This window comes from Variovorax atrisoli 110B, from assembly GCF_000382045.1.
GTDB classification, from domain to species: Bacteria; Pseudomonadota; Gammaproteobacteria; order Burkholderiales; family Burkholderiaceae_C; genus Variovorax; species Variovorax atrisoli.
Map to the genome: position 1 here is coordinate 384828 of NZ_KB907453.1, position 56797 is coordinate 441624.

Sequence of the window (56797 nt, forward strand, 5' to 3'; positions counted from 1 at the left end):
TGTACCTGGGCATCTTCGTCTTCGTGGTGCTCGGCGTGTCGGCGCTTTCGTCGACCTCGCGCATGGCGATCACGCTGCTGTTGGCGCTGTGGATCGCGCAGGCAGTGATGGCGCCGCGCGTGTTGTCTGAGCTTTCGCGCGCGTGGTTTCCCAGCCCGACGCGTCTCGAGTTCAACCAGGCGCTGGGGGCCGAGCTCAAGACCGTGTCCGACGGCGTCTGGCAGAAGAACTTCGGCTCCACCGAGCGCTGGGGCCGCGACGTGCCGCTGAGCAAGTGGGGCATCGCGCTGCGCCTGGACGACCAGGCCTCCTACCCGGTGTACGACCGCCACTACGGCCGCCTGTGGGACACCTGGGAGCGCCAGCAGGCAGTGCAGGAATGGAGCGGCCTGCTGCTGCCCATCCTCGCGGTGCGCAGCTTCTCGATGGGCATGGCGGGCACCGACTTCGCGCACCACCGCAGTTTCACGACCGCGGCCGAACTGCATCGCCGCCACATCCAGGACCTGATGAGCGCAGACCTGGTGGCGCATGCCGATCCCCTGGGCGGCCAGCATTTCGCCTACCAGGCCGAGCCCGATCTGTGGGCGACCGTGCCGCCCTTCGACTACCAGCCGCCAAGCGCGGCCTGGGCGCTGACGCACCAGGTGCGCAGCTTCGCCGTGCTGTGCGCCGGCCTGCTGCTGGCCGCCGCCTTCGCGGCCTTCACCGCCTCGCGCCAGCGCGCGCTCTGAGGTAAGCAGCAGATGACGACGTCACCTTCCTCCTCCGTTTCCGCTTCCTTCGTCGATCCTCCACAGGGCCGCCGCCTGCTGGCGGTGATGCGCCAGGAGTGCCGCCTGATGCTCGCCGAGCGCACCCTCTGGGCCGCCGGTGCGCTGTTCCTGCTGCTCGTGGCCTATGCCCTCGGCAACGGGCTGCTGCAGACCGCGAGCCGCGACCGCGCGCAGGCCGCAGTGGCGCAGGCCGACCGCGAAGCCCGCGCGGCGCAGCGCGTCTTGCTGGAGAACATCCTCGCCGGCACCGCGCAGCCCACGCCCTTCGAGAACCCGGCCGACCCTTCGCGCATGGCCAGCGGCTATGGCGGCCACCACGCGATCCTGCCGACCGCGCCGCTGGGCCCGGTTGCGCTGGGGCAGAGCGACCTGTTCCCGAGCCAGTTCAAGGTCACCGGCCAGAGCCGCGTGGTGTTCATGAACCCGAGCGACATCGAGAGCCCCTGGCACCTGCTGAGCGGGCATTTCGACCTGGCCTTCGTCATCGTCTACCTGCTGCCGCTCCTGATCTTCGCGCTGGGCTACAACCTGCTGTCGGCCGAGCGCGAGAACGGCACGCTGAGGCTGCTGCTGTCGCAGCCGCTGCGGCTGCGCACGCTGCTCGCGGGCAAGCTCACGGTGCGCGCCGCGGTGCTGCTGGGGCCCGCCGTGCTTCTGCCGGTGGCGGTGCTCGTGGTGGCGCGCCAGGCCGGGCTGACGGGCTCGCCGGGCGCCGTGCTGTGGTGGTGGGCGCTGCTGGTGGGGGCGTACGCGCTCTTCTGGTTCGCGCTGGTGGTGGCGGTGAACGCCTTCGGCGCCTCGTCGGCGACGAACGCGATGGTGCTCGTCATCGCCTGGGTGCTGCTGGTGCTGGTGGCGCCGGTGCTGCTGAACCTCGTCGTGACGCAGGCCAGCCCCGCGCCTTCGCGCACCGAGCTGGCCACGCGCCAGCGCATCGTGACGGCAGAGGCGATGAAGCGCCATGCCGACCTGATGAGCACCGACTACCAGCACGTCGGCCGCGGCGCCATCCTCGTGCCGCGCGAGGGCAAGATCGAGATCGCCGGCCGGCTGCTGGGCAACTACCTGATCGAGAAGGAAGTCGACGAGGCCATCAGGCCTGAGCTCGACCGCTTCGATGCGCAGCAGGCCGGGCAGCAAGCGCTGCTGGCGCGCTTCAGCGCGGTGTCCCCGGCGGCCGTGGCCTACGAGGGCATGACGGCGCTGGCCGGCACCGGCACGCGGCGGCAGGCGCGCTTCGAGGCGCAGACCGTCGCCTATCACGAGGCGTGGAAAGGCTTCTTCTTCCCGCGCATCGACGCGCGCGATGCGCTTTCGCCCTCCGACTTCGACCGCATTCCCGCGTTCGCCTGGCAGGAGGAGTCCGCCAGCCTCGTACGCGGACAGGCCGCGCTTGCCGTGCTGCAGCTGCTGGTGCCTGGCCTGCTGCTGTTCGGGCTGGCCGCATGGCGGCTGCGCCGCTTCTCGGTCGCGTAGGCGCCGCCCCGGTTTTCTTTCCTTATTGCATTCAAGCAAGCAATCCAATGACCATGTTCATCCGCACGGCCATGGCGGCGGCCGCCGTCACCGCATTCCAGGCCTCGTACGCGCAGGAAGGCGCGGAACTCGGCACCATCACCGTCGAGGGCAGCCGCGAGGCCGACGGCCTGCATCTCAGGGAGTCGAGCGGCACCGCATCGCGCCTGGGGCTCTCGGTGCGCGAGACGCCGGCCTCGGTCGAGATCCTCACGCAGGACGCCATCCAGCAGCGCGGCGCGCGCACCTTCAGCGAGGCGCTGCGCGGCATGACGGGCCTCACCGGCGGCGGCCCGCCGTCGTCGCCGACCACGCTGTCCACGCGCGGCTTCAGCAGCCTCATGTACCTGTACGACGGCGTGCGCAGCTCAGGTGCGGGCGTGACCAACCGCGTGCAGGACACCTGGAACTACGAGCGCATCGAGGTGCTGAAGGGCCCGGCCTCGGTGATCGACGGCGAGGGCGCCATCGGCGGCGTCGTCAACTTCGTGACCAAGCGTCCCGACCGCAGCAACCCGAACAAGGAGGCGCTGCTCTCGTACGGCAGCTACGGCTCGACCCGCGCCGCGTTCGGCTTCGGCGGTGCGCTCGGCGACGCCAGCGCCTACCGGCTGGACTACAGCCGCAACGACACCAAAGTGGGCACGATCGCCCGCAACGGCGAGCGCATCGACCACTTCACCAGCGGGCTGATGGTCGACTTCGGCGGCTCGGTGAAGCTCGACCTTTCCTTCGACTACCTGCGCGACGGCAACCAGGCCTACTGGGGCACGCCGCTGGTGCCGGCGAGCTTCGCCACGCAGCCCACGAACGTGGTCAGCACGCCGGACGGCCGCGTGATCGACCGCCGCCTGACGCGCAGCAACTACAACGTGCCCGACGACAGGAACTCGTCCGAAACCTACTGGCTGCGCGCGCGCCTTACGGGCCGGCTCGACGGCGGCTGGTCTTGGCGCAACGAGCTATCGGCCAACAAGGCGGACCGGGTGTTCCGCAACTCCGAGAGCGCGGTGTTCGTGGCGCCCGCAAGCATCGCGCGCGACCAGACGCTGATCACGCACGACCAGGACTTCTGGCTCGACCGATTCGACCTGACGCACAAGGGCAAGCTCGGCGGTATGGACAACCGCTTCGTAGTCGGCGGCGAGTACAGCGAGACGCGCTTCGGCAGCCGGCGCCGCTTCTCCGACAGCAGCGCCGCCACCGCCAGCCTGCTGCGCGTGCCGGTGTTCGATCCGTACCTTGCGCCCTTCGACGAGAACCCCGCGCTCAGCACCGGCGCGGGCAACCGCACCAACACCAGCGCGAAGGTGAAGGTGAGCTCGGTCTTCGTGGAAGACGCGCTGAAGCCCTTGAGCAACCTCACGCTGGTGGGCGGCCTGCGCCACGACCGCACCGAGGTCGACCGCGGCATCGCCGACCTGAACCTGGGCAGCTACACGCGCTTCGGCGCCAGCTACCGCGCCACCTCGGGCCGCATCGGCGCGGTGTACGACATCACGCCGCAGTCGAGCGTGTACGCGCAGTACACCAATGCCACGCTGCCGGTGAATTCGCTCTTCCTGCTGTCGGCGTCGAACGCGGCCTTTCCGATGTCGCGCGGCAAGCAGGCCGAGGTGGGCTTCAAGCAGAGCATTCCCGAGGCGAAGCTGGAGTGGACGGCCGCGCTCTACAAGATCGCGCTCGACAACGTGCTCTCGCGCGACCCCAACGACGCCCGCAACACGGTGAACAACGGGCGTCAGTCGTCGCGCGGCATCGAGCTGTCGACCGTGTGGCGCCCGACGCGCGAATGGACGCTGGCCGGCAACCTCGCCGCGCTCGACGCGCGCTACGACACGCTGATCGAGGCCGGCGGCGTCTCGCGCGTGGGCAAGACGCCGCCCAACGTGCCCGAGCGCGTGGCCAACCTGTTCGCCACCTACCGGCCCGACGGATCGAAGTTCGAGTATTTCGCCTCGCTCAACCACACGGGCCGCATGTACACCGACAACGCCAACCAGATCCGCATCAACGGCTTCACCACGCTCGATGCGGCGGTGAGCTACCGCATGCAGAACGTGCTGCTGAGCTTCCGCGTGCGCAACCTGACCGACAAGCTCTACGCCACCTGGGCCGGCCGCGCGACGAGCCAGGTGCTGCTGGCGCCGCGGCGCACCTTCGAGCTGTCGGCCAAGTTCGACTTCTGACAGGGCGCGTTCAGCGCATCTGCAGCCGCGCGTCCTTCGGGTAGCCGATGGTGTAGTCGGCCGTCACGCGCGCGGTCTGGCCGGCCGCAAGGTCGAGCTGCCACATCGCCAGGCCGGGCTGCCTGTTCCAGGCCAGCTCGGCGGGCTGCGGCGAGAACTCCGAGGCCACGCGTACCTTCTCGTCGACCGACACCGGTGCGGCCTCGAGCACCTGCACCGCGATCGGCGTGCGGTGGCGGTTCTCGACGACGTAGGCGCGCTGCACCTTGCGCTCGGCGCGCGAGCCGGCGAAGCCGCCGGTGCCCTGGTTGTCGCGCTCGGGCTCGGCCTGCACGCGCACCAGTTCGTCGCGGCCGAAGGAGAGCGACAGGCGCGCGTCGCTCGGCGCATTCCAGCGTCCGCTGCCCACGAAGGCGCCGTCGCGGTACAGCTGCATCGGGCCGGCCGGCCACACGCCCGCGGGCTGGTCGAGTTCGGCGACGAGGAAAGCGCTGGCGTCGACGCGCGGGCTGGTGCGGGCTGCAAGCCTGGCCGTGTCTTCGTGCTGTCCCAGCGCCATGGTCACGCGCTGGCCGTTGGAGGGCACGTCGATGGGCTGCGCTACGGAGAATTCGGTGGCGAAGCTGTTGTCGAACACGCTCACGTCGAACAGCGGCTCCTGGCGTTCGCGGCCGTCCGTCGCCTTGCGCGCCATCAGCGGCGCGGGGGCGATGGCTGCCGCTGGCGCGGCGGGGTAGGCCATCTCGGCCTGCGGGCGCGGCGGCGGCTCGATGCCGATGCGCCACGCCGAGGGCAGGCGGCCGGTGGTCTCGCGGCGCGGCTGGCCGGTGGACAGCACCAGCTTCACGCCGCGCCAGTCCTCACCCGTGGCCTGTGCCACCAGGGCCTGGCGCTCGATGCGGACCTTGCGCGTGGCGGTGTCGAGCAGCGCGCGGTAGGTGGGCGTCCAGCCCGGGCCGTTGACCTGGTAGCTCAGCTTCACGTCGGCATCGGCGCCAGCGGCCAGCGTCACCGTGACGGCCGTCACCTGGCCGCCGTTGCCCTGGGTGCGGGTGCGCTCGGCCAGCAGCGGGTTGAGCTGGCGGTCGATCTCGGCCTGTCTGCGCTGGATCTGGTGCTGCTTGAGCAGCGAGTCCTGCCCGGTGCGGCGCATGGCCTCGGTCATCGCGGCGAGGTTGCGCGCGTCCATCGGTGCGCGGGCGCCTGAAGTGTTGTCGCTCCCGCCGGCCAGCCCCTTGAGGTAGCCGGTGACCATGCCGAGTGCATCGGTCTCCGCCTGCAGGGCGGCCTTCTGGTCCTCGAGCTCGCGGATGCGGCCGTCGAGCGGGCTGGTCGAACAGCGTGCCGAGAGCTCGCGCTGCTCGCTGAGCACCGAGGTCTCTCCGATGCGCACCGAGGCATCGGCCGATACCTGCAGGCTCTGTACGTCAAGCCCGGCCGGCAGGCAGGCGAAGGTGACCGAGCGCGCGCCGGCCGCGACGCGCGCCACGCGCTCCACGGTGGCGCTGCCCGGGTAGACCTTGACCTGCGTGATGCGCGAGTCGGCCGCCATGGCCGGCGGCGTTGCAGCCTGCCCCTGGGCGCTGATGCTCAGGACCAGAAGCAAGGCGGCGCCTGCGGTGGCGCGGAGGAGGGCGGAAGTCGATGCTTTCATGGGATGCCTTTGGAGCGGAAGTGATGAATGACCCCGGCTCATACGGACGGCCCCGGCGAACGGGGTTAAGGCATCGTCGAAAAATTTCTGCGCAGCCCGGCGGTGCTGTCGCCAATGCAACCGCCGCGTCGTTTCCGGTCGCACGCGCGACGGCCGATGTCCGGGCTGCTTCCTAGAGTGGGTGCACCGTCTTTCCACCCAACCCCCGGACAAGGACCCACCACCATGCTCGACACCATCCAGGCCATCAACAGGACCGCCGCCTTCAACCGCTGGGCCGGCTTCGAAGTGACCAGCGCCGGCAATGGGGAAGCCGAACTGCGCATGGACTGGCGCGAGGAGGACATGGGCCAGTACGCCGGCTTCCTGCACGCCGGAATGATCGGCGCGATGCTCGATACCGTGAGCGGCTACGCGGCCGCCACCGTGGCGGGCCGCGTGCTGGCCTCGCATTTCTCGGTCAACTGCATCTCGCCCGCCGTCGGCCGCGCCTTCATCGCACGCGGTCGGGTGGTGAAAGCCGGCCGCAAGCAGGTGTTCGCGGCGGCCGAACTCTATGCGCAGGGCGACAGTGCCGATTCGCTCAAGCTCGTGGCGACGGGGAACGCCATCCTGGTTCCTGTCGAAGAGCCTCCTCCTGCACCGCAGGAGACGCGGAAGAAGTCGCAGCCCGCCGCCTGAGCTTCAGTCCGAAGAGCGGCCGCAGCAGGTTGGTGCGGCGGATCAGCCCGTCCGTCAGGAGCCAGCAGCCGAGCAGCGTCAGCGCGATGAGCAGCGCGGGCTCGACGACCGGGCCGAGCGCTAGCGGTGCCAGCAGGGTCACGCCGACGATGATCAGCGTCTGGTGAAGCACGTACCACGGGTATACCGACTCGTTCGCCCAGCGCAGCCAGGGCCAGGGGCGGTTCAGGTAGCGGTGGCCGTGGCCGAGGATGGTCGCGACGGCCAGCCAGAGGTAGAGCATGCGCAGGGTGTCCACCAGCAGCCCCGGAAGCGGGCTCTTCATGCCGGCGCGCAGCAAGATGAAGGTGCCGATCACCGCGACGGCCAGCGCGAGCGACACGCGGCGCAGCCGCTCCAGTTCCTTCCAGACGCCGGTGTCCACGCCCATCCAGTAGCCGTAGAGGAACATCGTGAAGTAGATGCTGTGCAGGTGGAAGTCGCGCACCAGGTTGTGCGTGGCCGGGAAGCGCGAGGCCAGCAGCATCGTGAATATCAGCAGCGGCACCACCGGCAACAGCAGCAGCCTCCAGCCGCGCAGGCCGTTGAAGGCGCCGCGCATCCACTGGCCGGCGGCCGACCGCCACAGCGGCAGCGTCAGGGCGATCAGCGCCGTGTAGGTGAACAGGTAGGGCAGGTACCAGAGGTGGTTCCAGGTGATGCCGAACTCCGCGCCGTCGAAAGCCTGCTTCGGCCACGGCTGCGCCATCGACAGGTAGCGCAGCAGGAAGGTGCCGAAGCCCGGTGCCACCAGGCCGTTGGCCACGCCCTGGGCGTAGGCCTGGTAGGGCACGACCACTGCCATGCCGAAGGCCAGCGGCAGCATCAGCCGCAGGCCCCGGCTGCGCAGCAGGGCCCAGGTGCCCTGGCCCCTGCTCAGGAAGCCGAGCGACACGCCCGAGATCAGAAAGACAAGGTCCATGCGCCACAGGTTCAGGATGCGCATCGGCCACTGCAGCCATTCGGCCGCGTCCGGGCTCTTGAGGTGCCAGGGCCAGTCGGCCACGTAGTACATGCCCACGTGGTAGAGGATGACGAAGAGGAAGGCCAGCGCGCGCAGGGCGTCGATGTCGTGGCGGCGGTGGTCGGGCGGTGTTGCGGCAATGGGGTCGGCGGTCATGGAAGGTTCCTCGGAGCGGAAAGGCCACCATGCTCGGCCGGGCCGCTTCCGCGAGGTGCGGCCGGGGGACGGATCACCCCCGCTTTGTGACGAGCGGTGGCCGGCAGGGACGAAATCCGGCCCAGACCGGCCGTCCCTGCGGCCTTTTCGAGAGAATTCCCCGCATGGGAGACCCCCGCAGGAACCTCTACGAACGCTACGCGCCGATCCGCCGTCCGCTGGAGGTGGCCTTCTGGATCGTGCTGCTGACGCTGCAGGCCGTGTTCAGCACCATGGTGGCGATCGTCGACATGCGCACGCGCGCCGTGCCCCGGCCCCACTGGGAGGTCGCGACCTGGGAGGTGTCCAGCCACCTGATGCTGCTGTTCCTGGTGCCGGCGCTGGTGATGGTGGAGCGCCGGCTGTCGCCGCTGGTGCGCAGCCATCTGCTGCGCTTCCTGGCCTGGCATGCGGTTGCGAGCGCGGCGTTCAGCGTGGTCCACGTGGTGGGCATGTTCGGGCTGCGGGCGCTGGTCTATGCCATGGCGGGCGAGCACTACGACTTTGGCGGCTGGGTGGGCCAGTGGGGCTACGAGTACCTCAAGGACGTGCGGGTGTACGTCAGCATCGTCTTCGGCATCTGGGCGTACCGGCTGTTCCTGCTGCGGCTGCAGGGGGAGGCGCGGGTGCTGGATGTGCCGGAGGAGGGGGCGGTGGCCGCGCCGGTTGTTGCCCCGAGCCCGGATTCGGAAGGTGCGGGAGGATTTGAACCCCCGGCTGCAGACGCGCTCCCGCCGCCTCCCGCCCGCCCCGAGCGCTTTCTGGTCCGCAAGCTGCGCCGCGAATTCCTCATCGCCGCCACCGACATCGACTGGCTCCAGGCCGAGGGCAACTACGTCGGCCTGCACGTCAATGGCCACGACTACCTGCTGCGCTCCACCCTGACCGACTTCCTGACCCAGCTCGATCCGGCGCTCTTCGTGCGCGTGCACCGCAGCCACGCGGTGAACCTCGCGCGCATCAAGGAAATCGAGCCGCTGGACGGCGGCGACGCCCGGCTGCACATGCATGACGGCACCACCGTGCCCTGCAGCCGGCGCTACCGGGACGCGCTGCGGGCGGGCGCGGGCTCGAGCTGAAGCGGTGCGTGGCGGGCTTGATCAGCCCGTTATTGGTTCATTTCGCACCATCGAAGAGCTTATGGGCACCATTTTTGCTTCATTGGGCCGGCGCGCTGGTTGATTCCGGTGCGACGCACCAATTCAAACCAAAAATCCGCAAGAAGCTCCAATGGACGCACTCAAACAGGGCGCAGACGCGCTGTTCATCCTTCTCGGCGCCATCATGGTCCTGGCCATGCACGCCGGCTTTGCCTTTCTCGAGCTGGGCACCGTGCGCAAGAAGAACCAGGTCAATGCGCTGGTGAAAATCCTGGTCGACTTCTCGGTCTCGACCATCGTGTATTTCCTGGTGGGCTACGGCGTGGCCTACGGCACGCATTTCTTCGTGAGCGCCACCGAACTGTCGGCAAAGAGCGGCTACGAGCTGGTGAAGTTCTTCTTTCTGCTGACCTTCGCGGCGGCCATTCCGGCCATCATCTCGGGCGGCATCGCCGAGCGGGCCAAGTTCTGGCCGCAGCTCATCGCCACGGCGGTGATCGTCGGCTTCGTCTATCCGCTCTTCGAGGGCATCGCCTGGAACAAGCACTTCGGCATCCAGGAATGGATCGCCTCGCTCACCGGCCACGAGTTCCATGACTTCGCCGGCTCGGTGGTGGTGCATGCGGTGGGCGGCTGGCTCGCGCTGCCGGCAGTGCTGCTGCTGGGCGCGCGCCGCAACCGCTACCGCGGCGACGGGTCGCTGAGCGCGCATCCGCCGTCGAACATCCCCTTCCTGGCCCTTGGTGCCTGGGTGCTGTGCGTGGGCTGGTTCGGCTTCAACGTGATGAGCGCGCAGAGCATCGACAAGATCTCGGGCCTGGTGGCCGTGAACTCGCTGATGGCGATGGTGGGCGGCACGCTGGTGGCGCTGGCCATGGGCAAGAACGACCCCGGCTTCGTCTACAACGGCCCGCTCGCGGGCCTGGTGGCGGTGTGCGCCGGCTCCGACCTGATGCATCCGCTGGGCGCGCTGGTGGTGGGCGGCGTGGCGGGCGGCATCTTCGTCAAGCTGTTCACGCTCACGCAGAACAAGTGGAAGATCGACGACGTGCTGGGCGTGTGGCCGCTGCACGGCCTGTGCGGCACCTGGGGCGGCATCGCGGCCGGCATCTTCGGCACGCAGGCGCTCGGCGGCATCGGCGGCGTGAACGTGTGGGCGCAGCTCATCGGCACGGTGATGGGCGTGGCCTGGGCCGCGCTGGCGGGTGCGGCGGTGTACGGCGCGCTCAAGGCAGTGGCGGGACTGCGGCTCTCGCAGGAAGAGGAGTACGACGGTGCCGACCTGTCGATCCACCACATCTCGGCGACGCCCGAGCGCGAGGTCAACTGGTAGGCCGGCTGCAGGGCCGGCCTGCCTCGGCTATTCTCGGCGCCCCTTCAAACCACCGAGGAGCCGAACCATGACAACAACACCCGCTCGCTGGCTGCGCCAGGGCATGGCCGCGCTGGCCGGCAGCCTGCTGATGCTTTCGTTTTCTCCGATGGCGCAAGCCGCCGCGCCGCAGGTCAAGACCCAGGCGCCGGGCTTCTACCGGATGATGCTCGGCGACTTCGAGGTGACGGCGCTCTTCGACGGCACCCTCGACCTCGAACCCAAGAAGCTGCTCACCAACACCACCCAGGAGCAGGTCGGCAAGCTGCTCGACCGGGGCTTCGAGAAAGACGCCGTGCCCACCTCTGTGAACGGCTACCTCATCAACACCGGCAGCAAGCTGGTGCTGGTCGACACCGGCGCCGGCGGCCTCTTCGGCCCCACGCTCGGCAACCTGCAGGCCAACCTCAAGGCCGCGGGCTACCAGCCCGAGCAGGTCGACGACGTGCTCATCACACACATGCACGGCGACCACGTCGGCGGCCTCGTGCAGGACGGCAAGCTGGTCTTTCCCAACGCCACCATCCACGCCGGGCAGGAGGATGCCGACTTCTGGCTGAACAAGGCCAACCTCGAGAAGGCCTCGGCCGAGATGAAGGGCTTCTTCCAGGGGGCGATGGCCTCGCTGAACCCGTACGTGGAAGCCGGCAAGTTCAAGGGCATGAAGGGCGGCACCGAGCTGGCGCCCGGCATCAAGGCCGTGCCCGCCCACGGCCACACGCCCGGCCACAACACCTACGTCGTCGAGTCCAAGGGCCAGAAGCTGGTGCTGTGGGGCGACCTGATGCACGTGGCCGCGGTGCAGTTCGCGCAGCCGCAGGTCACCATCTCCTTCGACGTCGACTCGAAGCCGGCGGCGGTGGAGCGCAAGAAGGCGTACGCCGACGCGGCCAAGGGCCGCTACCTCGTGGGCAGCGCGCACCTGCCGTTCCCGGGGCTGGGCCACGTGCGGGCCGAGGGCAAGGGCTACGTCTGGGTGCCGGTCGACTACCAGCAGGTGCGATGAGCGACCGATGAAGGTTGAGCGGCGCGGGCCGGTGTCGCGGCGCCCGCGGGCACGAATGCGCGCTCTGTAGCAAACTGGCCGGCCGCTTCGCTTTCATCATCCATCCGCCCCATGACCCAAGCTCCACCCGCCCTCGAAGTCCTCCCCCGCGACCTCTCCGCCTACCGCAAGGGCAACGTCGGCGTCGACTACGTGCACCGCTTCGAGTCCGGCAAGCCCGGCCCGCACGTGCTGATCAATGCGCTCACGCACGGCAACGAGATCTGCGGGATGACGGCCGCCACGCACCTGCTCGACAACAACGTGCGCCCGAAGATCGGCACGCTCACCGTGAGCTTCGCCAACGTGGCCGCGTACGAATCCTTCAACGAGGCGCAGCCCTTCGACAGCCGGCAGCTCGTGCACAACCTCAACCGCATCTGGTCGCCCGAATGGCTCGACGGCACCGAAGACAGCCCCGAGCTGAGCCGCGCGCGCATCCTGCGACCGGTGGTGGATGCGGCCGACCACATCCTCGACATCCACTCGACCAGCCAGCCCGTCGTGCCGTTCTGGGTGTACCCGGGCTTCGAGCGCAACGCCAAGGTCGCGCAGGCCATCGGCCGCCCCTCGGTGCACCTCGTGATGCCCGACGGCCTGGGCTCGGGCACGCCGCTCATCCAGTACGGCAGCCACGGCGGCCCCGACGGCAAGGGCGTGGCGATGGTGGTCGAGTGCGGCCAGCACTTCCTGCGCTCGGCCTCCGACCTCGCCACCGCCGTCACCTACGACTTCCTCGCCTACTTCGGCCTCGTCGACAAGGACCCGGCGAGCCCGCCGCCCGAGCCGCAGCGCCGCTTCCAGCTGCTGCAGACCTACGTCATCAAGTCGCCCGACTTTGCCTTCGTGCGCCCGCTCATCGGCTTCGAGACCTTCGCCAAGGGCGAGCTGATCGCCACCAACGGCGACGAGGAAATCCGCGCGCTGTGCGACGACTGCACGATCTTCATGCCCGCCCAGCGCGCGATCGTGGGTCGCGAGGCGGTGTACCTGACCAAGCCGATCTGAAGCTGGACGGCAGAAACGACCGCCGCGCCCGCAATGAACCGCTGGTGCGGGCGTTGATTGCGTGGCGCAGCGACGTCCTCAGACGTCTCGGCTCATGGAGCGGGAAGGCTCAGGATTTCAACAGCTTCGCAATCTGCTCGCGAAGCGATGGCAAATCGTGCTGGATGGTTTGCCAGACGATGGTGTGGTCGATGGTGAAGTAGCCGTGGGAAAGCGCGTTGCGCATCTCGTAGGCAAAACGCCAGGGAACGGCGGGGTGGGCAGCGGCGAATTCCGCATGGTGCTTCACGATGTTGTTGCTGGCTTCCCCGATCACTTCCAGGTTGCGTACCACTGCATCCTGTGTTTTCCGGTCGACGAGATAACTGTCGGCGGTAGCGCCGTTCGTGTAGTCGTGAATACTGTCGATCGCTTGCAGGATATGACCCAAGTAATCCGCCACACGTTGCGGATCTCGTCGACTCATACCGGTACAGCCTCGCGCAGCACCTGATCGCGAAACTTTAGAGGCAGGCCGTCGGGCGTGAGCACGTCTACTTCCATGCCCAGAAGGCTCTTCAGTTCGTACCTGATGGCTCCGATGTCCATCAGGGTGGTTTGCGCCGTGGGCTCCACCAGCAGATCGAGATCGCTGTCGGGCCCGTCTTCGCCACGCAAAGCGGAACCGAACACTCGCACGCTGCTGACGTGGTGACTCAGCGCGATCTCCCGGATGCGATCGCGATGCTGGAGCAGAGCTTCAGAGGGGCGCATGAGGCCGAGTGTAATGTGGCTCCTCGTTGGACTCAGGCCGCAATGAACAACGCCGGGTCCACCATCGCCCGATTCAGCATCACCGACCAGTGCAGGTGCGGCCCCGTCACCCGCCCCGTCGCGCCCACGGCGGCCAGCTGCTCGCCGGTCTTCATCACGTCGCCGACCTTCACGTCGATGCGGCTCAGGTGGCAGTACATGGTCAGCAGGCCGCCGCCGTGGTCGAGCCAGACGGTGCCGCCGTTGAAGAAATAGTCGCCCGTGTCGATCACCTTGCCGGGCAGCGGCGCGAGGACCGGGGTGCCGGTGCCGGCTGCGATGTCCATGCCGCTGTGCGGGTTGCGCGACTGGCCGTTGAACACGCGGCGCAGGCCGAAGGAGCTCGAGCGGCGGCCGGGCACCGGCACGCGCATCTTCAGCACGGTGTCGGGACGCATGTCGCTGAGGGCGGCCGTCACGCCGGCGAGGTGGTCGCGCTCCTTGACGTAGCGGGCCTCGTCCTCGGGCGAGAGGTCGACGGTGCGAGGGGCCACGGTGAGGCGCTGTTCGCGGTATTGCTTCGGGGCGATGGTGTAGGCGATCTGGCGCTCGGGCTTGCCTTCGGCGCGCACCGTGATGCTGGCTTCGCCGGGTTCGGCCGCCAGGGGGATGCCGACGACGGCGGTCCATTCGATGGTGTCGCCGAGCACCAGCACGGGGATGTCGCCCGAGAAGGCCTGGGGCCGCTTGGCCGAGGGGCCCAGTGACAGGCGGGCGACGCCGCCCGGCACCTGCGATGCGTGGGGCCACACCTCGGGTGCCGACGCCGCTTGCTTCTTCGCCTTGGCCTGGGTCGCGGCGCCGGCATGCATCGCGGCGAGGAGGCCGACGGTGCCGAGGACGGCGCTGCGGCGGTTCAGTGCGAAAGGGGCGAGGTCGAGGGGAGCAATGGGTGAGTGCTTCATTGAGAAAAAGGCAAGGTTTCGTTTGGATGAGGGGAGGGCGCCGGCTTGTTCGGTGCGGCGCTAGTCGCTCCAGGTTCCCGGCGCCAGTCCTTCGAGCGTGTGCGGCCCGATCGCGGCGCGGATCAGTCGCAGCGTCGGCAGCCCCACGGCCGCCGTCATGCGCCGCACCTGCCGGTTGCGGCCCTCGCGGATGGCCAGTTCGATCCACGCGGTGGGAATGCTCTTGCGTTCGCGGATCGGCGGCGTGCGCTCCCACACCTCGGGCGGCGGGTCGAGCAGGCGGGCGCGCGCGGGGCGGGTGGGGCCGTCGTTGAGCATCACGCCGTTGCGCAGCGCGGCGAGCGCCTCTTCGCCGGGCACGCCTTCGACCTGCACCCAGTAGACCTTCTCCATCTTGAAGCGCGGATCGGCGATGCGCGCCTGCAGCCTGCCGTCGTCAGTGAGCAGCAGAAGGCCCTCGCTGTCGGCATCGAGCCGGCCGGCGACGTAGACGCCGGGGATGTCGATGAACTCCTTCAGTCCGCGCCAGCGGCCCTCGGGCGTGAACTGGCTGAGCACCCCATAGGGCTTGTTGAAGCGGATCAGCCGGGAGGACGAGGACGATGAGCGGGAAGAAGAAGGGCTCGAACGATTCATGTGCCGACAGGATAGCCCGGGTCCGTCCTGCAACCTCTGGCGGCCGGCACGGCTCCAATGGGCTTGTTCATTCGAGACACAGGGAATCCGGTATGACGACCAAGATGCGAAGCTCCATCCCGCTCGCCTGCACGGCGATGGCCGGCCTGCTGCTGGCGGCGTGCAACAGCACGGCCATCCGCGTGGGCGGTGCGCCCGAGGCAAGCGTCAAGAACTGCGTGGCCGCGGCTGCGCGCGAACTCAGGGTGCCGCCGGCCAGCATCGCGGCCGACAAGGGCAGCACGCCGCGCGACGGCGTCTACACGGTCAACCTGAAGGTCGGGCCACAGGGAAGATCCGCCGTGTGCACCACCGACGAGAACAGCGCGGTGATCGGCGTGGTCTACAAGCGGCCCGAGTAGCGACTGGCCGCTTGCCTGCCTGCTTACTTGCCCCAGCTGTCCCGCATCCCGGCCGCGCGGTTGAACACCGGCTTGCCGGCGATGCCGCTGGCCTTCGCGTCGAGCACGAAGTAGCCGTGCCGCTCGAACTGGATGCCGACGCCCGGCTCGGCCTTGGCCAGCGAGGGCTCGACGAAGGCCGAGCACACTTCCAGGCTGTTCTTGTTCAGTTCTTCCAGCAGCTCTCCGCTGCCCGGGTGCGCCGCGGCGAAGAGGCGCTCGTAGAGCCGCACCTCGGCCTGCACCGCGTCGGCGGCGGCCACCCAGGTGATGTTGCCCTTCACCTTGATCGCGTCGGCGCCGGGCGTTCCGCTCTTGGTGTCGGGCACCAGCTTCGCCTGCACTTTGACGAGCCTGCCGTCGGCGTCCTTCGTGCCGCCGATGCACTCGATGACGTGGCCGTACTTCAGCCGCACCTTGTTGCCGGGGAACAGGCGGAAGAAGCCCTTGGGCTGCACTTCCTCATAGTCGGTGCGCTCGATCCAGACCTCGCGGCCCAGCTTGAATTCGCGCTGGCCCATCTCGGGATGGTGCGGGTGCACGGGGGCCGAGCAAGCGTCCAGAGCGTCGTCGCCGCCCATCAGCTCGCCCCAGTTGGTGATGACCAGCTTGACCGGGTCGAGCACGGCCATGGCGCGGGGTGCGACGGGGTCTAGCGTGTCGCGCAGCGCGGCCTCGAGGCTGGCGTAGTCGATCCAGCCGCCCGACTTGGTGGTGCCGCTGCGTTCGCAGAACAGGCGCAGCGCCTCGGGCGTGTAGCCGCGGCGGCGCAGGCCGGCGATGGTGGGCATGCGCGGGTCGTCCCAGCCGTCGACGTATTTCTCTTCGACCAGCTGGCGCAGCTTGCGCTTGCTGGTGAGCACGTGGGTCACGTTGAGGCGGGCGAATTCGTACTGGCGCGGGTGCGGACTGGCGATGAGGCCGCCCTCGGCGAGGCGGTCGAGCAGCCAGTCGTAGAAGGGGCGCTGGTCTTCGAATTCCAGCGTGCAGATGCTGTGGGTGATCTGCTCCAGCGCGTCCTCGATGGGGTGCGCGTAGGTGTACATCGGGTAGATGCACCACTTGTCGCCGGTATTGTGGTGGTGGGCCCGGCGCACGCGGTACAGCGCGGGGTCGCGCATGTTGATGTTGGTGCTGGCCATGTCGATCTTGGCGCGCAGGATGGCGGCGCCGTCGGCCACCTGGCCGTCGCGCATGGCGCGGAATCGTGCGAGGTTCTCCTCGGGCGTGCGGGTGCGGAAGGGGCTGTCGGTGCCGGGCGTGTTGAAGTCGCCGCGGTTCGCCCGCACTTCATCGGCGGTCTGCTCGTCCACGTAGGCGAGGCCGGCGCCGATCAGGTATTCGGCGGCCTCGTACATGAAGTCGAAGTAGTCGCTCGCGAAATACTCGTGCGGCTGCATCGTGCCGGGCGCGCCGGGGCGGTCGGCGAGATAGGTCTCGTAGCCCAGCCACTTCACGGCGTCGCGGATGGAGTCGACGTATTCCTGGTCTTCCTTCTCGGGGTTGGTGTCGTCGAAGCGCAGGTGGCTCACGCCGCCGTATTCCTTGGCCAGCTCGAAGTTGAGCCAGATGCTCTTGGCGTGGCCGATGTGCAGGTAGCCGTTGGGCTCGGGCGGAAAGCGCATGCGCACCTTGGCCGGATCGGCCATGCCCTGTGCATGATGAGCGGCGTTGCCGGGCGAACCGCCCCACTTGCGGCCAGAATAGGCACCCTGTGCGAGGTCGCTCTCGATCACGTGGCGCAGGAAATTGCTCGGTGCAGCTGTCGTCTTGGTGCCGCTTTTGTCGGTCGGGGAGGTCATTGCGGCATTTTAGGGGGCACCCCCTATGGGTTACCTTTGGCAACGTTCTTCACATTGGCCCGTGCACCCCGTTTGCATTTGCCGCGTTCAATACACCACATGGGCGGTCCCGATCCGGACAGTGCCCACCCCAAACAAGGAGAGCAGGATCATGAGCTTCACACGTTCAACCTTTTTCAAGTGGGCCGCCGCGGGCGTCGTGGCAGCCGGTGCATTGTTCGCCGCCACCTCGGCCAGCGCCCGCAGCGACGTGAGCTGGTCGATCGGCGTCGGCGTACCAGGCGTGGCGGTGGGGGTGGGCAGCCCGGCCTACTACCCGGCTCCGGCCCCGGTCTATGTGCCGCCGGCACCCGTCTACTACGCGCCGCCGCCGCCGGTCTACTACCGCCCGCCGCCGGTGTATTACCGTCCGGCCCCGGTCTATTACGGTCCGCCGGCCTATTACGGTCCGCGCTACTACGGTCGCGGCTACTACCGCGGCCATGGCCACTGGCGCTAAAAAGCCACGGCAATCGTGACTGAATGAAAAAAGCCGGCTCCGAAAGGGCCGGCTTTTTCTTTGGGCGTTTCCAGGCTCCTGTTCGCCCAGTTTCACATCGCGCGAAAGAGATGGGCGTAGAGCCGGCTGACCGGGATCTTCTCGGCTCGCCCGCGCAACATCAGGTGCAGCTTGCCGGCCTCGTCACGGTGAACCGATTCGATGGCCGAGCTGCGCACCACCACCGCCCGGTGCACCTGCCAGAAGGTGTCGGCGTCGAGCTGCGGCAGCAGCTGCTTGAGGGGCGTGCGGATCAGGTATTCGTGCGTGGCGGTCAGCACGCGCAGGTATTTGTCGGCCGCCTCGAAATAGAGAACCTCGTCGATCGGCACCATGCGCACGGTGCTGCCGCCCGCGTCGCTGGCGGCGATCATGCGAAGCGGGGCGGGAGCCGGCGTGGTGGCCGCGACCCCGGCTGCCCCCAGCACCTGCCGCCACTGGGCGAGCGTCTGCTCCAGCGCCGCATCCGCCAGTGCGGGCGTCGCCGCCGGCTGCCTTGCGGCCAGCGCCTGCTGCAGCCGGCCGACGGTCTTGCGCAGGCGGTCGGGCTGCACCGGCTTGAGCACGTAGTCGATGGCCTGCGCCTCGAAGGCGCGGGCGGCGTATTCGTCGTAGGCCGTCACGAACACCAGCTGGGGCATGGGCGTCTCGTCGGCGGGCCAGCTGTCGGCCAGCTCGGCAGCGGCGCCAAGGCCGTCGAGGCCGGGCATGCGGATATCGAAGAAAAGCACCTGCGGCAGCAGTCGCAGCGCCTCGCGCACGGCGCTGCGGCCGTCGCCGGCGGTGGCGACGATCTCCAGCTCGGGCCATGCGGCGGCCAGCTCGGCCTTGAGCGCCTGCGCGAGGAGGGGTTCGTCCTCGGCGATGAGTGCGGTGGGGGATGCAGTGGTCATCTTGTCGTTGTTGTCCTGTCGTGTGGCGTGCGTTCAGGCCGGCGCCGGAATGCTCAGCCTCGCCAGCGTGCCGCCCGAAGGGGAGGGCGCCATGCTCATGGTGCCGCGCTCGCCGTACACCGTGGCCAGCCGCTCGCGCACCTGCTCGAGCCCGAAGCCGCTGCCCTGCGACGGCGGCGCCGCACCCAGGCCCACGCCGGTGTCGCTGACCTCGATCACGAGCGAGCCGCCTTGCTCGTCCCTGCGGGCTCGCACCACGATCTCGCCGCCTTCCACCTTGGGCTCCAGGCCGTGGCGGATGCTGTTCTCCACCAGCGGCTGCAGCAGCAGCGGCGGCACCGGCGCGTCGCGCAGGTCCTGCGGCAGGTCGAGGGTGTAGCGCAGCCGGTCGCCCATGCGCACCGACATCAGCTCCAGGTAGTCGCCCAGCCGCTCGAACTCGGCCGACAGCGGATGCGAGAGCGCGCGCGAGCCGCTCAGTGTCATGCGCAGGTAGCTGTTGAGCCGGTCGAGCATGGCCACGGCGCGCGGCGGATCGACCGTGATCAGCACCCGCAGGTTGGCCAGCGTGTTGAACAGCATGTGCGGCTCCAGCTGCGTCTCCAGCAGCTTCAGCCGGGCCTCGGTGGCGTTGCGCTGGGCCAGCTCGATCTGGCTCTGCATGTGCTTGCTCTTGCCGAGGCTGTAGAAGAAGAAGCACATGCCGACCGTCGCGATGATGGTGATCGTGACGCCGGTGGCCAGCTTGTGGCCCCTGATGTCGAGAAAGTCGAACCGCGGCGCGTCGAACACGGCGTCGCCGATGACGTTGCCCACGAAGAAGCCGACCGCCACGCCCAGCGCGACGAGTGCGAAGCCCCAGGGCCAGTTCGGCCAGTGCGTCTCGCGGTGCCCGCTGAGCAGCAGCCGCCCGGTGTCGATGAACAGCCAGCTGACCATGCCGATCGCCAGCGAATAGACGAGGTGGCCCGCCCAGTTGTCCCCGCCGGTGATGGTCATCGCGATGGCGATGAGGCAGCAGAAGACGGCCGTGATCAGGCCATGCCGAAGCATGTCCCGGAAGTTCTCCGCGCGGAAGCGGCTCTGCGGCGCGGTGCTGCTCATCCGCGGTCCCGGCCTCCCAGGGCGCGGCGCTCGCGCTCGACCAGCCTATCGTAGAAGCCGCCGCCGGGCGCGACGAACCAGACCACGGCGCCATGGATCAGCAGCCCCAGCCCCCAGCCCATGAGCGGATACATCGCCCAGTTGCGGCCGTTGGCGGCCGAGATGGCGACCAGCCCCAGGTTGACCAGCACGTAGACGAAGGCGTGGACGTACCAGCCCATCTTGGCGCCGGCGCGGCGGCGGGCGAGGCGCTCGATCTCGGAGCGGGAGGAATCGGAGGAGGCGTAGGAAGTCATGACAGCTCCTTGTATTGGACAGGAATGAAATCGGCCGCCATTGCGGGCTGCGGCGCCGGCTGCAGGGCCGCGCGCTGGCGCAGCTCCTCGGTGGTGTCGCCGGGGCCCTCGGGCTTCCAGCCGGGCGGCTTCACGAGGTAGCCGACGAAGGCGCGCACGGAACGGGCCGAGGCGAGGTCGCGAAAGAGCGCGCGCCACTGGCCGAACTCGATTTCCAGGATGTTGTGGGTGGTGACCGGGTTGACGAGGCCGTAGCGGCAGGGCACGTCGGCGCGCTCGGGGATGTAGGTCCCGAACAGGCGGTCGAACACGATCAGCACGCCGCCGTAGTTGCCGTCCAGGTATTCCAGGTTCGAGGCGTGGTGCACGCGGTGGGCCGAGGGGGTGTTGAGCACCCATTCCAGCGGGCCGAGGCGCGGAATCCAGGTCGCGTGGATCCAGAACTGGTACAGCAGGTTCAGCGTGAGCATCAGCAGGACCACCCGCGGCGGCATGCCCAGCAGCGGCGCCAGCATGAAGAAGGCCAGGGTGCCGGTGAGGCGGCCGGTCCAGCCGAAGCGGTAGGCGGCCGACAGGTTCAGCTGGTTCGGCGAATGGTGGATGGCGTGGGTGCACCAGAACCAGCGCACCCGGTGCGCCGCGCGGTGGTACCAGTAGTAGCAGAACTCCTGGCCGATGAAGCAGGCCGCCCAGCCGGTCCAGTGGTCCATCGGCAGGGTGAAGAGGCGGTGGGCGTAGAACCAGTCCATCGCGCCGGTCCAGAAGGCCAGGGGCAGCAGCCAGCGCAGGGGGTATTCGCGCACCAGGAAGTCGAACACGGAGACGCCGGCGGCCTTCCAGTCGTAGCTGCGCCAGCCGTTGCGCCAAGAGAGCACCAGGGCCTCGGCGATGGAGGCGGCCAGCACCACCGTGACGGAGATCTTGAGGATCAGCAGGAGCGCGTTCATGGCGGCGTTTCTTCCGTGAGTGGTTGCCCGGGAATCGAGGCCCGGGAATATTAGGCCGCGCGGGCCGCGGCGGCCATGGCGTCGGTACGGATGGCCAGCTTCCAAAGGCGCGCGGCGCGGGCAGCGAACACCCCGGTGAAGGCGCCGTACAGCACGGGCACGACGATGGCGAGGGTCGGCTGGTGGCGCAGTTCGGGGTGCATGGCCAGGGCGGCGCCCACCACGTACTTGGTCAGGAAGATGCCCATCATGAGCATCAGCGGCACCGGGCTGCCGGCCACCTCGAACTGGCGCGCGGCTGCGTCGTAGCGGGTGGCGGCGTGCAGCGGGCGCTGCAGCACCAGCGCCGCCATCACGGCCGCGGCGGCGGCCCAGCCCAGCAGGGCGCCGAAGGAATCGCCGAACACCGAAACCACGCCGTAGATCGACAGGCCGCCCATGGCGACGGGCATCAGCGTGACGCGGGTCAGGCTCACCTGGTTGGCCAGCAGCTGCCGGGCGCCGAGCCACAGCAGCACGAAGAACACGGCGAACACCCACTTGGGCGTGTGAAGGACGATCTGCATCAGCATGGCGGCACTCCGTGGAAGGTGAAGGTTGAAGAGAAGCTGAAAAAAGCGGTGCAAGGAAATCGATGGGTTGGACTGTGCCGATGCCCGCGCGCCCCGGCCACCGCCGTGCGACGGAATGCGCGCAGGCGGCGCGAATTGCAGCCTGGCCGCGCGAATTGCAGGGTTCCGGGGGGCAATCCGGGAGACATGGAGGAGGCTTTGAGGAAGCTTGTAGGAGGCTCCCGCGAGCTTTACCGACGCTTTACGGCCCAGCAAAGAGCCGGACTACCATCCGCGCTGTACTACGCTGGTCCGCACCCTCGCACCTTTCGCACGCACCGTCCATGGAACAAGAAAAACCAACCGAGCCTCTGCCTTCCGCCGTTTCCCCCAACCATCCGACGGTCCGCAGGCGCCGTTGGATGGGCAGCCTTCTGGCCCTGCTGCTGCTGGCGGTGCTGGGCGGCGGCGCGTGGTACCTGGTCCAGCGCTCGAAGACGCCGGTGGCCGGCCCAGGCGCCGGACCAGGACCGGGCGCGGGCAGGCAGGGTGGACCCGGCGGCCCTGGCGGCCCCGGGCGCGGAGGCGGTGGCGGCCCGGCTTCCAGCACGGTCGGCATCGCGACCGCCAGGCAGGCCGACATTCCGGTGCAGCTGGAAGCCCTGGGCACGGTCACGCCGCTGGCCAACGTGATCGTGCAGCCGCAGGTTTCGGGCGTGCTCACGGCGGTGCTCTTCCAGGAAGGTCAGATGGTCAAGAAGGGCGACGTGCTCGCCACCATCGATCCGCAGCCGTTCCAGAACGCCCTGGCGCAGGCCACCGGCGCCCGCCAGCGCGACGAGGCGCAGCTCGCGGCGGCGCGGGTTACGCTGCAGCGCTACCAGACCCTGCTGGGCCAGGATTCCATTGCCCGCCAGGACGTCGATACGCAGGCCGCGCTGGTCAAGCAGCTCGAAGGCACGGTGGCCATCGACCGCGCCAACGAAAACACCGCCAAGCTCAACCTCGCCTGGAGCCGCATCACCGCGCCGGTGAGCGGGCGCATCGGCCTGCGGCCGGTGGACGCGGGCAACTACATCTCCACCGGCACCACCAACGGCATCGCGACCATCACGCAGATCGCGCCGATCGACGTCGAATTCGCCATTCCGCAGGACCGCGTGCCAGAAGTGCAGGACCGCCTCGCCCAGGGGGCGAAGCTCGACGCCACCGCCTTCGACCGCACCCGCACGCGCCGGCTCGCGAACGGCAGCTTCTCCACGCTGGACAACCTGGTCGACACAGCCACCGGCACCGTCAAGGCCAAGGCCCGCTTCGCCAACGCCGACAACGCGCTCTTCCCGAACCAGTTCGTCAACCTGCGGCTGCTGCTGCGCACCGTGAACAGCGCGGTGGTGGTGCCCGTCACGGCGCTGCGCCACGGCCCCAACGGCGACTACGTGTATGTGCTGAACGAAGACAACACCGTGTCGCAGCGCACGGTGACGCGCGGCGAATCGAGCGTGGACAACGTGGCGATCACCTCGGGCCTGCAGGCCGGCGAGCAGGTCGTGACCGAAGGCGGCGACCGGCTGAAGGACGGCGCGCGCGTGCAGACCCAGGCCGACCGGCCCGCGGGCGCCGCATCGGCCCCGGCAGGTGGCACGCATCGCGGCCGCCGGCAGGGCGGCGGCGCAGGCGGTCCCGGCGCGGCCAGGGGCGCCGAGGGCGCATCGGCAGCCGGGACTTCCGCGGCGCCGGCCACCTCGACCGCCCCCGGCGCTGCGGCAGCCCCTGCCGCGGCCTCCCCCGTGCCTTCCGTGCCTTCCGCGGAGACGGCCCCCGCCACGCCGGCGACGCCGGCCAAGCTCCCGACCGCCGAGCAGCGCCAGCGCATGCTCGATTCCGTCAAGGACAACCCCGAGCAGCTCGAGCGCCGCAAGCGTTTCCTCGAGGCGCTGGACCGCGGCGACCCGGCCGCGCTGGAGCGCTGGCAGCGCATGTCCGAACGCGGCGGCGAAGGCGGGCAGGGCGGCAGGCGCGGCCAATGACGAACGGTCTTCGCATCACCAGCTGCTGCCGTCGCAGCAGTAACAGCAGTAGCAGCAGCACGGAGGCCTGCCAGTGAGTCCGTCCCGTCCGTTCATCCTGCGGCCGGTGGCGACCTCGCTGCTGATGGTCGCGATCGTGCTGGCCGGCCTGGTGGCATTCCGCTTCCTGCCGCTGTCGGCGCTGCCGCAGGTCGACTACCCGACCATCCAGGTGCAGACGCTCTACCCCGGGGCCAGCCCCGAGGTCATGAGCAACACCGTCACCGCGCCGCTGGAGCGCCAGTTCGGCCAGATGTCGGGGCTCGACCGCATGAGCTCGACCAGCGCCGCGGGCGTGTCGATCATCACGCTGCAGTTCTCGCTCGGCCAGACGCTGGACGTGGCTGAGCAGGAAGTGCAGGCCGCCATCAACGCCGGCGGCTCGCTGCTGCCGGCCGACCTGCCGGCGCCGCCCGTGTACGCCAAGGTCAACCCGGCCGACGCGCCGGTGCTCACGCTGTCCATCACCTCCGACACGCTGCCGCTGACCGACGTGCAGAACCTGGTCAACACCCGGCTCGCGCAGAAGATCAGCCAGGTCTCGGGCGTGGGGCTGGTGTCGCTCAGCGGCGGGCAGCGCCCCGCGATGCGCATCCAGGCCAACACCCAGGCGCTGGCGGCCAACGGCATCGGGCTGGACACGCTGCGCACGGCCATCTCGGCGGCCAACTCCAACGGCGCCAAGGGCAGCTTCGACGGGCCCAAGCGCGCCTACACGATCAATTCGAACGACCAGCTGATGACGGTCGACGACTACAAGAACCTGATCGTCTCGTACAAGAACGGCGCGCCGATCCGCATGGTCGACGTGGCGCAGGTGGTCAGCAGCGCCGAGAACAACCAGCTCGCCGCCTGGGCCGGCAACAAGGTCGACGGCACCAGCAGGCTCTCGCCCGCGATCATCATGAACGTGCAGCGCCAGCCCGGCGCGAACGTGATCGCCACCGTCGACGCCATCAAGAAGCAGCTGCCCGAGCTGCAGGCCGGCATGCCCGCCGGCCTGAAGATCGAGGTGCTCAGCGACCGCACGGCCGGCATCCGCGCCTCGGTGCAGCACGTCGAGATGGAGCTGGTGCTGGCCGTGGTGCTCGTGGTGCTGGTGATCTTCGCCTTCCTGGGCAGCCTGCGCGCCACCGTCATCGCCAGCATCGCGGTGCCCATCTCGCTGATCGGCACCTTCGGGCTGATGTACCTGCTGGGCTACAGCCTCAACAACCTCAGCCTCATGGCGCTGACCATCGCCACCGGCTTCGTGGTGGACGACGCGATCGTCATGATCGAGAACATCGCGCGCTACATCGAGGAGGGCGAGAAGCCCCTGCAGGCCGCGTTCAAGGGCGCCACGCAGATCGGCTTCACCATCATCTCGCTGACCGTGTCGCTCATCGCGGTGCTGATCCCGCTGCTGTTCATGGGCGACGTGGTGGGCCGCCTGTTCCGCGAGTTCGCGGTGACGCTGGCCATCACCATCCTGATCTCCGCCGTGGTGTCGCTCACGCTGGTGCCGATGATGTCGGCGCGCTGGCTCAGGCACGAACAGAAGAAGGAGGCCTCGAACAAGGGCTTCGGCGCGCGCGCACAGCGATTCTTCGACGGCGTGATGGTGCGCTACGACCGCTCGCTGCACTGGGTGATCGAGCACCAGGCGCTCACGCTGCTGGTCGCGCTGCTGACCATGGTGCTGACGGTGCTGCTCTACCTCACCATTCCAAAGGGCCTGTTCCCCACGCAGGACACCGGCCAGCTGCAGGCCCGCGTGCAGGCCGCGCAGGACGTGTCGTTCGAGCGCATGTCGCAGCTGCAGATGCAGGCGGCGCAGGCGATCCTCGAAGACCCGGCGGTCGAGAACCTCAGCTCCTTCGTCGGCGTCGATGCCGCCAACAACACCATGCTGCACACCGGCAGCATGCTCATCAACCTGGTGAAGGACCGCGACAGCCAGCAGGTCGTGATGGACCGCCTGCGCGAGCGCGTGCGGCAGGTGGCGGGCGTCACGCTCTACCTGCAGCCCACGCAGGACCTCACCATCGACGCCGAGACCGGCCCGACCGAATACCGCATGTCGCTCGAAGGCGTGGACAGCACCGCCATCACCGAGTGGATGAAGAAGCTCGTCGCCAAGCTGCAGGAATCGGACAAGGTGCGCAACGTCAGCAGCGACGCCGGCGCCCAGGGCCTCGCGGCCTTCGTGAACGTCAACCGCGACACCGCGGCGCGGCTGTCGATCACCGCGAGCACCGTGGACGACGCCCTCTACAGCGCCTTCGGCCAGCGCATCGTCTCGACCATCTTCACCGAGACCAACCAGTACCGCGTGATCCTCGAGGCCCAGCCCGGCATGGTGAACACGCCGCAGACGCTGGGGCAGCTGAGCCTGATCGCGGGTTCCGGCACTGCCACGCCGCTTTCGGCGATCGCGCAGATCTCCGAGCAGCAGGCGCCGCTGCAGATCACGCACGTGGCGCAGTACCCGGCGAGCACGCTGAACTTCGACACCGCACCCGGCGTTTCGCTCGGCGCCTCGGTCGACGCCATTCGAGCGGCCGCGAAGGAGATCGGGCTGCCGAGCAGCGTGACGATGACCTTCCTCGGAGCTTCAGGGGCTTACGAGAAGTCGCTGTCGAACCAGCTGTGGCTGATCCTTGCCGCCGTGGTGTGCGTGTACATCGTGCTGGGGGTGCTGTACGAGAGCTATGTGCATCCGCTGACCATCCTGTCCACGCTGCCTTCGGCCGGGGTGGGGGCGCTGCTGGCGCTGATGATCACGGGCAACGACCTGGGGGTGATCGGCATCATCGGGATCATCCTGCTGATCGGCATCGTGAAGAAGAACGCGATCATGATGATCGACTTCGCCATCGATGCCGAGAGAACACAGGGGAAGTCTCCTCGGGAGGCCATTCACCAGGCTGCCTTGTTGCGGTTTAGGCCCATCTTGATGACCACGCTGGCGGCTTTGTTTGCTGCTGTGCCGTTGATGTTCAGCTTCGGGGATGGGGCTGAATTGCGGCGGCCGCTGGGGTTGGCGATCTTCGGGGGGTTGATCGTCAGTCAGTTGCTTACCCTGTTCACTACGCCTGTTATTTATCTGGCGTTTGACCGGTTGGGTGGGGGGAGTGCCCGGAGGGTTGAGATTGAGGAGGAGGCGGTTTGAGTCGTCTTTTCTTCCGTCGTGGATTTGTTTTCCGGAGCCGGGTCTCGCCCCGGCGGGCGACCTACTTTCTTTTGCTTCGCCAAAAGAAAGTAGGCAAAGAAAAGGCGACCCTGCTGTCTGTGTCCCTTCGCTTCGCTACGGGCAACCTGCGGTGCTCGGCGCAGGAGGGGGTCCGCAGAACTCGCTTCGCTCAAACAGCTGCGGCCCTGATCCCTCCTGCGCCTGCGCTCCTCGGCACAGCCAGAAGGGAGTGGGGCGGGCCATCGCTTCGCTCGGCCCTTGGGTTGCCTGGACGGGCCTTTGCTTCGCTCGGCGGGGGATCGTGGGGCGGAGCTGATATCGATTGGGCTAACGGCATCAACGACATCAACGGCACCACGGGCACGAACGCCACGAACACCACGAACGCAGCCCACGGCAAGAGCGCCGTCCACAGCACCAACGCGCCCAGCACCACTGGCAGTGCCGGCAGCACACGCAATCCAAACCACTGCCCCCCCTCATTCCAAGCACTGCAGGCGCGCAGCGCCCGCAGTGCCTTGGAGGCCGAGCGCAGCGATGGCCCGCAGTTCTGCAATCCCCTCTGGCTGCGCCGAGGAGCGCAGCGTTTCGCGGATAAGGGCCGCAGCTGTTTGAGCGAAGCGAGTTCTGCGGACCCCGCGAAACGCGAGCACCGCAGGTTGCCCCGTAGCGCAGCGAAGGGGTCGCAGACAGCGGGGTCGCCTTTTCTTTGCTTACTTTCTTTTGGCGAAGCAAAAGAAAGTGAGTCGGCCGCCGGGCCGAGACCCGGCCTCCGCCCTCCGCAAGGAGAGCAGCAATGAACCTGTCGCTCCCCTTCGTCCGCCGCCCCATAGGCACAGTCCTCCTGACCATAGGCATAGCCCTGGCCGGCATAGCCGCCTTCTTCGTCCTCCCCGTCTCCCCCCTGCCACAGGTCGACTACCCCGTCATCTCCGTCAGAGCCTCGATCCCCGGGGCCAGCCCCGAGACGATGGCCACCAGCGTCGCAACCCCGCTGGAACGCCACCTGGGCACCATCGCAGGCGTCAACGAAATGACGTCCACCAGCTCGGTGGGCTCCACCCGCGTCACGCTGCAGTTCGACCTCAGCCGCAACATCGACGGCGCGGCCCGCGAAGTGCAGGCCGCGATCAACGCGAGCCGCATCGACCTGCCGGCCACGCTGCGCAGCAATCCGACCTACCGCAAGGCCAACCCGGCGGCGTCGCCGGTGATCATCCTGGCGCTCACGTCTAAGACGAAGACGCCGGGCCAGATCTACGACGCGGTGTCGAACATCGTGAGCCAGCGCCTGTCGCAGGTCGATGGAGTGGGCGACGTCGAGATCGGCGGCGGCTCGCTGCCGGCGGTGCGCATCGAGCTGCTGCCGTTCGCGCTGAACCGCTACGGCATCAGCACCGAGGACGTACGCGCCGCGATCCAGGCCTCGAACGCCAACCGGCCCAAGGGCATGGTGCAGGGCGAGGGGCGCAAGCTGCAGATCTATACGCAGACGCCGGCGCTGCGCGCGAGCGACTACGCGCCGATGGTCATCGCCTGGCGCAACGGCGCTGCGGTGCGGCTGCAGGACGTGGCGGAGGTGGTCGACGGCGTGGAGGACACGCGCACGCTGGGCCTGTTCAACGGCGAGCCGGCGATCATCGTGCTGATCACGCGGCAGCCTTCGGCCAACATCATCGAGACGGTCGACAGCGTGCGCGCGCTGCTGCCCGAGCTGCAGGCGCAGCTGCCGCCGGACGTGACGCTGCAGGTCGCATCGGACAGCACCAATTCCATCCGCGGCTCGCTGCGCGAGGTGGAGTTCACGCTGATCATCTCCGTGATCCTGGTGGTGCTGGTGGTGAGCCTGTTCCTGCGCAGCGCGCGCGCGACGGTGGTGCCGGCGGTGGCGACGGTGGCGGCGCTGCTGGGCACCTTCGGGGTGATGTACCTGCTGGGCTTCAGCCTGAACAACCTGAGCCTGATGGCGCTCACAGTGGCCACTGGCTTCGTCGTGGACGACGCGATCGTGGTGCTGGAGAACACGAGCCGGCACATCGAGTCGGGCATGACGCGCATGAAGGCCGCGCTGCTTGGCGCGAAGGAAGTGGGCTTCACCGTGCTGTCGATCAGCGTGTCGCTGGTGGCGGTGTTCATTCCGCTGCTGTTCATGGGCGGGCAGGTGGGGCGGCTGTTCCGCGAGTTCGCGGTGACGCTGTCCGCGGCGGTGCTGATCTCGCTGGTGATCTCACTGACCACCACGCCGATGATGTGCGCCTGGCTGCTCAAGCCCGGCGGCGAGCACGACAGGAACAAGCCGCAGGGCAGGCTGGGCCGCATGGCCGCGCGCAGCTACGACTGGGTGCTCAAGCGCTACGAGCACAGCCTCGACTGGGCGCTCGACAGCAAGGCGCTGGTGATGCTGATCCTGGTGGCGGTGGTCGGGCTCAACGTGTACCTGTTCAGCGCGGCGCCCAAAGGCTTCTTCCCGCAGCAGGACAGCGGCCAGCTCAACGGCGGCCTGCGCGCCGACCAGAGCATCTCGTCGCAGGCGCTCGCCGAGAAGCTGCGGCAGGTGGTCGACATCATCCGCAAGGACGAGGCGGTCGACACTGTGGTGGGCTTCACCGGCGCGGGCCGGGCGGGCGGCGGCTTCATGTTCGTGAACCTCAAGCCCGCCAACCAGCGCAAGGACAGCGGCCTGGCGGTGATCGCGCGGCTGCGCCCGCAGCTCAACCAGGTGACCGGCCTGCGCGTGTTCCTGGGCACGGTGCAGGACGTGCGATCCGGCGGCCGCGCCAGCAACTCGACCTACCAGTACACGCTCAAGAGCGACAACGTCGCCGACCTGCGCACCTGGGCCGTGAAGCTTGCCGACGAACTGAAGCTGCAGCCTTCGCTGACCGACATCGACACCGACCAGGACCAGAACGGCGTGGAGACGGTGGCCAAGGTCGACCCCGACAGCGCGCGGCGGCTGGGCCTGACGTCGACGGCCATCGACAACGCGCTCTACAACGCCTTCGGCCAGCGGCAGGTCGCGACCATCTACACGGAGCTGAACCAGTACCACGTGGTGATGGAATGGGCGCCGCGCTACACGCGCAGCCCCAACTCGCTGGCCGACGTGTACGTGCCGGCCACCAAGACGTCGGTGGTGGGCGGCCAGACCGTGACCACGCAGGTGGCGGCCAGCGGCACGTCGAGTGCTTCTTCTTCGTCATCGACTGCATCGAAGTCGTCTTCGTCCGCGGCGTCCTCTTCGTCTTCCTCCTCGAGCACGGCCACCGTGCCGGTCTCGGCCAACGCGGCGCTGCGCAATGCATCGACCGGCAACGTGCTGAGCAACACGGCCACCGCGCTCGTGCCGCTGTCGGCGGTCGCGAAGTTCGAGGAGCAGTCGGTGGCCACCTCGGTGAGCCATGAAGACGGCGAGCTGGCCACGACCATCTCGTTCAACCTCGCCGAAGGCGCCAACCTGGGCGACGCGCGCGAGGCCATCGCCAAGGCCGAGGCCAACATCGCCATGCCCACCAACGTGCGCGGTGCGTTCGCAGGCACGGCGGCGAGCGCGCAGCAGTCGCAGGGGCAGCAGGCGATGCTGATCCTGGCGGCGCTGATCGTGATCTACATCGTGCTGGGCATCCTGTACGAGAGCCTGGTGCATCCGATCACGGTGCTCTCGACGCTGCCTTCGGCCGGCGTGGGCGCGGTGCTGGCGCTGCTGATGTTCCGCATGGAGTTTTCCATCATCGCGCTGATCGGCGTGTTCCTGCTGATCGGCATCGTGAAGAAGAACGCGATCCTGATCATCGACTTCGCGCTCGAAGCCGAGCGCTCGCGCGGGCTCACGCCGATGGAGGCGGTGCGCGAGGCCTGCCTGCTGCGCTTCCGTCCGATCCTGATGACGACCATGGCGGCGGCGCTGGGCGCGCTGCCGCTGGCCATCGGCTTCGGCGAGGGCGCCGAGCTGCGCCGGCCGCTGGGCGTGGCCATCATCGGCGGGCTGATCGCGAGCCAGCTGCTGACCCTGCTGACGACGCCGGTGGTCTACCTGCTGCTCGACAAACTGCGCCGCCGCGGCACCAACGAGCGCGAGCTGAGCCGCGTGACGCCCGCTTGAGCGAGAAACGACAACGACATGAACGCACTGTTTTCTTCCACCTCCCGCTTTTCGCTTTCGGCGCTCGCGCTGGCCGCCTTGCTCGCGGGCTGCGCTGTCGGCCCGCGCTACCAGCAGCCGGCCACCGCCGCTTCGGCCAACTGGAAAGAGCAGAAGGCCGCCGAAGGCTGGCTGCCCGCGGCCCCGGCCGACGCGCTCGACCGCGGCGAGTGGTGGAAGCTCTTCGGCGATGCCACGCTCGACGACCTGGCCGACCGCGTGCAGGTGTCGAACCAGAACATCGCCGCGGCGGTGGCCAACTACACGCAGGCCCAGGCGCTGGTGCGCGGCGAGCGCGCGGCGCTGTTCCCGTCGGTGTCGCTCACCGGCAGCGGCAGGCGCTCGGGCACGGTGGGCGGCAGCAGCACCTCGAGCCCGTCGAACAGCTTCACGGCGTCGCTGGGCGCGAGCTGGACGCCCGACGTGTGGGGCCGGCTGCGCGAGGCGGTCAGCAGTGCGCAGGCCAACGCACAGGCCAGCGAGGCCGACCTGGCCGCGGCGCGGCTCTCGGCCATCGGCGACCTGGCGACCAGCTATTTCTCGCTGCGCGAGGCCGACGCCGAGATCGTGCTGCTCGACGAGACCATCCAGGGCTACCAGCGCGCCTTCGAGATCACGAGCAACCGCTATGCCGCCGGCATCGCCGCGCAGACCGACGTGCTGCAGGCGCAGACGCAGCTGGTGAACGCCAAGGCCGACCTCGTGGGGCTGCAGCGCACGCGCGCCACCTACGAGCACGCGATCGCGGCGCTCATCGGCGTGGCGCCGGCCGACTTCAGCCTGCCTGCCGCCAGGTGGACGCCCACGGTGCCGGGCGTGCCGCTGGGCGTGCCTTCGACGCTGCTGCAGCGCCGGCCCGACATCGCCGCGGCCGAGCGTTCGGTGGCGGCGGCCAACGCGCAGATCGGCATCGCGCGCGCGGCCTACTTCCCCAACATCGGGCTGACCGCGTCGGTCGGCAGCACCAACGTCAGCCGAGTGAAAGACCTCTTCAGCTCTTCCAACACGCTGTGGGGACTGGGGCTTTCGGTGGCGCAGGTGGTGTTCGATGCGGGCGCGATCGCGGCCAATGTCGATTCGGCGAAGGCGAGCTACGAATCCAGCGTGGCGCGCTACCGCCAGACGGTGCTCACCGCCTTCCAGGCGGTGGAAGACCAGCTGACCGCGAGCGCCACGCTCGCGCAGCAGGAAGGCCTGCGCCGCGAGGCCTCGGCCGCGGCGGACAAGACCGAGCAGCAGCTGCTCAACCGCTACCGTGCCGGGCAGGTGAGCTACACCGACGTGGTCACGGCCCAGGCCGCCGCGCTCAGCGCGCGCCGCACGCTGGTGCAGTTGCAGGTCAACCGCCAGACCACCGCCATCGCGCTGATCCAGGCGATGGGCGGCGGCTGGCAGGCCGGGTGGATGGATGGCGCCGCGCAGGCGCAGCCGGTCACCTCGCCCGCCACGCAGTGAGCGCGGCGAGCATCGGTGCCCGGCCGGCGCGGGCCGTCGTCAATGCGCCGGGCGGTCGACGGTGTGGCCCAGGTAATCCTTGTCGGTCACCAGGACCCACAGCGCCAGCACCAGGATCACCGCGGCCACGAGCACCGCGTTGACCATCGCCGTCTCGTTGCTGCGGAACCCGAGCACCCAGGGCGACACCGCGAGACAGGCTGCCAGCGCGACCTCGGTCCATTCTTCCCACTGTCGGGGCACGAAGGTCGCACCCAGCGCCACCGCGCCGAGCACGATGCCGGTCGCCACCATCGTCCACATGGCGGCGGTCATGCCCGAAAAGCCCAGGACCCAGGGCGAGACGATCAGCCAGGCGCCGGCGGCGGCGTTGACGGGGTCTTGCCAATGCTTCACTTGCTTCATGGTCATTGCCTCCTGTCGCGACAAGGCGCCGCGACAGTTTTTTGACCCGCGCCGCCGGTGCAGGGTTCCTGCCGGTGCGGCGTCGCGCCTAGAGTGGCAACTCCAATGTTTCCCACTTGCGCAGCATGGCCAGCTGACGGCGGAGGTAGTCGGTGGGCATCGCCTGGGAGCCCCAGACCGGGATGCGGCCGGCGTATTCGCCGAGCAGCCAGAACTGGCGCGCCGCCATGAAGCGGGGAATGGCGGCGAGGTCTGCGTCGGGCACCGGGCGGGCCTCGCGATAGGCGTGAATGAAATGGCGCCATTGCTGGGTGGCCTTGTCGCCCAGGACGCCATCCGCCGTGCGGGGATGAAGTATCCACGGATAGACGGCGAGCTCGTAGGCAAGGTAGCCCGGGCCTGCCTCGTCGAAGTCGAAGAACACGGCCTGGCGCGGCCCATGCGCATCGTCTTCGACGATGAAGTTGTTGCTGCCATGCGCGTCGCCATGGCAGAGCACATCGCCGAGTTCGCCCTGGCCCAGGATGGCGGCATGCAGGCGCTCGCCGAGCTCCTCGAACTGCGCGCGGAGCTCGGCCGTCATGGTCGGCGCGCGCAGCAGGCCTTGCAGCGGCCGCAGCAGCAGGTAGTCCAGGTCCAGGCGATAGAGGCTTGCCGGGCCTCGGTAGCTTTCGCCTGCGGTGTGCAACGAGGCCAGTCCGTGGGCGAAGGCTTCGATGTCGGGGGCGGCGTCGCCGGTGAATTCGCCGCTCAGGTGCTCGAACAGCATCAGCGCGCGCGGGCCTTCGGGCATCGGCGCCTCGATGGCGATCTGGCCGTCGGCGGTCGGCACGCAGCGCGAGACACGGCAGCCCGTGCGCGACAGGTGGTCGAGCGCAGCCGCCTCGAACTGCAGGTTGGGGCCGCCGCGAGGCCGGTCGGCGCTCAGCCGCGCCACCACGCGGCGTCCGTCGGCAAAGCCCAGCCGGTAGACCTGGTTGAAGCTGCGCCGCAGGAATTCGCTCTCGACCACCTTGCCGAGGCCGTAGCGTTCCTCCACGAGCATCGCGATGCTGGCGGCGGTCGGCGTGGATTGCGCGATTTCGAGTTCCATCCCCGGCTCCCCTTGGAAAAAAGGGCGCGATTATGCAGGCCCCCAGCCACCTTCCGGCCCCGGGATTCCACACCCATTGCCAGGCGTCGCGACGCATTTCTATAATTGAGTACGTACTCAATCAATAAAGAACGCCGTCCCAACCCATGGCCAGACCCAGAAGCGAAGACAAGCGCAATGCGATCCTCGATGCGGCCATCGCGGAGTTCGCCAGCCGGGGTGCGTGGAGCACGCCCACCTCCGCCATCTCGCGCGCAGCCGGCGTGGCCGAAGGCACGCTCTTCACCTATTTCGCGAACAAGGAAGTGCTGGTCAACGAGCTCTACCGGCAGCTGAAGACCGAGCTTGCCGAGGTGATGCTCGAAGACTGGCCCGAGCAGGCCGACCCCAAGACCAAATACCGCCACATCTGGGACCGCTACGTGTACTGGGGCGTCGACAACCCCGAGAAGTTCAAGGTGGTCTCGCAGCTCAAGGTGTCGGACCAGGTGAGCGAAGAGAGCAAGGCCGCGGGCATGGCGCCGTTCCTGCGGCTGGAGGTGCTTGCCAGGGAGTGCATCAGCAACGGGTTGATACGCGATCAGCCGCTGCCTTTCCTCGGCGCGATGCTGGGCGCGATGGCCGAGACCACGATGGCCTTCGTCGCGCAGGCGAAGAGCAGGAAAGGCCGCGCCGGCTACTGCGAGGCCGGCTTCGAGACCTTCTGGCGCGGCATCGTCGCCGACGCCTGATCCCATCCTCCACTCACGCATCCCCACGAAGGAACCACGCCATGCCCAAGCTCAAGCGCCGCCATTTCGTCCTCGGCACGGCGGGCGCCGTCGGTGCCCTCGTCGTCGGATGGGCTGCCACGCCGGTCGCGTCGCGGCTGACGGGGTCGCAGCCCTTGCCTGCGGCGCCGGGCCAGGTCGCGCTCAACGGCTGGGTCAAGGTGGGCAGCGACAACACGGTCACGCTGATGATGTCGCAGTCGGAAATGGGGCAGGGCACGCACACCGGCCTGTCGATGCTGCTGGCCGAGGAGATGGGCGCCTCGCTCGAGCAGATCCGGCTGGAGATGGCCGGCTCGGACGCCATCTACAACAACCAGGCGGCGATCCTCGATGCGCTGCCTTTCCGGCCCGGCGACGAGGGCGCGATGAAGCGCTCGGCCGAGCACGTGATGGGCAAGCTGCTGCGCGCGATCCCGGGGCTCTCGGGCACGGGCGGCTCCTCGAGCATCACCGACCAGTGGGTACCGCTGCGCGAAGCCGGCGCGTCGGCGCGGACCATGCTGCTCGGCGCGGCCGCCGTGCTGTGGCAGGTGCCTGTTGCCGAATGCCGTGCCGAGGCCGGGCGTGTGCTGCACCAGGCCAGCGGCAGGAGCGCCACTTTCGGCGAACTGGCTCCCAAGGCCGCGCAGCAGCCCCTGCCGACGCAGGTGGCGCTGAAGAAGCCGGCCGATTTCAAGCTCATCGGCCAGCCCGTGCGGCGAATGGACGGCGCCGCCAAGCTCGACGGCTCCGCCACCTTCGGGCTCGACGTGCTGCCGCCGGGCCTGCTCTACGCGAGCATCGCGATGTGCCCGACCACCGGCGGCCGCGTCGCGAGCTTCGACGCCACGGCCGCGCAGAAGCTGCCGGGCGTGCGCAAGGTGATGGCGCTGGAGCCGGTCGGCGCCACGCTCATCGGCACCGGCGCCACGCCGGGCGGGGTGGCCGTCATCGCCGACACCCCTTACCACGCGATGCGCGCCGTGAAGGCGCTCGCCATCGAATGGGACCACGGCCCGGCCGCCAGCCTGTCGAGCTCCGAGATGATCGAGCGCCTCTCGCAGACCCTGCGCACCAGGCCCGGCAACGCCCGGCTGGACGACGGCGACGTGGCCGGTGCGTTCCGCTCGGCCGCCAAGACCATCGAGGCCGAGTACCGTGTGCCCTTCCTGGCCCACGCGACCATGGAGCCGATGAATTGCACCGTGCAGTTCAAGGACGGCAAGGCGACCGTGTGGGCGCCCACCCAGGCGCCGGGCTTCACGCGCGGTGCGGCGGCCAAGGCGCTGGGCATCGACGCGGACAAGGTCGAGCTGCACGTGACCTACCTCGGCGGCGGCTTCGGCCGGCGCTACAGCACCGACTTCGTCACCCAGGCCGCCACGCTGGCGCGCGAGACCGGCGGCGCGCCGGTGCAGCTCTTCTGGTCGCGCGAGGAAGACATGGCGCACGACTTCTACCGCCCCGCCTACGTGGCGCGCTGCAGGGCGGGCTTCGACGCGGCCGGCGCACTGGTCGCGTGGCAGACCGTCACGGCCGGATCGAGCATGGGCGCCCCCTCGCTCATGGACACCGCCACCGACGGCGCCTGGAACACGGCCTATGCCTTCCCCAACGCGCGCGTCGCCCACGTGCCGGTGGAGTCGGCCATGCCCACGGGCGTTTGGCGATCGGTCGCGCATTCGCAGAACGGCTTCTTCGTCGAGAGCTTCATCGACGAGTGCGCCGCCGCCGCGGGCAAGGACCCGGTGGCGTTCCGCGCCGCGCTGCTCGCGAAGGACGAGCGCCACCTGCGCGTGCTCAGGCGCGTGGCCGAACTCTCGAACTGGAGCCAGCCGCCGGCACCGGGGCCCGACGGCGCGAAGCGGGCGCGCGGCCTCGCGATCCACCGTTCCTTCGGCAGCATCGTCGCGCAGGTGGCGGAGGTGTCCGTCTCGCCGGACCGGCAGGTGCGGGTGCACCGGGTGACCTGCGTCGTCGACTGCGGCGTGGCCGTCAACCCGAACCTGATCCGCCAGCAGATGGAAGGCGCCATCGTCTACGGCCTCTCCGCCGCGCTGCATGGCGAGATCACGGTGGAGAAGGGCCGGGTGCAGCAGAGCAACTTCCACGACTACATGCCGCTGCGCATGAACGAGTGCCCGGCCATCGAGGTCGAGATCGCCGCCAGCGGCGAAGCGCCAGGCGGCGTGGGCGAGCCCGGCACGCCGCCGATCGCGCCGGCGGTGGCGAACGCGGTGTTCGCCCTCACGGGCCAGCGGCTGCGCAGCCTGCCGCTCAGGCTCGCCTGAACAGGGAAAAAAGGAAATAAGGAGCACCCCATGACCACCACGCTCACAGTCAACGGCAAGGCCGTCACCGTCAACGCCGAGCCCGACACGCCGCTGCTGTGGGTGCTGCGCGGCGAGATGCAGCTCGTCGGCACCAAGTTCGGCTGCGGCAAGGCGCTGTGCGGCGCCTGCACCGTGCACCTCGACGGCGAGCCGGTGCGCTCCTGCGTCACGCCGCTGGAGGCGGTCGGCAGCCGCGAGGTCACCACCATCGAAGGCCTCAAGGGCAGGGAGGCCGACGCCCTGCGCAACGCCTGGAGCGAAGTCGACGTGGTGCAGTGCGGCTACTGCCAGAGCGGCCAGCTCATGTCGGCCTGCGCGCTGCTCAAAAAGACGCCGAATCCGAGCGATGACGACATTTCTGGCGCCATGAGCGGAAACATTTGTCGCTGTGGCACCTATCCGCGCATCCGCGCCGCGATCCATGTGGCTGCCCGGAAAGCTGCGGGCTGACAGCGAATGCAAAGGTTCTCGTCTTGACGGTCGGGGTGGGACGAGGTAAGGCCTAAGGTCCCAACTGGTTCACACAGGTTAATAAATTCTCCGCAATCATCGAAAAAGTCCAGGAATAAAAATTTTTACGGAAACTGGGGATATGAAGCTTTTGTACGCGGCCGTACCATCCGCGCGGCCCGCTTCCGGCCGTCCCCAGTTTCCACTTTCGATGACCCCCCCAGATCCTTCACGGACCCGAGCGTTGTCCGTGGCCGATACCCTGCGTGACCGCATCTTCGACGGCGAGATCGCACCCGGCTCCCACCTGATGGAAATCTCGCTGGCCAACGAGCTCGGCGTGTCGCGCACGCCCGTTCGCGGCGCCATGGCACGGCTGGCGGACGAGGGGCTGCTCGTCTACCTGCCCAACAAGGGCTTCCAGGTGCGCCGCTTCAACGCCAAGGACGTGTACGACGCCTTCAGCGTGCGTGCCACGCTGGAGGGCATGTGCTGCCGGCTGATCGCCGAGGTCGGGCTCGACGGCAAGGCGCTGTCGGAACTGACGGCCATGCTCGACGAGCAGCACGAGCTGCTGCACCACACCGGCGAATGGTCCGACGGCCGCGCCGCGCGCTGGCAGGACCTTGACGTGGCCTTCCACCAGAAGCTGCTGGCGCTGGCGGACAACCGCTGGCTCACCGAGGCGGTGCAGCGCGCCAGCCAGCTGCCGATCATCTTCGACAGCAAGCTGCGCCCCCACAACCGGGATGCCTCGATGCTGCTGCACAAGCACGAGCAGGCCCTGCAGGCGTTCGCGGACCATTGCCGCATCGTCGAGGCGCTCGGCCGGCAGGAAGCCGGCGTTGCCGAGGCTGCCATGCGCGACCACATCAACGCCAACCGCGATCTCCTGGTGCTCTACCTGAGCCAGAAGAATCCGAGCCGCACCCGGGCGCTGGCCTGAGGATCCGAACGCCTGATCGCCCGGGCGGTCAGGCCTGCCCCTGTCCTCCGCGCGCGGCCGGCGCCGTGAGGTACGCCCCCGATTCGAAGAGCTGCGCCTCGGTCTCGTCGATGCGCCGGATCACCGGCTTGCCGGCGCGGCTGGCGAGAAGTTCGACCAGCGCCTCGGTCACCGCCACCCCGGCTGCGATCGACGGAAAGAACGACGGGCTGTGGATCGTGAAGAGCAGCGTCTCGTCCGCCAGCAGCGACAGCGGCGAGGCCACGCTGTCGGTGATCGCGACGATGCGGCAGCCCGCCGCCTTGGCTGCCTTCGCCACCTGCAGCGCCTCGCGCGAATAGGGCGCGAAGCTCGCCACCACCACCGCGTCGCCCTTGGAGAAGGCGCGCTGCTGCATCTCCAGCGAGCCGCCCTGGCCATCGACCAGGTGCACGCTGGCGCGGAAGAGCCGGTACACGTACACGAAGGAGAACGCGATCGGAAAGCAGGCCCTGAAGCCTGCCGCGTGCACGGCGGGCGCCTTCTCGATCAGTGCGCACGCCTTCTGCAGCGCATAGCCGCTTTGCTGGTGCGTGGCTTCGAGGTTGCGGCGCTGGACCTCGAACATCTCGCCGGTCAGCGTCTGGTCGCTGGCACGGCCGACGAGCTGCTTGGCGCGGCCGCCGTAGGTCTCGGAGCCCAGGCCCATCTCCGCGGCGAAGGCCTCCTTGAGCTGCGGCCAGCCTTCGAAACCCATGTGCTGCGCGAAACGCACGAGCGTGGCGGGCGTGCTCTGCGAGCGAATGCCGACGCTGCGCATCGAGCCGGTGACCACCGCGTTGGGGTGGTCGAGCACGTAGCGCGCCACCTCTTGCAGTGCGGGGCTCAGTTCGTTGAAACGCTGGCGGATCTGCTCTTTGGCGCCCATGGCGGTGTGTCTCCTTGGCTGAGTTGGAACAAATGTACCGGAGCAGATGGAACACGGCAGTTGACGGAACAAATGTTCCAAACAATAATTCGCCGGAAACGTTAGTTCCAACCACCGAGCCATGACGCACGTCTTCCACCGCCACCTCCGCCAGACCCCGCCCGTTGCCGCGAGCTCCCAGGGCATGTTCATCCGCGACGCCGAAGGCCGCGAGTACCTCGACGCCTCCGGCGGGGCCGCCGTGTCCTCGCTGGGCCATGCGCATCCCGAAGTCATGGCCGCCATGCACGCGCAGATCGACAGGCTGGCCTATGCCCACACCAGCTTCTTCACGAGCGAGGTGGCCGAGCAGCTGGCCGACGAGCTGATCGGCTCCGCGCCCGAGGGCATGAGCCACGTCTACCTGGTGAGCGGCGGCTCCGAGGCGGTGGAGGCGGCGCTGAAGATGGCGCGGCAGTACTTCGTCGAGATCGGCCAGCCGCAGCGCACGCACTTCATCGCGCGCCGCCAGAGCTACCACGGCAACACGCTGGGCGCGCTGGCCGTGGGCGGCAACGCGTGGCGGCGCGAGCCCTTCGCGCCCATCCTCGTTCCGGCCACGCACGTGTCGCCGTGCTATCCCTACCGCGAGCAGCGCACCGACGAGAGCGCCGAGCAGTACGGCCAGCGCCTCGCGGCCGAGCTGGAGGCCGCCATCCTTGCGCAGGGCGCCGACCGCGTGATCGCCTTCGTCGCCGAGACCGTCGGCGGCGCCACGGCCGGCGTGCTCACGCCGGTGCCGGGCTACTTCAAGGCGGTGCGCGCGGTGTGCGACAAGTACGGCGTGCTGCTGATCCTCGACGAGGTGATGTGCGGCATGGGCCGCACCGGCTCGCTGCACGCCTGCGAGCAGGAGGGCGTGGTGCCCGACCTGATGACCGTCGCCAAGGGCCTGGGCGGCGGCTACCAGCCGGTGGGCGCGGTGCTGGCGCAGCGCCGCATCGTCGAGGCGATGTCCCAGGGCAGCGGCTTCTTCCAGCACGGCCACACCTACCTCGGCCACCCCATGGCCTGCGCCGCCGCGCTCGCGGTGCAGCAGGTGATCCGCCGCGACGGCCTGGTCGCCAAGGTGCGGGAAGACGGCATCGCCTTCGGCGCGATGCTGGCCGAGGCGCTGGGCTCGCATCCGCACGTGGGCGACATCCGCGGGCGCGGCTTCTTCTGGGGCATCGAACTGGTGGCCGACCGGGCGAGCAAGGTGCCGTTCGATCCGGCGCTGAAGGTCAACGCCGCCATCAAGAAGGACGCCATGTCGCGCGGCCTGTTGTGCTACCCGTTCGGCGGCACGGTCGACGGCCGCCAGGGTGACCACGTGCTGCTGGCGCCGCCTTTCATCGCCACCCGGCAAGACCTGCAGGAGATCGCCGCGCGGCTCGCGGCCTCCATCGACGCGGTCACGCGTGCCGCGGCGCGCTGAGCGCTCCTTTTTTCCCGCTCGTTTTCCCCCCAACCATCGTTCCGAGGAGCGTTCCATGCCCAAGCTTCGTCCGCTGTTTTCCTTCGCCGCCGTGCTCGTGGCCGCGCTCATGCCCTTCGCCGCGGCGCAGGCGCAGGAGAACGACACGCTCGCCAAGATCAAGGCCAGCGGCTCCATCACCTTCGGCTACCGGGAGTCGTCCTTCGGCTTCTCTTACCTCGACGGCAACCTCAAGCCCATCGGCTACAGCCTTGACATCTGCAATCGCATCGTCGAGGCGGTGAAGAGCGAGCTGAAGATGCCGGCCGTCGAGATCAAGTACCAGGCCGTCACCTCGGCCAACCGCATTCCGCTGGTTCAGAACGGCACGGTCGACATCGAGTGCGGCTCCACCACCAACCTCGTCGAGCGGCAGAAGCTGGTGGCGTTCTCGCCGGACATCTTCCGCTACAACGTGCGCATGCTGGTGAAGGCCGATTCGGGCATCAGGAGCATCGCCGACCTGCAGGGCAAGACGGTGGCCACCACCAGCGGCACCACGTCGTTCCGCCTGCTGCGCGAGGCCGACCGCGGCCGCAGCCTGGAGGTGACCAACCTCGCGGGCAAGGACCACAGCGATTCCTTCCTGCTGGTGGAAAGCGGACGCGCCCAGGCCTTCGTGCTCGACGACATCCTGCTGGCCGGGCAGATCGCGAATGCGCGCAACCCCAAGGACTTCATCATCACCGGCGAGAGCCTGCGCACCGAGAACCAGTCGCTGATGTTCCGCAAGGACGACCCGGCGTTCAAGGCGCTGGTGGATCGCGTGGTCTCGGGCATGATGAAGTCGGGCGAGATGGAGAAGCTCTATGCGAAGTGGTTCATGTCGCCCATTCCGCCCAAGAACATCAACATCAACTACCCGCTGAATGCCGAGACGAAGGAGGCCTTCGCCAACCCTTCCTCCAAGGGCATCTGAGCGCTTGCCGCCGAGTCCATGACCCTCATGCCACGCCTTGCCCTGATCCACGCGCTCTCGCACTCCGTCGCGCCCATCAACGAAGCCTTCGCGCGCGATTGGCCCGAGGCCGTGCGCATGAACCTGCTCGACGACAGCCTCTCGGCCGACCTGGCGCGCAACGGCAGGGGGCTCGACGACGCCATTCACGACCGCTTTCAGCGCCTCGCGCAGTACGCGGTCGACACCGGCGCGCAGGGCATTCTCTTCACCTGCTCGGCCTTTGGGCCCTGCATCGAGGCGGTGGCGCGGCGGCATGCGGGCATCCCGGTGCTCAAGCCGAACGAGGCCATGATCGACGAGGCGCTGCAGGGGCTGCAGGGCCGGCTCGGCCTCATCGCCACCTTCGCGCCCACGCTGGCGTCGATGCCGCCGGAGTTTCCGCAGGGCACGGCGCTCGAAACCGCGCTGGCGGAGGGCGCGCTCGACGCACTGAACGCCGGCGACACGCAGCGCCACGATGCACTCATCGCCGAACAGGCCGTCGTACTGCGCGATCGCGGCTGCACGCGCATCGCGCTGGCGCAGTTCAGCATGGCGCGGGCGCGCGACGCCTGCGAGGCGGCCAGCGGGCTGTCGGTGCTCACCACGGTCGACAGTGCGGTGCGCGCGCTGCGCCGACGCACTGGTGGCGGCGCTTCAGCGTAGGCGAGAGAATTCGATCACCGAGAACAGCGCGGTCATCGCGATCTGCGCCGCGTCGCTGCGCCCGAGGGTGCGGGTGAGGCCGGTTTCGCGGTCGGTGGCCTCCAGCCCCTGCGCCAGGCGGCGGTAGATGTCCGCCGAGGGCATGCTCGCCGAGGTGCCCAGCGCGTCGCAATACGTGTCGGCGAGCACGGCCGCGAGCTGCTCGCTCTGCGCGTTCGACAGCTTCATCGGATCGCCGGTGAACACCGAGGCGATGCAGTGCATGAGGTAGGCCTGCGTCTCGAGCGAGAACGACTGTTGTCGCACGTAGCACTCCACGGCCGACCAGAAGAGCGGCTCGGAGGTGCGGCGCCAGCTTTCGAGAACCTTTCGCGCCTTGGCCACGAGATCGGCGTGGGTGTCGCCGGGCTCGGTGGGGCGCAGCGCCAGCCCCTGCAGGGTGAGCGCGGCCTCGGCGTCGGCCGCGCCGAGGATGAAGCTCCAGAACTTCCAGCGGGCGTACCACTTCTTGTCGTGCGCGGGGTCCAGCGGTTCGAGCAGCCAGAAGTCGATGCTCTGCACCGCGTCGCCGCGCTGCTCGGCCACGTTGCCGTCGCCCAGGTCGAGCGCCGACATGCCCGACTGCATGCGGTCGGCCTCGATGTGGCCCTGCGCCACGATGCCCGCGCTCGAGCCCGAGCGGTCGATGTCGAGCAGCCGCTGCATCAGCTGCTGCAACTCGTGGGCCGATGCGCCGGTGGCCTGCGAGACGCGGCGCATCGAGGCGTGCTGTTCGCGCTCCAGGTCCTGCGCGTTCTTGCGGCGGTCCTGGCCGTGATCGTCGAAAGTCGAGGCGTGTTCTTCGAGTCTGTCGCCGGGCGTGAACGTTCGCATTACCAATGACTCCTTCGGCATCGAATGCCTTCGCACACCCTCGACTGTGTGTCAACGCAATGCATCTGAACATCACCGGAACAGGGGAGGCTGAGCCCGAGCTGACCAGCCCCCTCGCGATAATGACCGCACTTGAAAGGAGTCCGCGTGGATATTGTTTTGCTGGCCAAGGCCGCCGTCATGGGCATCGTCGAAGGTCTCACCGAATTTCTCCCCATCTCTTCGACGGGCCACCTGATCCTTGCGGGCTCCCTGCTCGGCGGCTTCGGCGACAACCGGGGCAAGGTCTTCGAGATCGCCATCCAGACCGGCGCGATCTTCGCGGTGATCCTGGTGTACTGGCAGAAGATCCGCTCGACTGTCGTCGCGCTGCCCCGCCAGCCCAAGGCGCAGCGCCTGGCGCTGAACATCTTCATCGGCTTCCTGCCCGCGGTGGTGCTGGGCCTGCTGTTCGGCAAGGTCATCAAGGAGCACCTGTTCATCCCGACCGTGGTGGCCAGCACCTTCATCATCGGCGGCTTCATCATCCTGTGGGCCGAGAAGCGTCCGCCCGGATCGGTGCGCGTCGAGCACGTCGACGACATGACGCCGTGGGACGCGCTCAAGGTCGGCCTGGTGCAGTGCTTCGCGATGATCCCGGGCACCAGCCGCAGCGGCTCGACCATCATCGGCGGCATGCTGCTGGGCCTGTCGCGCCAGGCGGCGACCGATTTCTCGTTCTTCCTCGCCATTCCCACGCTGATCGGCGCGGGTGTCTACAGCATCTACAAGGAGCGCGCGGCGCTGTCGATGGCCGACGTGCCGCTGTTCGCCGTGGGCCTGGTGTTCTCGTTCATCAGCGCCTGGCTGTGCGTGCGCTGGCTGCTGAAGTACATCAGCAGCCACAGCTTCATTCCCTTCGCCTGGTACCGCATCGCCTTCGGCATCCTGGTGCTGGCCACGGCGTGGACCGGCACGGTGGTCTGGGCCGACTGACCCTGCTTCAGCTCGCGGCGCCCAGCAGGGCGCTCGCGGCCCTGGCTTCCTGCCGCACCGCAGCGGCAATGGGTCCGTCGATCGACGGATCGAAGCCGCCCGTGGCACCCAGCGCGGTGATCACGGCGCAGACCCTTCCCGCATAGTCGTACACCGGCGCCGCCACGGCGCTGATGCCGCGCAGGTAGGTGTCCTTCACGCTCGCGCAGCGCGCCTGGCGCACCTCTCGGCGCAACTCGCCGATCGGGTCTTTCGCGTCGAGCTGCGCGCGCATCTCCGGCGTGGCCTCGCCCAGCTCCTGTTCGGCCAGCGCGACCACGCGCGATTCGTCGAGCAGACCCAGGAAGGCGCGTCCGGTGGCCGACCAGAGCATCGACATCACCGAGCCGGCGCGCACGTTCACCGTGACCGGCAGGCCCGGCTCCTCGAAGCGCACGATGGTCGGGCCCTTGTTGCCCATCACGGCCACGAAGCAGGTCACCTCCAGAGATTCGCGCAGGCGGATCAGGCAGGGCTCGGCCGCGCGGATCGGGTCGGCCTGGCGCATGGCTGCAAGGCCGATCTGGATCGCCTCGGTGCCCAGGTAGTAGTGCTGCGAGGCGGCGTCCTGCAGCACCAGGCCCGCTTCCATCAGGCTCGCGAGGTAGCGGTGCACCTTCGCCGGGCTCTCGGCGACGTGCGCCGACAGCGCGGTCAGGCTGCTGCGCCCGCCCAGGTGCGCCAGCCCCTTGAGCACCGACATGCCGGTCTCGGCGGACTGCACCCGCTGGCGGCGTTCGCGGGCGGGGGCGGCGGGGGAGACAGGCTCGGATTCGTTGGGCTGGGTCATGACGGCTGGATGTTAGGTGCTCGCCCGGTGAGTCCGGGTAAACCCGCGATCCGTGAATTACGCTATGCGTATGATAATTACGCAATACACAAAATCCCTCACGGAGACTCCCTCATGAAGAAGCACATCGCCCGCTGTCTCGCGGTCCTTTCGCTCGCTGCCGTCGCCGCAGGTGCCGGCGCACAGCAGGCCTATCCCGCCAAGCCGATCCGCTGGATCGTTCCCTACGCGGCCGGCGGCGGCTCCGACTTCCTGGCCCGCACGGTGGCGCAGACGCTGTCGACACAGGTCGCTCAGCCCGTGCTGGTGGACAACAAGCCCGGCGGCAACACCGCGCTGGCGGCGGCCGAGACCGCACGCGCGCCGGCCGACGGCTACACGGTGCTGTCGGCCGACAACGGCACTCTGGTGTTCAACCCCGCGCTCTACAAGTCGCTGAGCTACAACCCCACGAAGGATCTGGCGCCCGTCACGCTGATGGGCAAGTTCCCGATGATCCTGGTGGTCGGCGCCAACTCGGGCTTCAACTCGGCCAAGGACTTCATCGCCCAGGCCCGCGCCAAGCCGGGCGGCATCAACTACGCCTCGGCCGGCGCGGGCAGTCCGCACCACCTGGCGATGGAGCTGCTGAAGGTGGAGGCCAAGCTCTTCATGGTCCACGTGCCGTACCGCGGCGCGGCGCCCGCGCTGTCCGACGTGGTCGGCGGGCAGCTGCCGGCGATGATGGTCGACCTGGCCGCGGGCTCCGGCTTCATCAAGGGCGGCAAGGTCAAGGCGCTGGCGGTGGCCAACCCCACGCGCCTGCCGCAGCTGCCCGACGTGCCCACCTTCGCCGAGCTCGGCTACAAGAACGTCGAGGCCGCCGCGCTGGTCGGCGTGGTGGTGCCTTCGGCCACGCCGGCCGACGTGGTGAACACGCTCAACCGCCAGCTGGTCGCGGCCATCAACGAGCCCTCGGTGCGCACGCGCATGGTCGACTTCGGCGTGGAGCCGGTCGGCAACACGCCCGCGCAGTACGCCGCGCTGCTCAAGAGCGAGACCGAGCGCTGGCACAAGCTGATCCGCGACCTGAAGATCACCCTCGACTGAGCGCGCCGCCATGTCCGCAGACACCGCCTTGCCTCCACGAACCTCCGGCTGCCCCGTCGCGCACGGCCCGCTGTCCTCCGAGCGCACGCCCACCGGCTGCCCGGTGAGCCGGCGCGCCGCCGACTTCGACCCCTTCGAGGACGGCTACCAGCAGGACCCGCCCGAATACGTGCGCTGGGCGCGCGAGCAGGAGCCCATCTTCTACAGCCCCAAGCTGGGCTACTGGGTGCTCACGCGCTACGAGGACATCAAGGCGGTGTTCCGCGACAACATCACCTTCAGCCCGTCGATCGCGCTCGAGAAGATCACGCCCACCGGCGAAGAGGCCAATGCTGTGCTCGCCTCCTACGGCTTCGCGCTCAACCGCACGCTGGTCAACGAGGACGAGCCCGCCCACATGCCGCGCCGCCGTGTGCTGATGGACCCCTTCACCCCCGAGGCGCTGAAGCACCACGAGCCCATGGTGCGTGAGCTGGCGCGCGAGTACGTCGACCGCTTCATCGACGACGGCCGCGCCGACCTCGTCGACCAGATGCTGTGGGAGATCCCGCTCACCGTGGCGCTGCACTTCCTCGGCGTGCCCGAAGAAGACATGGACACGCTGCGCAAGTACTCCATCGCGCACACCGTCAACACCTGGGGCCGCCCGAAGCCCGAGGAGCAGGTGGCGGTGGCGCATGCGGTGGGCAACTTCTGGCAATACGCCGGCAAGGTGCTCGACAAGATGCGGCAGGACCCGGACGCGCCCGGCTGGATGCAGTACGGCATCCGCAAGCAGATGCAGCATCCCGAGGTGGTGACCGACTCGTACCTGCACTCGATGATGATGGCCGGCATCGTCGCCGCCCACGAGACCACCGCCAACGCCACCGCCAACGCGGTGAAGCTGCTGCTGCAGCACCCGCAGGTGTGGCGCGAGCTGTGCGAAGACCCGGGGCTCATTCCCAACGCGGTGGAGGAGTGCCTGCGCCACAACGGCTCGGTGGCCGCGTGGCGCCGCATGGTCACGAAAGACACACAGGTCGGCGGCGTCGACCTGCCGGCGGGTTCGCGCCTGCTGATCGTCACCTCGTCGGCCAACCACGACGAGGGGCATTTCTCCGATGCCGACCTGTTCGACATCCGCCGCGACAACGCCAGCGACCATCTCACCTTCGGCTACGGCTCGCACCAGTGCATGGGCAAGAACCTGGCGCGCATGGAGATGCAGATCTTCCTGGAGGAGTTCACGCGCCGGCTGCCGCACATGCGGCTTGCGCAGCAGCGCTTCACCTACGTGCCGAACACCTCCTTCCGCGGGCCCGAGCACCTGTGGGTGGAATGGGACCCGGCGGCCAATCCCGAGCGCGCGAACCCCGGCCTGCGCGACGTGCGCGTGCCGGTGCGCATCGGCGAGCCCTCGGCGCATTCCATCGCGCGGCCGGTGGTGGTGCAGGGCGTGACGCAGGTGGCCGAGGGCATCGCCAAGCTGCGCCTCGTGTCGCCCGATGGCAAGCCGCTGCCGCGCTGGACGGCCGGCGCGCACATCGACGTCGAATGCGGCACGCCCGAACTCTCGCGCCAGTACTCGCTTTGCGGCGACCCCGACGACGCGGGCGCCTTCGAGATCGCCGTGCTCCACGAGCCCGAAGGCCGCGGCGGCTCCGCATGGGTGCATGCGAACGTGAAGGCCGGCGACCGGCTGCGCATCCGCGGACCGCGCAACCACTTCAGGCTCGACGAGTCGCTGCAGAAGGCGATCTTCATCGCCGGCGGCATCGGCATCACGCCGGTGAGCGCGATGGCGCGGCGCGCGAAGGCGCTGGGCATGGACTACGAGCTGCACTACAGCGGCAGAAGCCGCGCGAGCATGGCCTTCGTCGACGAACTGGCCGCGCTGCATGGCGAGCGCCTGCATGTGCACGCCGCCGACGAAGGCCGGCGCAACGACCTGCAGGCGCTGCTCGCGCAGCCGGTGCCCGGCGCGCAGGTCTACGCCTGCGGCCCGCTGCGCATGCTCGAAGCGCTGGAAGACTGCTGCGCCGCATGGCCCGAGGGCGCGCTGCGCGTGGAGCATTTCGAATCCACGCTGGCCACGCTCGATCCGTCGAAGGAGCATGCCTTCGAGGTGGAGCTGAAGGATTCGGGCCTCGTGCTCACCGTGCCGCCCGACCAGACCCTGCTGACCGCGCTGCGCGCCGCCAACGTCGACGTGCAGAGCGACTGCGAGGAGGGCCTGTGCGGCTCGTGCGAGGTGCGCGTGCTCGCCGGCAAGGTCGACCACCGCGACGTGGTGCTCACGCGCATGGAGCGCGACGCCAACACCAAGATGATGGCCTGCTGCTCGCGAGCCTGCGAGGGGCGGCTGGTGCTCGAGCTCTGAAGTCTCAGCCGGCGAGCGGCATCCGCAGCGCCACCCGGGTCTCGCCGGGGCGCGACTGCAGGTGCAGCTCGGCGCCGAGTCGGCGGGCCCGCGTGCGCAGGCTGCGCAGCCCCGCGCCGGCCGTCTGGTCCTCGACCGCGAAGCCGCGCCCGTCGTCGCGCACGCTGAGCTGGAGTTCGGCGCCCGCGCGCGCCACCTTCACGTCCACGCGCCGGCTCGCGCTGTGCTTGAGCGCGTTGGTCAGCGCCTCCTGCAGGAAACGCATCAGGTCCAGGCTCTGCGAGGGCGGCAGCTCCAGCGTGTCGATGCCCGACACCTCCCAGCGGCAGTCGATGCCGTTGGCGTCCAGCAGCTGCGCGCTGCGGTGGCGCATCGGCACCAGCAGCTCGCCGAGCGCGCGGGCGCCGTGGTCGTCGCCGGTGGCGTCGATGATCAGCCGCAGGTCGTCGCGCAGGCGCTTGAGCATGGCGAGCAGTTCCGGCGCGCCGAGGTTCTCGGGCTTGTGTTCCAGCGTCGCGATGCTGCCCACCAGCATGCCGCCCAGCCCGTCGTGCAGGTCGCTCACCAGGTTCACGCGCTCGCCGATGCGTGCGTGCGCCAGCTCCAGCGCGTGCTGCTGGGCCAGCGTCGCGGCGAGTTCGGCCTTGGCCGCGTTCACTTCCTCGATCAGCTCGGTGTTGAAGTTCTCGATGCGCTTGAGGCTCTTCACGAATTGCGCGGCCAGCGTCAGCGCCATGCCCAGCAGCAGCACGTAGGACGACATCGTCGTGTAGTAGGTGTTGCTGTCGATCACCTGCGTGAACACCAGCAGGTCGTGCGCGCCCGTCAGGGCCGAGATGGCCATGAACGGCGCGAGCGGGCGCATCGGGCTGTCGCGGTGGCGCAGCGCATGAACGATGGAGATGCCGTTCACCGCGATGACGGTGAGGCCGCCCAGCATCGTCCAGATGGCGCGATGCTCGATGAGGTCCGCCACGGGCGCCAGCCACAGGTCGAGCACGCCCGCCGCCGCCAGCAGCAGCGCCGCAAGCTCCAGCCGGGGCATGCGCCGCCCGCAGAAGCGCAGCGCGAAGACGACGTACGACACGCTGAAGACCAGCAGGGTGGAGGTGTTCAGCGCCTGCCACGCGTGGTTGCTCGCAAAGGGCCAGGGGCTGGTCGCGATCTGGTTGTAGCCGAAGACCAGCCACAGCACCGACATCAGCGCGAACCAGCCATAGGCCGTCTCGCGCCGGCGCAGCAGCCACAGCGCGGCGAAGAAGGCCGAGGCCGCTGCGCTCACCGCGAGGCCCAGCACCTGCAGGTCGCGGCGCACCAGGCGCTCGCCGTCGAACTCCGCCTGCATCGCGGCCGGCGTGCCCAGGCTCACCGGCCCCAGCCCCGCCTGGTAGGCGAAGAGGCCGGAGACGCGCACCAGCAGCGTGTTGGTGCCGGGCTTCAGCTGGGGCGGCGCCAGCAGCCAGTAGCGCGGCGTGTTCCAGGCGCGCGTGAGCGGCTCCACCAGGCTCTCGTCGCGCGAGATCGTCGTGCCGTTGAGCGAAACCTCGCCGGCCATGTTCAGGTAGTGCAGCAGCAGGCCGGCTTCACGCGCCTGTTCGGGCTGCTCCCATGTCAGGCGATACCAGACCACGCCGTCGAAGCCGGGCCAGCGGGTGGCCCAGCTGTCGGGCAGGGCGACGGGCGTCCAGCCCTCGGCGGGCGGGGCGGTGTCGTTCCAGCCGGTGCCGCGCACGGCCTCCGCGCGCAGCGTGGGAGGGGCGCTGCCTTCTGCGGCGAGGGCCGGGCAGGCCGCCAGGAGAAGCAGGACGACTGCGCAGGTCAGCGCAGCAAGCCATGCCTGCGCGCCTCGAAGACTGCTTCGGTGCGCGAACTGACGGCGAGCTTGCGGTAGATGTTCTTGGTGTGGCATTCCACGGTCAGTTTCGAGATCGAGAGCGATTCGGCCATGTCGCGGTTGCTCAGGCCCTGCGAGACGAGCTCCAGTATCTTGCGCTCCCGCGGCGTGAGCGCTGCCGGTGCTTCCGCGGAGGACTGCGCCTGCGCGGGCGCATCGGCGGGCGCCTGGTGCGACGACAGCCAGGCGAGGATGTGGCGCGCGATGCTCGGATCGATCGGCGCGCCGCCCTGTTCGATGCTGCGCAGCGCGATGCCCAGTTCGACGTCGTCGCGCTCCTTCAGCAGGTAGCCGATGGCGCCGGCGCGCAGCGCCGCGAAGATGATCTCCTCGGTGCGCCAGGCCGAGATCACCACCGCAGGGATGGCCGGCCGGTTGGCCTGCAGCCAGCCGATGAGCTCGACCCCGCTGCCGTCGGGCAGGCCGATGTCCACCAGCACCACGCCGTAGCCGTGCCCCTCGAGCAGCTGCCGGGCGCCGGCGACGCTGTCGGTCACCGAGATGCGGTTCCTGTCGCAGCCGAGGGTGGACAGCACGTGGCGCAGGCGCTCCTGCATGGCCGGGTCGTCCTCGACGATCAGCGTGGGGCTCAGCGATACGGGTTCGGCGTCTTCGACGGGGAGGGAGGGCATGCGGCGGATTCTTCCGCCGACCTGACGCGGCGAGTGGAACGTATCTATTTATTTTCCCCGTTTGCCGCCGACTGCTGCCGCGCCGGCCGGCACATGATCAGATAGCCCGAATTCGTGACCGGCTCCAGGTGCTCCGCCTCGCCGCGGAAGCCCAGGCGCTCGTAGAAGGCCACGCTGCGCGGCGTGAAGGTTTCCAGGAAGCAGGGCACGCCCGCTGCGTCGGCCTCGGCCAGCGTGGGCGCCAGCAGCCGGGCGCCCAGCCCGCGCCCCTGCGCGGCGGGCGAGATGCCGAGGATCGACAGGTACCACGCATGCGCCGGCACCACGGCCGGCGAACGCGCGGCCATGAAATCGACGATGCGGCGGTAGTTGTCGTGGCCCCTCGGGCCCAGCGTGGCGGCGAGGTATTCGCTCTTCGCGGCCGACTCGGCAGCGTCGACGGCCTCGCTGCGCGGCAGCAGCCAGGCCGCGGCGCCGAGCCGGACGTCCTCGGCGGCAAGGCAGCGGCCGGTGCGCGCGGCTTCGCCCAGCGAGTAGGCGAAGTAGTCGGCGAGCACCGCCTTGCGCCGCGGCATGTCGTGCGCGTGGTCGACGGAGATCGCGAGGTAGAACGGATCGACGATCAGTGCGTCGGCCAGCGCGGGCGCTGACGGGAAGTCGGGCTGCATGCGGAATCGGCGGGGTTCGAGGACGGTGCGGGCGATTCTAGGCAGCCGCATCGCACCCGGCTCTCGTCACGGGCCCGGCCGCCTGCTTGTCCTTCGCTCCCGCTCAGCCAAGCCCGACCCCGCAGGCGCCGCGACTGCGCGCTCGGCAAAATCGGACGCACTTTCCTCGACGAACAAAGAAACGGAGCAATGCGAATGACGCTGGCAATGAGCTGGAGCGAATGGGCCGAGCACGACGGAATCGCCCTGGCCGAACGGGTGCGCAAGGGCGACGTGACCGCGGCCGAGCTGGCCGCGCAGGCGGCCGAGGGCATAGCGAAACTCGATCCGAAGCTCGACGCGGTGGTCGAGGTCTTCGACGACGTGGTGGCCGATCCGCTGAAGGACGGCATGAGCCCCGAAGGCGTCTTCGCCGGGCTGCCCTACCTGATGAAGGACCTCGGCCCCACGCTGAAGGGCCGGCTGCAGGAGTTCGGCTCGATGATGATGCAGGGCCACCGCCCGGCGGCCGACAGCTTCCTCACGCAGCAGCTGCGCAAGGCGGGCCTCAACATCATGGGCCGCAGCACCACGCCGGAGTTCGGCGTGTGCAGCTCGGCCGAGAACGCCTTCCACGTCACGCGCAACCCCTGGGACCTCGAATACACCACCTGCGGCTCGTCGGCCGGCACCGCGGCGATCGTGGCTGCGGGCGTGCTGCCCATGTCGCACGCCACCGACGGCGGCGGCTCGATCCGCATTCCGGCGGGCGTGAACGGCAACATCGGGCTGAAGGTGTCGCGCGGCGTGTTCTCGCTGGCGCCGGGGCTGTCGGACCTTTCGGGGCTGGTGTCTATCCAGGGCTGCCACAGCCGCACGGTGCGCGACACAGCCGCCTTCGTCGACCACTGCCGCGGCGGCGCGCCCGGCGAGTTCATGCCCTTCTGGTCGCCGGCCGAGCCGTACAGCGAGCTCATCAGGCGCGACCCGGGCCGCCTGCGCATCGCGCTGTCGCACGAGTGGGGCGATTTCCGCGCCACGCCGCATTTCGTGGCCGAGCTGGAGCGCGCGGGCAGATTCCTCGAAGGGCTGGGCCATCACGTCGAATGGGCGCTGCCGGAGGTGGACTTCCGCACCGCCTTCGACGCCCAGACCACCTGCTACATCAGCAACTTCGCGCAGGTGATCGACGGCCACCTGCACCGGCTGGGCCTGGAGCGACCGCCAGCCGAACTGCTGGAGCCGATCAACATCAAGATCTGGGAAGCCGGGCTGCACACCTCGTACACCGAGCGCGCGAAGATGCAGGCGGTGTTCAACACCACCTCGCGCGCCTTCGGCGACTTCTTCCAGCGCTGGGACATCATCCTCACGCCCATCACCGCGCTGCCCACGCCCAAGGTGGGCACCAGCGAGTACCTCACGACCAGCACGAACCCCTCGGTCCACGACTGGTTCGCCAACCTCTGGCAGAACTTCGCCTACACGCCGCTGGCCAACCTGTGCGGCATGCCGGGCATCTCGCTGCCGATGGCGGCGCAGGAAAACGGCCTGCCGCTGGGCATCCAGGCGCAGGCGGCCCAGGCCAACGACGGCCTCCTGCTGCAGCTGGCCGCGCAGATCGAGCGGGCGCTGGGCGGCAAGTGGAACGCCGGGCGCCGGCCCGGGGTGCACGTCACGCAGGCGTGACGGGGAGCCGCCGGCTGGCGGCTCAGAGCAGATTGCGCAGCGCGGCCTCGATGGCCGCTGCGGTGGCCAGCGGCTTTTCCATCGGGAAGAGGTGCGTGCCGTCCAGCATGGCGATGCGGCCGCGGGTGACCTTCTGCGTCATCGCCATGCCCACGCGCTTCATCTCGGCCGACTGGCGCCCGCCGATGAAGGCCGCCTTGCATTTGAGCGGGTGCGCGCGAAGCAGGGCGCCCAGGTTGTGGGGCAGGGTGTTGTAGATGGCGGTCTCGACGTCGCGGTCGAAGCTCAGGGCGCGGGCGTCGTCTGCGTCGAAGGTGCCGTGGTCGATGTAGTCGTGCAGCACCTGCTCGTCCCACTTCGCGAAGGCCTTCTTGCTGCGGAAATGCTCGAACACGGCCTCGCGGTGCTCCCAGCTGTTCCTGCGCTTGCGGCTGACGGCGCCGGGCGACACGCTCTTCATGAGCGGCGTGCGCTTGACCACGTTGAGCGTGTTCGCGCGCCAGCCGCCGAGGATGGGCGAGTCGATCAGCACCACGCCGCGCGCCAGCTCGGGGTGCAGCGCGGCGCACATTAGGCTCAGGAAGCCGCCGAGCGAATGGCCGATCAGGAACACCGGAGCGCCGGCACGCTCGGCGCGCGGCTTGGCGAAGTCGGCCAGCTGCTGCACCAGGTGCGGCCAGTTGTCGGTGACGGGGTACTTCGGGTCATGCCCGAACTTCTCGATGGCGTCGACCTCGAAGCCGCGGTTGCGCAGGCTGTCGAGAACGACGCGGTAGGTGCTCGCGGGAAAGCTGTTGCCGTGCGAGAAGACGACGGGGGGCATCACGGCCGCCGCCGGGCCGCCCCAAGGCGGCCGAGCCTCCCCCTCGGGGGGTGGAGAAGCACACGAAGTGGCACGCCGGGGGGCATCATTTCAGATCAGCTTTTCGTCGGGGGTCGAGATCTTGCGCAGCGGGCTGTGGCGCGTGGCCGGCATCTTCAGCGGATGCTCGGTCTGGCTGTCGTCCCACACCGGGTCCTCGATGCTGTCGAACACCTCGCGCAGCTTCTGGCCCCAGCTGTTGTGCACCATGCGGTAGTAGGGGTTGTCGGCGTCGATGCAGATCACGCGGTCGGTCTCGAGCTTGTTGGCCTCGTACACCACCAGGTCGAGCGGCAGGCCGACCGACAGGTTCGACTTCATGGTCGAGTCCATCGACACCAGCGCGCACTTGGCGGCCTCGTCCAGCGGGGTCTCGGGGGTGAGCACGCGGTCGAGCACGGGCTTGCCGTACTTCGATTCGCCGACCTGGAAGTAGGGCGTCTCGGTGGTGGCCTCGATGAAGTTGCCGGCCGCGTAGACCAGGAAGAGGCGCATGCCCTCGCCCTTGACCTGCCCGCCGAAGATGAAGGACACGTTGAAGTCGAGCCCCGCATGCTTGAGCGCCTCGGCGTCGCGGTCGTAGACGTGGCGCACCGCCGAGCCCAGCACGCGCGCGGCGTCGAACATGCTCTTGGCGTTCCAGATGGTGATGGGGGCGCCCTGGCTGCCGTCCTCGCGGGTTTCGCGCAGCTCCTCGATCTGGAGGATCTCGCGCACCGACTGCGAGATGCTCAGGTTGCCCGACGACAGCAGCACCATGACGCGGTCGCCCGGCTGCTCGTAGACGATCATCTTGCGGAAAGTGCTGATGTGGTCGACGCCCGCGTTGGTGCGCGAGTCGGACAGGAACACCAGGCCGGCGTTGAGTTTGATGCCTACGCAGTAAGTCATGGGTGCAGGTTCATCTCGCATGAACTGTGCCGGGTCATGCGCCGCCGAGTTCACGTTTGTTCAGTTTTTGAAGGGCATACAAGGCATCGAGGGCCTCGCGCGGACTCATCGTGTCGGGGTCGAGCGCGGCCAGCGCGGATTCTACGGCGCTGGCCATGGGCGTTTCGGCCACCGGGGGCGGTGCGAACAGGTCGACCTGTGCACGAGTTTGCGCATGCTGCGATTCAAGTGCCTCCAGCGCCTGCCGGGCATGGTTGACCACCGCAGCGGGCATTCCCGCCAGCCGCGCCACCTGGATGCCGTAGCTCTTGCTGGCCGGGCCGGGCTGCATCTCGTGCAGGAACACGATGTCGCGGCCCGCCTCGGTGGCGCTCACGTGCATGTTCACCGCACAGTGGTGCGTGGCCGGGAACTCGGTCAGCTCGAAGTAGTGCGTGGCGAACAGCGTGAAGGCCTTGCTGCGGTCGTGCAACTGCGCCGCGATGCCGGCGGCCAGCGCCAGACCGTCGAAGGTGCTGGTGCCACGGCCGATCTCGTCCATCAGCACCAGCGACTGCGCCGTGGCGCTGTGCAGGATCTGCGCCGCCTCCGTCATCTCGAGCATGAAGGTCGACTGCGCGTTGGCCAGGTCGTCCGCTGCGCCGATGCGGGTGTGGATCGCGTCGATCGGCCCGAGCCGGCAGGCGGCCGCCGGCACGTGCGAGCCGATGGAGGCCAGCAGCACGATGATCGCCACCTGCCGCATGTACGTCGACTTGCCGCCCATGTTGGGGCCGGTGATGACCTGCATGCGCTGCTGCGGCCCCAGCTGCGTGTCGTTGGCGATGAAGCCGCCCGACGACTTCTCGGCCAGCCGCGCCTCCACCACCGGATGGCGGCCCTGCTGGATCTCGATGCAGGGGTGCGACACGAAGCTGGGCGCGCGCCAGTGCAGCGTGTGCGAGCGCTCGGCCAGCGCGCACAGCGCATCGAGCGTCGCGAGGCCGCCGGCCAGCTGCGTGAGCGCGGGCACCGAGGGCTGCAGCGCGTCGAGCAGCTGCTCGTAGAGCCACTTCTCGCGGGCCAGGGCGCGGTCCTGTGCGCTCAGGGCCTTGTCCTCGAAGGCCTTCAGCTCGGGCGTGATGAAGCGCTCGGCGTTCTTCAGCGTCTGGCGGCGGCGGTAGTTGTCGGGCACCTTCGACAGGGCGCTCTGCGTCACCTCGATGTAGAAGCCGTGCACGCGGTTGAACTGCACCCGCAGGTTGCCGATGCCGGTGCGCTCGCGCTCGCTGATCTCCAGCTTCAGCAGGAAGTCGTCGCAGTTCTCGCTGATGGCGCGCAGCTCGTCGAGCTCGGCGTCGTGGCCGGTGGCGATCACGCCGCCGTCGCGCACCAGCGCGGACGGGTCGGGCTTGATGGCGCTGGTCAGCAGGGCGGCGCAGCCCGGCGGCGGCGCGAGCCGCTCGGCGATCTGGCCGAGCAGCGCGGACGAGCCCGGCAGCAGCGGCGCGAGCTGTTCCGCCTTCGAAAGCGCCAGCTGCAGCGCCAGCAGCTCGCGCGGGCGCACCTGGCGCAGCGCGATGCGCGCGGCGATGCGCTCCACGTCGCTGGTGTTCTTGAGCTGCTCGCGCAGCGTGCGCCAGGGCGCGGCGGTGGCGCCGAGCATGGTGGCCTGCAGCGCGGCGATGGCCTCGAGCCGGCCCTGCGCCTCGGAGCGGTCGCGCCGCGGCGAGAGCAGCCAGCGCTTGAGCAGGCGGCTGCCCATGCCGGTCATGCAGGTGTCGAGCAGCGAGAACAGCGTGGGCG

General features: G+C 69.0%; 48 protein-coding genes (2 of these 48 only partly in view). 25 read left to right on the forward strand and 23 right to left on the reverse strand.

Annotated features, from left to right (window positions below; all coding sequences use genetic code 11):
• The 3 genes in view from G369_RS0115775 to G369_RS0115785 are tightly spaced (at most 47 nt apart) and all read left to right on the forward strand, a layout consistent with a single transcriptional unit that may run on beyond the window.
• On the forward strand, positions 1-734 hold the 3' portion of the coding sequence (locus G369_RS0115775) for a DUF3526 domain-containing protein (RefSeq protein ID WP_019654978.1). 667 nt of this gene lie to the left of the window's left edge; 734 of the gene's 1401 nt are visible here — the last part of the coding sequence; its start codon lies off the left edge, out of view; its stop codon occupies positions 732-734.
• A 12-nt stretch (positions 735-746) separates the two neighbouring features.
• On the forward strand, positions 747-2252 hold the full coding sequence (locus tag G369_RS0115780; protein WP_019654979.1) for an ABC transporter permease subunit: 1506 nt from the start codon (positions 747-749) through the stop codon (positions 2250-2252).
• 47 nt (positions 2253-2299) lie between these two features.
• The gene (locus G369_RS0115785) at positions 2300-4480 is read left to right on the forward strand and encodes a TonB-dependent receptor (protein WP_019654980.1); all 2181 of its coding nucleotides are present in this window, start codon (positions 2300-2302) and stop codon (positions 4478-4480) included.
• 10 nt (positions 4481-4490) lie between these two features.
• Here the strand turns inward: G369_RS0115785 and G369_RS0115790 are convergent, their stop codons facing one another.
• Complete coding sequence (locus G369_RS0115790; RefSeq protein ID WP_019654981.1) at positions 4491-6134, reverse strand: DUF4139 domain-containing protein; 1644 nt, start codon at positions 6132-6134, stop codon at positions 4491-4493.
• A gap of 225 nt (positions 6135-6359) precedes the next feature.
• Here G369_RS0115790 and G369_RS35840 point away from each other — a divergent pair, with 225 nt between their 5' ends.
• Positions 6360-6815 (forward strand): PaaI family thioesterase, encoded by a 456-nt coding sequence (locus tag G369_RS35840; protein WP_019654982.1) that lies wholly within the window; start codon positions 6360-6362, stop codon positions 6813-6815.
• On the opposite strand, the gene G369_RS0115800 is transcribed toward G369_RS35840, so the two are convergent.
• Positions 6718-7974, reverse strand: coding sequence for an acyltransferase family protein (locus G369_RS0115800; RefSeq protein WP_019654983.1), 1257 nt, complete (start codon positions 7972-7974; stop codon positions 6718-6720). The two genes, G369_RS35840 and G369_RS0115800, sit on opposite strands and share 98 nt — an antisense overlap.
• 164 nt (positions 7975-8138) lie before the next feature.
• On the opposite strand from G369_RS0115800, the gene G369_RS0115805 reads away from it, so the two are divergent.
• From G369_RS0115805 to G369_RS0115820, 4 genes are all read left to right on the forward strand, one after another.
• A complete protein-coding gene (locus tag G369_RS0115805; RefSeq protein ID WP_019654984.1) occupies positions 8139-9092 on the forward strand; it encodes a LytTR family DNA-binding domain-containing protein in 954 nt (317 codons plus the stop codon).
• Between the two features lie 151 nt (positions 9093-9243).
• A complete protein-coding gene (locus G369_RS0115810) occupies positions 9244-10446 on the forward strand; it encodes an ammonium transporter (protein WP_019654985.1) in 1203 nt (400 codons plus the stop codon).
• A 67-nt stretch (positions 10447-10513) separates the two neighbouring features.
• Positions 10514-11491 carry an MBL fold metallo-hydrolase gene (locus G369_RS0115815; RefSeq protein ID WP_019654986.1) on the forward strand — a complete coding sequence of 326 codons (978 nt, stop codon included), beginning with the start codon at positions 10514-10516 and terminating at the stop codon, positions 11489-11491.
• A 111-nt stretch (positions 11492-11602) separates the two neighbouring features.
• Complete coding sequence (locus G369_RS0115820) at positions 11603-12538, forward strand: M14 family metallopeptidase (protein WP_019654987.1); 936 nt, start codon at positions 11603-11605, stop codon at positions 12536-12538.
• Between the two features lie 109 nt (positions 12539-12647).
• Here the strand turns inward: G369_RS0115820 and G369_RS0115825 are convergent, their stop codons facing one another.
• The 4 genes from G369_RS0115825 to G369_RS0115840 are packed head-to-tail and all read right to left on the reverse strand — an operon-like array spanning position 12648 to position 14871.
• Positions 12648-12980 carry a HepT-like ribonuclease domain-containing protein gene (locus G369_RS0115825; RefSeq protein WP_026346408.1) on the reverse strand — a complete coding sequence of 111 codons (333 nt, stop codon included), beginning with the start codon at positions 12978-12980 and terminating at the stop codon, positions 12648-12650.
• 20 nt (positions 12981-13000) lie between these two features.
• Positions 13001-13291 (reverse strand): nucleotidyltransferase family protein, encoded by a 291-nt coding sequence (locus tag G369_RS0115830; protein ID WP_019654989.1) that lies wholly within the window; start codon positions 13289-13291, stop codon positions 13001-13003.
• Between the two features lie 32 nt (positions 13292-13323).
• Entirely contained in the window at positions 13324-14235 is a 912-nt protein-coding gene (locus G369_RS0115835) for a M23 family metallopeptidase (protein WP_019654990.1), read from the reverse strand.
• 60 nt (positions 14236-14295) lie between these two features.
• Positions 14296-14871: a pseudouridine synthase gene (locus G369_RS0115840; protein ID WP_019654991.1), complete on the reverse strand. Its 576-nt coding sequence runs from the start codon at positions 14869-14871 to the stop codon at positions 14296-14298.
• Positions 14872-14963: 92 nt separating this feature from the next.
• Between G369_RS0115840 and G369_RS0115845 the strand changes: the two genes are divergently transcribed.
• Complete coding sequence (locus tag G369_RS0115845) at positions 14964-15272, forward strand: hypothetical protein (RefSeq protein ID WP_019654992.1); 309 nt, start codon at positions 14964-14966, stop codon at positions 15270-15272.
• Between the two features lie 23 nt (positions 15273-15295).
• On the opposite strand, the gene G369_RS0115850 is transcribed toward G369_RS0115845, so the two are convergent.
• Complete coding sequence (locus tag G369_RS0115850) at positions 15296-17113, reverse strand: glutamine--tRNA ligase/YqeY domain fusion protein (RefSeq protein WP_019654993.1); 1818 nt, start codon at positions 17111-17113, stop codon at positions 15296-15298.
• Between the two features lie 151 nt (positions 17114-17264).
• On the opposite strand from G369_RS0115850, the gene G369_RS0115855 reads away from it, so the two are divergent.
• Positions 17265-17612 (forward strand): hypothetical protein, encoded by a 348-nt coding sequence (locus G369_RS0115855; protein WP_019654994.1) that lies wholly within the window; start codon positions 17265-17267, stop codon positions 17610-17612.
• 92 nt (positions 17613-17704) lie between these two features.
• On the opposite strand, the gene G369_RS0115860 is transcribed toward G369_RS0115855, so the two are convergent.
• Genes G369_RS0115860 through G369_RS0115880 form a run of 5 tightly spaced genes read right to left on the reverse strand, consistent with a single transcriptional unit; the run spans position 17705 to position 21463 of the window.
• Complete coding sequence (locus G369_RS0115860; RefSeq protein ID WP_019654995.1) at positions 17705-18544, reverse strand: LytR/AlgR family response regulator transcription factor; 840 nt, start codon at positions 18542-18544, stop codon at positions 17705-17707.
• Positions 18545-18577: 33 nt separating this feature from the next.
• Positions 18578-19648, reverse strand: a complete 1071-nt coding sequence (locus G369_RS0115865) for a sensor histidine kinase (RefSeq protein WP_019654996.1) — start codon at positions 19646-19648, stop codon at positions 18578-18580.
• Positions 19645-19944: a 2TM domain-containing protein gene (locus G369_RS0115870; protein ID WP_019654997.1), complete on the reverse strand. Its 300-nt coding sequence runs from the start codon at positions 19942-19944 to the stop codon at positions 19645-19647. Before G369_RS0115870 ends, G369_RS0115865 begins: the two co-directional genes overlap by 4 nt.
• Positions 19941-20891 carry a sterol desaturase family protein gene (locus G369_RS0115875; protein WP_019654998.1) on the reverse strand — a complete coding sequence of 317 codons (951 nt, stop codon included), beginning with the start codon at positions 20889-20891 and terminating at the stop codon, positions 19941-19943. Before G369_RS0115875 ends, G369_RS0115870 begins: the two co-directional genes overlap by 4 nt.
• Positions 20892-20941: 50 nt before the next feature.
• Entirely contained in the window at positions 20942-21463 is a 522-nt protein-coding gene (locus G369_RS0115880) for a DUF6622 family protein (RefSeq protein WP_019654999.1), read from the reverse strand.
• 401 nt (positions 21464-21864) lie between these two features.
• Between G369_RS0115880 and G369_RS0115885 the strand changes: the two genes are divergently transcribed.
• The 4 genes from G369_RS0115885 (at position 21865) to G369_RS0115900 (ending at position 32282) form a co-directional block, all read left to right on the forward strand.
• Positions 21865-23472: an efflux RND transporter periplasmic adaptor subunit gene (locus tag G369_RS0115885; RefSeq protein ID WP_309937347.1), complete on the forward strand. Its 1608-nt coding sequence runs from the start codon at positions 21865-21867 to the stop codon at positions 23470-23472.
• A gap of 73 nt (positions 23473-23545) precedes the next feature.
• The gene (locus tag G369_RS0115890) at positions 23546-26665 is read left to right on the forward strand and encodes an efflux RND transporter permease subunit (RefSeq protein ID WP_019655001.1); all 3120 of its coding nucleotides are present in this window, start codon (positions 23546-23548) and stop codon (positions 26663-26665) included.
• Between the two features lie 817 nt (positions 26666-27482).
• Complete coding sequence (locus G369_RS0115895) at positions 27483-30788, forward strand: efflux RND transporter permease subunit (protein ID WP_019655002.1); 3306 nt, start codon at positions 27483-27485, stop codon at positions 30786-30788.
• An 18-nt stretch (positions 30789-30806) separates the two neighbouring features.
• Entirely contained in the window at positions 30807-32282 is a 1476-nt protein-coding gene (locus G369_RS0115900; RefSeq protein WP_019655003.1) for an efflux transporter outer membrane subunit, read from the forward strand.
• Between the two features lie 39 nt (positions 32283-32321).
• On the opposite strand, the gene G369_RS0115905 is transcribed toward G369_RS0115900, so the two are convergent.
• Together G369_RS0115905 and G369_RS0115910 are read right to left on the reverse strand one after the other, a co-directional pair.
• Entirely contained in the window at positions 32322-32687 is a 366-nt protein-coding gene (locus tag G369_RS0115905) for an SPW repeat protein (RefSeq protein WP_026346412.1), read from the reverse strand.
• 88 nt (positions 32688-32775) lie between these two features.
• On the reverse strand, positions 32776-33780 hold the full coding sequence (locus G369_RS0115910) for a phosphotransferase enzyme family protein (protein WP_019655005.1): 1005 nt from the start codon (positions 33778-33780) through the stop codon (positions 32776-32778).
• A gap of 146 nt (positions 33781-33926) precedes the next feature.
• On the opposite strand from G369_RS0115910, the gene G369_RS0115915 reads away from it, so the two are divergent.
• The 4 genes from G369_RS0115915 (at position 33927) to G369_RS0115930 (ending at position 38261) form a co-directional block, all read left to right on the forward strand.
• Positions 33927-34511 carry a TetR/AcrR family transcriptional regulator gene (locus tag G369_RS0115915; RefSeq protein ID WP_019655006.1) on the forward strand — a complete coding sequence of 195 codons (585 nt, stop codon included), beginning with the start codon at positions 33927-33929 and terminating at the stop codon, positions 34509-34511.
• Between the two features lie 41 nt (positions 34512-34552).
• On the forward strand, positions 34553-36823 hold the full coding sequence (locus G369_RS0115920) for a xanthine dehydrogenase family protein molybdopterin-binding subunit (RefSeq protein ID WP_019655007.1): 2271 nt from the start codon (positions 34553-34555) through the stop codon (positions 36821-36823).
• A 30-nt stretch (positions 36824-36853) separates the two neighbouring features.
• The gene (locus G369_RS0115925) at positions 36854-37315 is read left to right on the forward strand and encodes a (2Fe-2S)-binding protein (RefSeq protein WP_019655008.1); all 462 of its coding nucleotides are present in this window, start codon (positions 36854-36856) and stop codon (positions 37313-37315) included.
• A 250-nt stretch (positions 37316-37565) separates the two neighbouring features.
• Positions 37566-38261 (forward strand): GntR family transcriptional regulator, encoded by a 696-nt coding sequence (locus tag G369_RS0115930; RefSeq protein WP_164713586.1) that lies wholly within the window; start codon positions 37566-37568, stop codon positions 38259-38261.
• Between the two features lie 28 nt (positions 38262-38289).
• Here G369_RS0115930 and G369_RS0115935 read toward each other — a convergent pair whose 3' ends face one another.
• A complete protein-coding gene (locus G369_RS0115935) occupies positions 38290-39168 on the reverse strand; it encodes a MurR/RpiR family transcriptional regulator (RefSeq protein ID WP_019655010.1) in 879 nt (292 codons plus the stop codon).
• 121 nt (positions 39169-39289) lie between these two features.
• On the opposite strand from G369_RS0115935, the gene G369_RS0115940 reads away from it, so the two are divergent.
• From G369_RS0115940 to G369_RS0115950, 3 genes are read left to right on the forward strand one after another with little or no spacing between them, the layout of a single operon-like run.
• Positions 39290-40624, forward strand: coding sequence for an aspartate aminotransferase family protein (locus tag G369_RS0115940; RefSeq protein WP_019655011.1), 1335 nt, complete (start codon positions 39290-39292; stop codon positions 40622-40624).
• Positions 40625-40679: 55 nt separating this feature from the next.
• The gene (locus G369_RS0115945) at positions 40680-41582 is read left to right on the forward strand and encodes a transporter substrate-binding domain-containing protein (protein ID WP_019655012.1); all 903 of its coding nucleotides are present in this window, start codon (positions 40680-40682) and stop codon (positions 41580-41582) included.
• A 27-nt stretch (positions 41583-41609) separates the two neighbouring features.
• Positions 41610-42269 carry an aspartate/glutamate racemase family protein gene (locus G369_RS0115950; protein WP_020723092.1) on the forward strand — a complete coding sequence of 220 codons (660 nt, stop codon included), beginning with the start codon at positions 41610-41612 and terminating at the stop codon, positions 42267-42269.
• Here G369_RS0115950 and G369_RS0115955 read toward each other — a convergent pair.
• Positions 42261-43142 carry a hypothetical protein gene (locus tag G369_RS0115955; protein WP_019655014.1) on the reverse strand — a complete coding sequence of 294 codons (882 nt, stop codon included), beginning with the start codon at positions 43140-43142 and terminating at the stop codon, positions 42261-42263. The two genes, G369_RS0115950 and G369_RS0115955, sit on opposite strands and share 9 nt — an antisense overlap.
• Before the next feature lie 147 nt (positions 43143-43289).
• On the opposite strand from G369_RS0115955, the gene G369_RS0115960 reads away from it, so the two are divergent.
• Positions 43290-44117, forward strand: coding sequence for an undecaprenyl-diphosphate phosphatase (locus G369_RS0115960; RefSeq protein WP_019655015.1), 828 nt, complete (start codon positions 43290-43292; stop codon positions 44115-44117).
• Between the two features lie 7 nt (positions 44118-44124).
• Here the strand turns inward: G369_RS0115960 and G369_RS0115965 are convergent, their stop codons facing one another.
• Entirely contained in the window at positions 44125-44946 is an 822-nt protein-coding gene (locus G369_RS0115965; protein WP_019655016.1) for an IclR family transcriptional regulator, read from the reverse strand.
• A 114-nt stretch (positions 44947-45060) separates the two neighbouring features.
• Here G369_RS0115965 and G369_RS0115970 point away from each other — a divergent pair, with 114 nt between their 5' ends.
• On the forward strand, positions 45061-46035 hold the full coding sequence (locus tag G369_RS0115970) for a Bug family tripartite tricarboxylate transporter substrate binding protein (protein WP_019655017.1): 975 nt from the start codon (positions 45061-45063) through the stop codon (positions 46033-46035).
• Positions 46036-46045: 10 nt separating this feature from the next.
• Entirely contained in the window at positions 46046-48397 is a 2352-nt protein-coding gene (locus G369_RS0115975) for a cytochrome P450/oxidoreductase (RefSeq protein ID WP_019655018.1), read from the forward strand.
• Positions 48398-48401: 4 nt separating this feature from the next.
• On the opposite strand, the gene G369_RS0115980 is transcribed toward G369_RS0115975, so the two are convergent.
• The 3 genes from G369_RS0115980 to G369_RS0115990 form a co-directional block, all read right to left on the reverse strand.
• Complete coding sequence (locus G369_RS0115980) at positions 48402-50129, reverse strand: sensor histidine kinase (protein ID WP_244164322.1); 1728 nt, start codon at positions 50127-50129, stop codon at positions 48402-48404.
• An 86-nt stretch (positions 50130-50215) separates the two neighbouring features.
• Complete coding sequence (locus G369_RS0115985; protein WP_019655020.1) at positions 50216-50923, reverse strand: response regulator transcription factor; 708 nt, start codon at positions 50921-50923, stop codon at positions 50216-50218.
• 44 nt (positions 50924-50967) lie between these two features.
• A complete protein-coding gene (locus tag G369_RS0115990) occupies positions 50968-51642 on the reverse strand; it encodes a GNAT family N-acetyltransferase (RefSeq protein WP_244164323.1) in 675 nt (224 codons plus the stop codon).
• 144 nt (positions 51643-51786) lie between these two features.
• Here G369_RS0115990 and G369_RS0115995 point away from each other — a divergent pair, with 144 nt between their 5' ends.
• A complete protein-coding gene (locus G369_RS0115995; protein WP_019655022.1) occupies positions 51787-53259 on the forward strand; it encodes an amidase in 1473 nt (490 codons plus the stop codon).
• Positions 53260-53281: 22 nt separating this feature from the next.
• Here G369_RS0115995 and G369_RS0116000 read toward each other — a convergent pair whose 3' ends face one another.
• The 3 genes from G369_RS0116000 to mutS all read right to left on the reverse strand — a co-directional run.
• Entirely contained in the window at positions 53282-54082 is an 801-nt protein-coding gene (locus tag G369_RS0116000; RefSeq protein WP_019655023.1) for an alpha/beta fold hydrolase, read from the reverse strand.
• Between the two features lie 90 nt (positions 54083-54172).
• On the reverse strand, positions 54173-55012 hold the full coding sequence (locus tag G369_RS0116005; protein ID WP_019655024.1) for a proteasome-type protease: 840 nt from the start codon (positions 55010-55012) through the stop codon (positions 54173-54175).
• Between the two features lie 34 nt (positions 55013-55046).
• Positions 55047-56797: the 3' portion of a DNA mismatch repair protein MutS gene (mutS, locus tag G369_RS0116010; protein ID WP_019655025.1), read on the reverse strand. 880 nt of this gene lie beyond the right edge of the window; only the last 1751 of its 2631 coding nucleotides appear in the window; its start codon lies beyond the right edge, outside the window — the gene reads right to left on this strand; its stop codon occupies positions 55047-55049.

Coding starts and splice junctions, on each gene's coding strand:
- G369_RS0115895 (WP_019655002.1), top strand. CDS start 27,483: ATGAACCTGTCGCTCCCCTTCGTCCGCCGCCCCATAGGCACAGTCCTC.
- G369_RS0116000 (WP_019655023.1), bottom strand. CDS start 54,082: ATGCCCCCCGTCGTCTTCTCGCACGGCAACAGCTTTCCCGCGAGCACC.
- G369_RS0115780 (WP_019654979.1), top strand. CDS start 747: ATGACGACGTCACCTTCCTCCTCCGTTTCCGCTTCCTTCGTCGATCCT.
- G369_RS0115940 (WP_019655011.1), top strand. CDS start 39,290: ATGACGCACGTCTTCCACCGCCACCTCCGCCAGACCCCGCCCGTTGCC.
- G369_RS0115900 (WP_019655003.1), top strand. CDS start 30,807: ATGAACGCACTGTTTTCTTCCACCTCCCGCTTTTCGCTTTCGGCGCTC.
- G369_RS0115950 (WP_020723092.1), top strand. CDS start 41,610: ATGCCACGCCTTGCCCTGATCCACGCGCTCTCGCACTCCGTCGCGCCC.
- G369_RS0115965 (WP_019655016.1), bottom strand. CDS start 44,946: ATGACCCAGCCCAACGAATCCGAGCCTGTCTCCCCCGCCGCCCCCGCC.
- G369_RS0116005 (WP_019655024.1), bottom strand. CDS start 55,012: ATGACTTACTGCGTAGGCATCAAACTCAACGCCGGCCTGGTGTTCCTG.
- G369_RS0115815 (WP_019654986.1), top strand. CDS start 10,514: ATGACAACAACACCCGCTCGCTGGCTGCGCCAGGGCATGGCCGCGCTG.
- G369_RS0115840 (WP_019654991.1), bottom strand. CDS start 14,871: ATGAATCGTTCGAGCCCTTCTTCTTCCCGCTCATCGTCCTCGTCCTCC.
- G369_RS0115935 (WP_019655010.1), bottom strand. CDS start 39,168: ATGGGCGCCAAAGAGCAGATCCGCCAGCGTTTCAACGAACTGAGCCCC.
- G369_RS0115835 (WP_019654990.1), bottom strand. CDS start 14,235: ATGAAGCACTCACCCATTGCTCCCCTCGACCTCGCCCCTTTCGCACTG.
- G369_RS0115845 (WP_019654992.1), top strand. CDS start 14,964: ATGACGACCAAGATGCGAAGCTCCATCCCGCTCGCCTGCACGGCGATG.
- G369_RS0115885 (WP_309937347.1), top strand. CDS start 21,865: ATGGGCAGCCTTCTGGCCCTGCTGCTGCTGGCGGTGCTGGGCGGCGGC.
- G369_RS0115905 (WP_026346412.1), bottom strand. CDS start 32,687: ATGAAGCAAGTGAAGCATTGGCAAGACCCCGTCAACGCCGCCGCCGGC.
- G369_RS0115920 (WP_019655007.1), top strand. CDS start 34,553: ATGCCCAAGCTCAAGCGCCGCCATTTCGTCCTCGGCACGGCGGGCGCC.
- G369_RS0115805 (WP_019654984.1), top strand. CDS start 8,139: ATGGGAGACCCCCGCAGGAACCTCTACGAACGCTACGCGCCGATCCGC.
- G369_RS0115990 (WP_244164323.1), bottom strand. CDS start 51,642: ATGCGGCTGCCTAGAATCGCCCGCACCGTCCTCGAACCCCGCCGATTC.
- G369_RS0115860 (WP_019654995.1), bottom strand. CDS start 18,544: ATGACCACTGCATCCCCCACCGCACTCATCGCCGAGGACGAACCCCTC.
- G369_RS0115995 (WP_019655022.1), top strand. CDS start 51,787: ATGACGCTGGCAATGAGCTGGAGCGAATGGGCCGAGCACGACGGAATC.
- G369_RS0115975 (WP_019655018.1), top strand. CDS start 46,046: ATGTCCGCAGACACCGCCTTGCCTCCACGAACCTCCGGCTGCCCCGTC.
- G369_RS0115865 (WP_019654996.1), bottom strand. CDS start 19,648: ATGAGCAGCACCGCGCCGCAGAGCCGCTTCCGCGCGGAGAACTTCCGG.
- G369_RS0115820 (WP_019654987.1), top strand. CDS start 11,603: ATGACCCAAGCTCCACCCGCCCTCGAAGTCCTCCCCCGCGACCTCTCC.
- G369_RS0115985 (WP_019655020.1), bottom strand. CDS start 50,923: ATGCCCTCCCTCCCCGTCGAAGACGCCGAACCCGTATCGCTGAGCCCC.
- G369_RS0115850 (WP_019654993.1), bottom strand. CDS start 17,113: ATGACCTCCCCGACCGACAAAAGCGGCACCAAGACGACAGCTGCACCG.
- G369_RS0115925 (WP_019655008.1), top strand. CDS start 36,854: ATGACCACCACGCTCACAGTCAACGGCAAGGCCGTCACCGTCAACGCC.
- G369_RS0115800 (WP_019654983.1), bottom strand. CDS start 7,974: ATGACCGCCGACCCCATTGCCGCAACACCGCCCGACCACCGCCGCCAC.
- G369_RS0115945 (WP_019655012.1), top strand. CDS start 40,680: ATGCCCAAGCTTCGTCCGCTGTTTTCCTTCGCCGCCGTGCTCGTGGCC.
- G369_RS35840 (WP_019654982.1), top strand. CDS start 6,360: ATGCTCGACACCATCCAGGCCATCAACAGGACCGCCGCCTTCAACCGC.
- G369_RS0115830 (WP_019654989.1), bottom strand. CDS start 13,291: ATGCGCCCCTCTGAAGCTCTGCTCCAGCATCGCGATCGCATCCGGGAG.
- G369_RS0115875 (WP_019654998.1), bottom strand. CDS start 20,891: ATGAACGCGCTCCTGCTGATCCTCAAGATCTCCGTCACGGTGGTGCTG.
- G369_RS0115790 (WP_019654981.1), bottom strand. CDS start 6,134: ATGAAAGCATCGACTTCCGCCCTCCTCCGCGCCACCGCAGGCGCCGCC.
- G369_RS0115785 (WP_019654980.1), top strand. CDS start 2,300: ATGACCATGTTCATCCGCACGGCCATGGCGGCGGCCGCCGTCACCGCA.
- G369_RS0115870 (WP_019654997.1), bottom strand. CDS start 19,944: ATGACTTCCTACGCCTCCTCCGATTCCTCCCGCTCCGAGATCGAGCGC.
- G369_RS0115880 (WP_019654999.1), bottom strand. CDS start 21,463: ATGCTGATGCAGATCGTCCTTCACACGCCCAAGTGGGTGTTCGCCGTG.
- G369_RS0115970 (WP_019655017.1), top strand. CDS start 45,061: ATGAAGAAGCACATCGCCCGCTGTCTCGCGGTCCTTTCGCTCGCTGCC.
- G369_RS0115915 (WP_019655006.1), top strand. CDS start 33,927: ATGGCCAGACCCAGAAGCGAAGACAAGCGCAATGCGATCCTCGATGCG.
- G369_RS0115910 (WP_019655005.1), bottom strand. CDS start 33,780: ATGGAACTCGAAATCGCGCAATCCACGCCGACCGCCGCCAGCATCGCG.
- G369_RS0115855 (WP_019654994.1), top strand. CDS start 17,265: ATGAGCTTCACACGTTCAACCTTTTTCAAGTGGGCCGCCGCGGGCGTC.
- G369_RS0115955 (WP_019655014.1), bottom strand. CDS start 43,142: ATGCGAACGTTCACGCCCGGCGACAGACTCGAAGAACACGCCTCGACT.
- G369_RS0115810 (WP_019654985.1), top strand. CDS start 9,244: ATGGACGCACTCAAACAGGGCGCAGACGCGCTGTTCATCCTTCTCGGC.